The sequence below is a fragment of the Flavobacterium sp. Root420 genome, assembly GCF_001427905.1.
In the GTDB taxonomy this organism is placed as follows: Bacteria; Bacteroidota; Bacteroidia; order Flavobacteriales; family Flavobacteriaceae; genus Flavobacterium.
Map to the genome: position 1 here is coordinate 465 of NZ_LMEF01000032.1, position 57,671 is coordinate 58,135.

61 protein-coding genes (1 of these 61 only partly in view) are annotated in these 57,671 nt (G+C 34.1%); 50 read left to right on the plus strand and 11 right to left on the minus strand.

Annotated features, from left to right (window positions below; all coding sequences use genetic code 11):
• Positions 1 to 555 precede the first annotated feature (555 nt).
• Both ASC72_RS24870 and ASC72_RS20270 read left to right on the plus strand, forming a co-directional pair.
• Positions 556 to 1,539: a gliding motility-associated C-terminal domain-containing protein gene (locus tag ASC72_RS24870; RefSeq protein WP_371258474.1), complete on the plus strand. Its 984-nt coding sequence runs from the start codon at positions 556 to 558 to the stop codon at positions 1,537 to 1,539.
• Positions 1,540 to 1,558: 19 nt separating this feature from the next.
• Positions 1,559 to 2,446: a type IX secretion system membrane protein PorP/SprF gene (locus tag ASC72_RS20270; protein ID WP_082564371.1), complete on the plus strand. Its 888-nt coding sequence runs from the start codon at positions 1,559 to 1,561 to the stop codon at positions 2,444 to 2,446.
• Positions 2,447 to 2,551: 105 nt separating this feature from the next.
• Here the strand turns inward: ASC72_RS20270 and ASC72_RS20275 are convergent, their stop codons facing one another.
• The 3 genes from ASC72_RS20275 to ASC72_RS20285 form a co-directional block, all read right to left on the minus strand.
• Positions 2,552 to 3,106, minus strand: coding sequence for a hypothetical protein (locus ASC72_RS20275; protein ID WP_056195202.1), 555 nt, complete (start codon positions 3,104 to 3,106; stop codon positions 2,552 to 2,554).
• Between the two features lie 23 nt (positions 3,107 to 3,129).
• Entirely contained in the window at positions 3,130 to 5,133 is a 2,004-nt protein-coding gene (locus tag ASC72_RS20280; protein ID WP_241775766.1) for a TonB-dependent receptor, read from the minus strand.
• Between the two features lie 299 nt (positions 5,134 to 5,432).
• Entirely contained in the window at positions 5,433 to 6,707 is a 1,275-nt protein-coding gene (locus ASC72_RS20285; RefSeq protein WP_056195209.1) for a sorbosone dehydrogenase family protein, read from the minus strand.
• A 185-nt stretch (positions 6,708 to 6,892) separates the two neighbouring features.
• Here ASC72_RS20285 and ASC72_RS20290 point away from each other — a divergent pair, with 185 nt between their 5' ends.
• From ASC72_RS20290 to ASC72_RS20310, 5 genes are all read left to right on the plus strand, one after another.
• Positions 6,893 to 7,423 carry a phosphoribosyltransferase gene (locus ASC72_RS20290; protein ID WP_056195212.1) on the plus strand — a complete coding sequence of 177 codons (531 nt, stop codon included), beginning with the start codon at positions 6,893 to 6,895 and terminating at the stop codon, positions 7,421 to 7,423.
• A gap of 75 nt (positions 7,424 to 7,498) precedes the next feature.
• A complete protein-coding gene (locus tag ASC72_RS20295) occupies positions 7,499 to 8,071 on the plus strand; it encodes an adenylate kinase (protein WP_056195215.1) in 573 nt (190 codons plus the stop codon).
• A gap of 220 nt (positions 8,072 to 8,291) precedes the next feature.
• Positions 8,292 to 9,566, plus strand: coding sequence for a hemolysin family protein (locus ASC72_RS20300; RefSeq protein WP_082564372.1), 1,275 nt, complete (start codon positions 8,292 to 8,294; stop codon positions 9,564 to 9,566).
• Between the two features lie 127 nt (positions 9,567 to 9,693).
• Positions 9,694 to 10,695, plus strand: coding sequence for a GTPase ObgE (gene obgE, locus ASC72_RS20305; protein WP_056195221.1), 1,002 nt, complete (start codon positions 9,694 to 9,696; stop codon positions 10,693 to 10,695).
• Positions 10,696 to 10,870: 175 nt separating this feature from the next.
• Positions 10,871 to 13,015 (plus strand): S46 family peptidase, encoded by a 2,145-nt coding sequence (locus ASC72_RS20310; protein WP_056195224.1) that lies wholly within the window; start codon positions 10,871 to 10,873, stop codon positions 13,013 to 13,015.
• A 163-nt stretch (positions 13,016 to 13,178) separates the two neighbouring features.
• Here ASC72_RS20310 and ASC72_RS20315 read toward each other — a convergent pair whose 3' ends face one another.
• Positions 13,179 to 19,532 (minus strand): alpha-2-macroglobulin, encoded by a 6,354-nt coding sequence (locus ASC72_RS20315; RefSeq protein ID WP_056195226.1) that lies wholly within the window; start codon positions 19,530 to 19,532, stop codon positions 13,179 to 13,181.
• A 130-nt stretch (positions 19,533 to 19,662) separates the two neighbouring features.
• Here ASC72_RS20315 and ASC72_RS20320 point away from each other — a divergent pair, with 130 nt between their 5' ends.
• Both ASC72_RS20320 and murC read left to right on the plus strand, forming a co-directional pair.
• The gene (locus ASC72_RS20320) at positions 19,663 to 20,349 is read left to right on the plus strand and encodes a lipopolysaccharide assembly protein LapB (protein WP_056195229.1); all 687 of its coding nucleotides are present in this window, start codon (positions 19,663 to 19,665) and stop codon (positions 20,347 to 20,349) included.
• Positions 20,350 to 20,415: 66 nt separating this feature from the next.
• Positions 20,416 to 21,771, plus strand: coding sequence for a UDP-N-acetylmuramate--L-alanine ligase (gene murC, locus ASC72_RS20325; protein ID WP_056195231.1), 1,356 nt, complete (start codon positions 20,416 to 20,418; stop codon positions 21,769 to 21,771).
• A gap of 97 nt (positions 21,772 to 21,868) precedes the next feature.
• On the opposite strand, the gene ASC72_RS20330 is transcribed toward murC, so the two are convergent.
• Complete coding sequence (locus ASC72_RS20330; RefSeq protein ID WP_056195234.1) at positions 21,869 to 22,495, minus strand: DUF1287 domain-containing protein; 627 nt, start codon at positions 22,493 to 22,495, stop codon at positions 21,869 to 21,871.
• Between the two features lie 123 nt (positions 22,496 to 22,618).
• Here ASC72_RS20330 and ASC72_RS20335 point away from each other — a divergent pair, with 123 nt between their 5' ends.
• Genes ASC72_RS20335 through ASC72_RS20350 form a run of 4 tightly spaced genes read left to right on the plus strand, consistent with a single transcriptional unit; the run spans position 22,619 to position 25,249 of the window.
• A complete protein-coding gene (locus ASC72_RS20335) occupies positions 22,619 to 23,080 on the plus strand; it encodes a GNAT family N-acetyltransferase (RefSeq protein WP_056195237.1) in 462 nt (153 codons plus the stop codon).
• A 4-nt stretch (positions 23,081 to 23,084) separates the two neighbouring features.
• On the plus strand, positions 23,085 to 23,774 hold the full coding sequence (gene radC / locus ASC72_RS20340) for a DNA repair protein RadC (protein WP_056195240.1): 690 nt from the start codon (positions 23,085 to 23,087) through the stop codon (positions 23,772 to 23,774).
• A gap of 3 nt (positions 23,775 to 23,777) precedes the next feature.
• Positions 23,778 to 24,464, plus strand: coding sequence for a YjjG family noncanonical pyrimidine nucleotidase (locus ASC72_RS20345; protein ID WP_056195243.1), 687 nt, complete (start codon positions 23,778 to 23,780; stop codon positions 24,462 to 24,464).
• Positions 24,465 to 24,466: 2 nt separating this feature from the next.
• Complete coding sequence (locus tag ASC72_RS20350; RefSeq protein ID WP_056195245.1) at positions 24,467 to 25,249, plus strand: hypothetical protein; 783 nt, start codon at positions 24,467 to 24,469, stop codon at positions 25,247 to 25,249.
• Between the two features lie 17 nt (positions 25,250 to 25,266).
• Here ASC72_RS20350 and ASC72_RS20355 read toward each other — a convergent pair whose 3' ends face one another.
• The gene (locus ASC72_RS20355; protein WP_056195249.1) at positions 25,267 to 26,544 is read right to left on the minus strand and encodes a replication-associated recombination protein A; all 1,278 of its coding nucleotides are present in this window, start codon (positions 26,542 to 26,544) and stop codon (positions 25,267 to 25,269) included.
• A 155-nt stretch (positions 26,545 to 26,699) separates the two neighbouring features.
• Between ASC72_RS20355 and ASC72_RS20360 the strand changes: the two genes are divergently transcribed.
• Both ASC72_RS20360 and ASC72_RS20365 read left to right on the plus strand, forming a co-directional pair.
• A complete protein-coding gene (locus ASC72_RS20360) occupies positions 26,700 to 27,464 on the plus strand; it encodes a rhomboid family intramembrane serine protease (protein WP_056195252.1) in 765 nt (254 codons plus the stop codon).
• 71 nt (positions 27,465 to 27,535) lie between these two features.
• Positions 27,536 to 28,042: a hypothetical protein gene (locus ASC72_RS20365; RefSeq protein WP_056195255.1), complete on the plus strand. Its 507-nt coding sequence runs from the start codon at positions 27,536 to 27,538 to the stop codon at positions 28,040 to 28,042.
• A gap of 4 nt (positions 28,043 to 28,046) precedes the next feature.
• Here the strand turns inward: ASC72_RS20365 and ASC72_RS20370 are convergent, their stop codons facing one another.
• The 5 genes from ASC72_RS20370 to ASC72_RS20390 form a co-directional block, all read right to left on the minus strand.
• Complete coding sequence (locus ASC72_RS20370; RefSeq protein WP_056195258.1) at positions 28,047 to 28,850, minus strand: DUF2490 domain-containing protein; 804 nt, start codon at positions 28,848 to 28,850, stop codon at positions 28,047 to 28,049.
• 49 nt (positions 28,851 to 28,899) lie between these two features.
• Positions 28,900 to 29,634 (minus strand): 23S rRNA (guanosine(2251)-2'-O)-methyltransferase RlmB, encoded by a 735-nt coding sequence (gene rlmB / locus ASC72_RS20375; protein WP_056195261.1) that lies wholly within the window; start codon positions 29,632 to 29,634, stop codon positions 28,900 to 28,902.
• 84 nt (positions 29,635 to 29,718) lie between these two features.
• Positions 29,719 to 31,179: a SusD/RagB family nutrient-binding outer membrane lipoprotein gene (locus tag ASC72_RS20380; protein WP_056195264.1), complete on the minus strand. Its 1,461-nt coding sequence runs from the start codon at positions 31,177 to 31,179 to the stop codon at positions 29,719 to 29,721.
• Positions 31,180 to 31,183: 4 nt separating this feature from the next.
• Positions 31,184 to 34,429 carry a SusC/RagA family TonB-linked outer membrane protein gene (locus tag ASC72_RS20385; RefSeq protein WP_056195267.1) on the minus strand — a complete coding sequence of 1,082 codons (3,246 nt, stop codon included), beginning with the start codon at positions 34,427 to 34,429 and terminating at the stop codon, positions 31,184 to 31,186.
• A gap of 85 nt (positions 34,430 to 34,514) precedes the next feature.
• Positions 34,515 to 35,867 carry a hypothetical protein gene (locus ASC72_RS20390; protein WP_241775767.1) on the minus strand — a complete coding sequence of 451 codons (1,353 nt, stop codon included), beginning with the start codon at positions 35,865 to 35,867 and terminating at the stop codon, positions 34,515 to 34,517.
• A gap of 532 nt (positions 35,868 to 36,399) precedes the next feature.
• Between ASC72_RS20390 and rpsL the strand changes: the two genes are divergently transcribed.
• The 35 genes from rpsL to ASC72_RS20560 form a co-directional block, all read left to right on the plus strand.
• The gene (gene rpsL, locus ASC72_RS20395) at positions 36,400 to 36,783 is read left to right on the plus strand and encodes a 30S ribosomal protein S12 (RefSeq protein WP_007136570.1); all 384 of its coding nucleotides are present in this window, start codon (positions 36,400 to 36,402) and stop codon (positions 36,781 to 36,783) included.
• Positions 36,784 to 36,806: 23 nt separating this feature from the next.
• The gene (gene rpsG / locus ASC72_RS20400) at positions 36,807 to 37,283 is read left to right on the plus strand and encodes a 30S ribosomal protein S7 (RefSeq protein ID WP_007803600.1); all 477 of its coding nucleotides are present in this window, start codon (positions 36,807 to 36,809) and stop codon (positions 37,281 to 37,283) included.
• A gap of 10 nt (positions 37,284 to 37,293) precedes the next feature.
• Complete coding sequence (fusA, locus tag ASC72_RS20405) at positions 37,294 to 39,450, plus strand: elongation factor G (protein WP_056195273.1); 2,157 nt, start codon at positions 37,294 to 37,296, stop codon at positions 39,448 to 39,450.
• Positions 39,451 to 39,461: 11 nt separating this feature from the next.
• Positions 39,462 to 39,767 carry a 30S ribosomal protein S10 gene (gene rpsJ, locus ASC72_RS20410; protein ID WP_007803605.1) on the plus strand — a complete coding sequence of 102 codons (306 nt, stop codon included), beginning with the start codon at positions 39,462 to 39,464 and terminating at the stop codon, positions 39,765 to 39,767.
• 404 nt (positions 39,768 to 40,171) lie between these two features.
• Positions 40,172 to 40,789: a 50S ribosomal protein L3 gene (gene rplC, locus ASC72_RS20415; RefSeq protein WP_007803612.1), complete on the plus strand. Its 618-nt coding sequence runs from the start codon at positions 40,172 to 40,174 to the stop codon at positions 40,787 to 40,789.
• Positions 40,789 to 41,418 carry a 50S ribosomal protein L4 gene (gene rplD / locus ASC72_RS20420; RefSeq protein WP_026982957.1) on the plus strand — a complete coding sequence of 210 codons (630 nt, stop codon included), beginning with the start codon at positions 40,789 to 40,791 and terminating at the stop codon, positions 41,416 to 41,418. The genes rplC and rplD overlap by 1 nt, the downstream gene beginning before the upstream one ends.
• Positions 41,419 to 41,425: 7 nt before the next feature.
• Positions 41,426 to 41,716, plus strand: a complete 291-nt coding sequence (gene rplW / locus ASC72_RS20425) for a 50S ribosomal protein L23 (protein ID WP_007803621.1) — start codon at positions 41,426 to 41,428, stop codon at positions 41,714 to 41,716.
• Positions 41,717 to 41,725: 9 nt separating this feature from the next.
• Positions 41,726 to 42,550 (plus strand): 50S ribosomal protein L2, encoded by an 825-nt coding sequence (gene rplB, locus ASC72_RS20430; RefSeq protein ID WP_007803623.1) that lies wholly within the window; start codon positions 41,726 to 41,728, stop codon positions 42,548 to 42,550.
• A gap of 6 nt (positions 42,551 to 42,556) precedes the next feature.
• Positions 42,557 to 42,835 carry a 30S ribosomal protein S19 gene (gene rpsS, locus ASC72_RS20435; protein ID WP_012022488.1) on the plus strand — a complete coding sequence of 93 codons (279 nt, stop codon included), beginning with the start codon at positions 42,557 to 42,559 and terminating at the stop codon, positions 42,833 to 42,835.
• A gap of 6 nt (positions 42,836 to 42,841) precedes the next feature.
• Positions 42,842 to 43,255: a 50S ribosomal protein L22 gene (rplV, locus tag ASC72_RS20440; protein ID WP_007803631.1), complete on the plus strand. Its 414-nt coding sequence runs from the start codon at positions 42,842 to 42,844 to the stop codon at positions 43,253 to 43,255.
• 5 nt (positions 43,256 to 43,260) lie between these two features.
• Complete coding sequence (rpsC, locus tag ASC72_RS20445; protein WP_056195277.1) at positions 43,261 to 44,022, plus strand: 30S ribosomal protein S3; 762 nt, start codon at positions 43,261 to 43,263, stop codon at positions 44,020 to 44,022.
• A gap of 19 nt (positions 44,023 to 44,041) precedes the next feature.
• On the plus strand, positions 44,042 to 44,467 hold the full coding sequence (gene rplP / locus ASC72_RS20450; RefSeq protein ID WP_007803637.1) for a 50S ribosomal protein L16: 426 nt from the start codon (positions 44,042 to 44,044) through the stop codon (positions 44,465 to 44,467).
• A 13-nt stretch (positions 44,468 to 44,480) separates the two neighbouring features.
• Complete coding sequence (rpmC, locus tag ASC72_RS20455) at positions 44,481 to 44,672, plus strand: 50S ribosomal protein L29 (RefSeq protein ID WP_007803639.1); 192 nt, start codon at positions 44,481 to 44,483, stop codon at positions 44,670 to 44,672.
• Positions 44,673 to 44,689: 17 nt separating this feature from the next.
• Complete coding sequence (gene rpsQ / locus ASC72_RS20460; protein WP_007803646.1) at positions 44,690 to 44,950, plus strand: 30S ribosomal protein S17; 261 nt, start codon at positions 44,690 to 44,692, stop codon at positions 44,948 to 44,950.
• Between the two features lie 2 nt (positions 44,951 to 44,952).
• Positions 44,953 to 45,321, plus strand: a complete 369-nt coding sequence (gene rplN / locus ASC72_RS20465; protein WP_007803649.1) for a 50S ribosomal protein L14 — start codon at positions 44,953 to 44,955, stop codon at positions 45,319 to 45,321.
• Between the two features lie 11 nt (positions 45,322 to 45,332).
• Entirely contained in the window at positions 45,333 to 45,647 is a 315-nt protein-coding gene (gene rplX, locus ASC72_RS20470; RefSeq protein ID WP_007803650.1) for a 50S ribosomal protein L24, read from the plus strand.
• A gap of 2 nt (positions 45,648 to 45,649) precedes the next feature.
• On the plus strand, positions 45,650 to 46,201 hold the full coding sequence (gene rplE / locus ASC72_RS20475; protein ID WP_007803652.1) for a 50S ribosomal protein L5: 552 nt from the start codon (positions 45,650 to 45,652) through the stop codon (positions 46,199 to 46,201).
• Positions 46,202 to 46,204: 3 nt separating this feature from the next.
• The gene (rpsN, locus tag ASC72_RS20480; protein WP_007803655.1) at positions 46,205 to 46,474 is read left to right on the plus strand and encodes a 30S ribosomal protein S14; all 270 of its coding nucleotides are present in this window, start codon (positions 46,205 to 46,207) and stop codon (positions 46,472 to 46,474) included.
• A gap of 104 nt (positions 46,475 to 46,578) precedes the next feature.
• Positions 46,579 to 46,977, plus strand: coding sequence for a 30S ribosomal protein S8 (gene rpsH / locus ASC72_RS20485; RefSeq protein WP_017495014.1), 399 nt, complete (start codon positions 46,579 to 46,581; stop codon positions 46,975 to 46,977).
• Positions 46,978 to 46,995: 18 nt separating this feature from the next.
• Positions 46,996 to 47,538: a 50S ribosomal protein L6 gene (rplF, locus tag ASC72_RS20490; protein ID WP_056195281.1), complete on the plus strand. Its 543-nt coding sequence runs from the start codon at positions 46,996 to 46,998 to the stop codon at positions 47,536 to 47,538.
• Positions 47,539 to 47,549: 11 nt separating this feature from the next.
• A complete protein-coding gene (gene rplR / locus ASC72_RS20495; RefSeq protein ID WP_007803661.1) occupies positions 47,550 to 47,900 on the plus strand; it encodes a 50S ribosomal protein L18 in 351 nt (116 codons plus the stop codon).
• 3 nt (positions 47,901 to 47,903) lie between these two features.
• A complete protein-coding gene (gene rpsE / locus ASC72_RS20500) occupies positions 47,904 to 48,428 on the plus strand; it encodes a 30S ribosomal protein S5 (RefSeq protein ID WP_085950271.1) in 525 nt (174 codons plus the stop codon).
• A 12-nt stretch (positions 48,429 to 48,440) separates the two neighbouring features.
• The gene (gene rpmD, locus ASC72_RS20505; RefSeq protein ID WP_017495010.1) at positions 48,441 to 48,623 is read left to right on the plus strand and encodes a 50S ribosomal protein L30; all 183 of its coding nucleotides are present in this window, start codon (positions 48,441 to 48,443) and stop codon (positions 48,621 to 48,623) included.
• An 11-nt stretch (positions 48,624 to 48,634) separates the two neighbouring features.
• Positions 48,635 to 49,087, plus strand: coding sequence for a 50S ribosomal protein L15 (gene rplO / locus ASC72_RS20510; RefSeq protein ID WP_026982954.1), 453 nt, complete (start codon positions 48,635 to 48,637; stop codon positions 49,085 to 49,087).
• Between the two features lie 13 nt (positions 49,088 to 49,100).
• Positions 49,101 to 50,447, plus strand: a complete 1,347-nt coding sequence (gene secY / locus ASC72_RS20515; RefSeq protein WP_056195286.1) for a preprotein translocase subunit SecY — start codon at positions 49,101 to 49,103, stop codon at positions 50,445 to 50,447.
• A gap of 7 nt (positions 50,448 to 50,454) precedes the next feature.
• Positions 50,455 to 50,670, plus strand: a complete 216-nt coding sequence (gene infA, locus ASC72_RS20520) for a translation initiation factor IF-1 (RefSeq protein WP_007136545.1) — start codon at positions 50,455 to 50,457, stop codon at positions 50,668 to 50,670.
• A 12-nt stretch (positions 50,671 to 50,682) separates the two neighbouring features.
• Complete coding sequence (gene ykgO, locus ASC72_RS23800; protein WP_072945378.1) at positions 50,683 to 50,799, plus strand: type B 50S ribosomal protein L36; 117 nt, start codon at positions 50,683 to 50,685, stop codon at positions 50,797 to 50,799.
• 2 nt (positions 50,800 to 50,801) lie between these two features.
• Positions 50,802 to 51,176, plus strand: a complete 375-nt coding sequence (gene rpsM / locus ASC72_RS20525) for a 30S ribosomal protein S13 (protein ID WP_007803675.1) — start codon at positions 50,802 to 50,804, stop codon at positions 51,174 to 51,176.
• 8 nt (positions 51,177 to 51,184) lie between these two features.
• Complete coding sequence (gene rpsK, locus ASC72_RS20530) at positions 51,185 to 51,568, plus strand: 30S ribosomal protein S11 (protein ID WP_007803677.1); 384 nt, start codon at positions 51,185 to 51,187, stop codon at positions 51,566 to 51,568.
• Between the two features lie 95 nt (positions 51,569 to 51,663).
• Positions 51,664 to 52,269 (plus strand): 30S ribosomal protein S4, encoded by a 606-nt coding sequence (gene rpsD, locus ASC72_RS20535; protein WP_026982953.1) that lies wholly within the window; start codon positions 51,664 to 51,666, stop codon positions 52,267 to 52,269.
• 21 nt (positions 52,270 to 52,290) lie between these two features.
• Positions 52,291 to 53,283, plus strand: a complete 993-nt coding sequence (locus ASC72_RS20540; RefSeq protein WP_026109818.1) for a DNA-directed RNA polymerase subunit alpha — start codon at positions 52,291 to 52,293, stop codon at positions 53,281 to 53,283.
• Between the two features lie 36 nt (positions 53,284 to 53,319).
• Positions 53,320 to 53,808 carry a 50S ribosomal protein L17 gene (gene rplQ, locus ASC72_RS20545; protein WP_007803683.1) on the plus strand — a complete coding sequence of 163 codons (489 nt, stop codon included), beginning with the start codon at positions 53,320 to 53,322 and terminating at the stop codon, positions 53,806 to 53,808.
• 247 nt (positions 53,809 to 54,055) lie between these two features.
• Positions 54,056 to 55,174 carry a glutamine-hydrolyzing carbamoyl-phosphate synthase small subunit gene (gene carA, locus ASC72_RS20550; protein ID WP_056195289.1) on the plus strand — a complete coding sequence of 373 codons (1,119 nt, stop codon included), beginning with the start codon at positions 54,056 to 54,058 and terminating at the stop codon, positions 55,172 to 55,174.
• 100 nt (positions 55,175 to 55,274) lie between these two features.
• Entirely contained in the window at positions 55,275 to 56,567 is a 1,293-nt protein-coding gene (gene eno / locus ASC72_RS20555; protein WP_056195292.1) for a phosphopyruvate hydratase, read from the plus strand.
• 155 nt (positions 56,568 to 56,722) lie between these two features.
• Positions 56,723 to 57,671, plus strand: partial view of a citrate synthase gene (locus ASC72_RS20560; protein WP_056195295.1) — the 5' portion only. It continues 329 nt past the right edge of the window; only the first 949 of its 1,278 coding nucleotides appear in the window; the start codon lies at positions 56,723 to 56,725; its stop codon lies off the right edge, out of view.

Below are 57,671 nucleotides of genomic sequence, written 5' to 3' on the forward strand. Positions count from 1 at the left end.
GTTGGAACTCCAAYWGGAGTRAGAAGCGATGCAAAATYACTTTCTGATGTTTATCCAGTWGGAACTACAACAATTAAATGGAATGTAAGTGATGCTAATGGAAATGCTGCAATTGCAGTAGTTCAAACAGTAAAAGTAACAGATAATATTTTGCCAACTGTAATTGCAAAAAATATTTTGGTGCAGCTTGATGCGGCAGGAAATGCAACTATTCAGGCTTCGGATGTAAATAATAATTCATTTGATGACTGCGGTATTACTGCTTTAACAGTTTCTCCAAATACGTTTACATGTGCTAATGTTGGAAATAACACTGTGACTTTAACTGCTACAGATGCAAACGGAAATGTTGCTTCGAAAACAGTAATTGTTACAATAGAAAATAAAAATGCTCCAATCGCTTTAGCAAAAAACACATTAGTACAGCTTAACGCGACAGGGAATGCAACAATCACAGCTGCAGATGTTAACAATGGTTCAACAGCAACGTGTGGAACTCCTGTTTTAACAGTTTCTCCATCAACATTTACATGTGCAAATGTTGGAGCAAATACAGTGACTCTAACAGTTACAGATGCAAACGGAAATGTTTCATTGGCGACAGCCATTGTAACAGTTCAGGATAAAGTTGCTCCGGTAGTTTTGATTAAAAATGCAACGGTTCAGCTTGATGCATCAGGAAATGCTTCAATAACAGCAAGTCAAATTGATAACGGAAGTTCTGATACTTGCGGAATTGCTTCAATAACAGTTACGCCAAATACTTTTAGCTGTAACAATGTTGGAGTAAACCAGGTAACACTTAAAGTAACAGATGTAAATGGAAATGTTGCTACAGCAACAGCAACAGTAACCGTTGGGGATCTTATTCTCCCAACAGCAAAAACGCGTAATCTATCTGTTCAGCTTGATGATGCAGGGAATGCTTCAGTAACTGTAAACGAAATTAACAACGGAAGTTCTGATAACTGCGGAATCGCTTCTGTAAGTGTAAGTAAACTTTCTTTTGATTGTACCAATGTTGGAGCCAATACAGTTATCTTGACAGTTACAGATAAAAATGGCAACAAGTCAACTGCAACTGCAATAGTTACTGTTACTAATACTTTTGGAGATAATGACAACGACGGAATTTTAGACAATTGTGATGCTGATGATGACAATGACGGAATTTCAGATGCAATTGATAATTGTCCAATTACTGCAAATCCTTATCAGGAAGATCGTAACCATAATGGTTTAGGAGATGCCTGCGATAAAGATCAAATGAATATCTCTGAAGCTTTTACTCCAAACGGAGATGGTATAAATGATACCTGGGTTATTTCTAATATCGAAAATCATCCTAGTTCTGTAGTTCGTGTTTTCAACCGTTGGGGAGCTGAGGTATTTGTTGCCCGAAACTATCAAAATGACTGGGACGGACATTCGAAAGGAAACTCAAGTACTTTACCTGCGGCAAGTTCTTATTACTATCAAATTGATTTAGATGGGAACGGAACGATCGACAAACAAGGTTGGATATACATTAACAGGTAATTAAAATAAAATTTTAGAAATGAAAATAATTAAAAATATAGCGGCAGGAGCATTACTACTTTTTAGTAGTATGCTTTTTGCACAGCAAGAAACGGTACTGACAACATACCGTTATCAAATGAATGTTATAAATCCGGCTTATGCGGGTGTAAGCGGAGAAACCCTTTTGTCTACCACATTTCGTAAACAATGGACGGGTATAGAAAATGCTCCCGAAACACAGGCAGTTTCTTTTGGAACGCCAGTTGGAGGCAATGTAGGATTAGGTATTTCTATGGTTTATGATCAAACGTTTGTCGAAAAACAAACACAACTCGGAATAGATATTTCGTATAAATTGCAGGTAGGGGCTCTTACAGATTTGTATTTAGGTATTAAAGCCGGTGGAAATTTTTACAATGTAAACACATCAGGATTGCAAACTTATGTTCCTCAATCAGATCCGGCTTTGGCCAATATCAATCAATTTAATCCAAACGTAGGGGTTGGAGCTTTATTAAAGAATGATAAATATTATGTGTCTCTGTCTGTCCCAAGAATATTAAATACAGAGCGTGCTAAAAACAAAGATGGCTATACTGCTGTTGCAACAGACAGACCACATGTTTATTTAAGCAGTGGTTACGATTTTGATCTGGAAACAACAACAGAATTGATCTTGAAACCTTCTTTCCTAATGCGTTATGTTAATGGTGCTCCACTTTCTGTAGATCTGAATTTAATGCTTCAAATCGACCAGTTTTTTGAAATTGGAGGAAGTTACAGAGTTGACAACGCTTATGCAGGAATTGCAGGCTTAACAATTAGTAAGCATTTGACTTTTGGATATGCTTATGAGGCAAATACTAAAAAAGTAATGGCTAGTGCCGGAAATACGAACGAATTCTTTCTTCGCTTTAAATTTTAATAATTCCCCACTAAAAATTTGAACTGAAGTTTAGTTTTATTTAGAAGTAGTAATAAAAAAAGGGCATCTATCTACAGATGGCCCTTTTTTGATTTACAACAATTCCTATTTATTCAATTTCCTTAACACTTCTTTTGCAACCGCTTTATAAGCGGCCGAATGATCACCATAATCCTTATCCAGAATAATTTTCAGTTCAGGATGAATCCAGTCGTAATAGTTTCCTAAAACATATAAAGTTCTTATCGAATAGGCTTTTGTGGCTACTTTTACATCGTTTATCAGCCAATCAAAAGAGGCTTCGATACAATCCTGAAGATTTTCTTCCGAAAGAATAATGCAATTTTCATCTTTTTTGTAATGTGATTTTACTAAAAGCTGAAGCACTTTTGCAATGGGGCGAATGGCACTTTCATCTTTTAAAAATTTCAAATTCGAACAGAAAAAATCCAAATGAGACTGAAGCCAAATCAATTCTTCATAAGATACAAATTCTAAAATCCAACAGGCTTTATGATTGTTTTTGTCTGATGGAGAAAAGCAAACTGAAACCAACTCTTGAAATAAACGGGGATTTTCTAAAATTTCCTGCGCTACTTTCAGACGATTTTCTCTATAAGCACTAACGTATTCGAGTTTCTTTTGCAGTTCAAATGACATCTTTAATCGATTTAATTCTGCGGCTAAAATAGGTAATTTAATGAGATATTTCCGTAGTAATTTACAGGAAGCCCTGGGTAATAATATCTTGGAGATGAAGTCCCGACAGGAAGCGCATTCGGTAGAATTAAAGAAGCATATTTTTCATTAGTCATATTTTTAATTCCAAAAGCAAAATTGGCATTTAGATTATGGAGAATTTCAAATTGATAACCTGTTTTTAAATTGATAATATTATAAGAATCAGAGAAAGCAGAATTAGCATCGTTCATCGGAATTTCATCCACAAATTGATAATCGGCATTCAAATAAATTCCAAAATGGGTATTCAAAATCAATCCCACATTGACTTTATTGGCAGGAACTCCGGTTAATTTATTTCCGGAATAATCATTTCCACTGTCAACAAATTCCTTAAACTCATATTTTCCTATTGAAGTTCCAATGTAAGAGTTCAGATTAAAAAATCGATTAATTTGCCAATTGTGTTTCAACGTAATTTCAATTCCTTCATGCAATGTTTTTCCGGCATTTACACCTTCATATTGATCATCGCCGATTCTTTTTGCCACCAATAAATCTTTGATTTCCATTCGGTAAACAGCAATTTCGGTATACAGATTTTTGTTGAATAAATAGAATTTTCCGCCCAATTCAAAATTATAACCGTTTTCAGGTTTAATGTTCGGATTGATGGTTCCGTTGCTGGTCAGAGTTTCTTCCGTTGCTGGTAATGAAAAGCCACGGCTAGCTGAAAAATAAATAGTTTGTTGCTGATTCGGTTTGAATAAGAGAGAAAGCTGAGGAGAAAAAATGCCGTCATAACTGTATTTTTCAGTTGAAGTTTTTTGCGGAAGAAAGTTCGTCAGTTCAAAATGCGTTTCATTATAATTTAGGCCGAATTGAAGTTCGAATTTTTCAGAAAGCAACGATCTGATTTGAGAAAATATATTATAAAAATGCCTTTTCTGATCGGTTTCCGTCAATTGATTTCCTTGTAAACTGCCTTCTCCGTTATTTTGTTTGTATAAATTTTCAAATGTATTTCCGTTGTAATTATCAGTAAAATATTCCATTCCGAAAATGAATTGATTCTTCAGTTTTCCAATTTCAAAATTCCCTGAAAATTGTGTTCTTGCTCCGGTTGCAAATGTATATTGACGCAAAATGTCAAAAGGTCTCGGTTCGTTGCTGTCTTTGTAATTAATGAAAACAGAAGTTGAATTACTCAGATTGTCATTAATCTTAAAATCATAAGCCATTCCCGCCAAAGTCGATTTGTATTCTTTAAATCCTTTTGAAGCCACCCAGGTCGGTGCACCCAACTGCGGATTTAAATCGTAAACTTCTTTGCTAATCGAACTCGGAATAAAAGCTTTTAAATAAGTGTAATTAGTGAAGTAAGTCAGTTTGCTGTTTTGCTTTCTGAATAATTCTCCGGCAAGCGTAATTCCTTCTCGTTTATAAGAACTGTTTTCGCGCCAGCCGTCTGATTTTAAATTGTGATAACTTAAATTCAAACTTGAATTTTTCTGGTCAACACTATAATTCAAAGTATTTTTCAATAATCCAAAAGATCCAAAAGTGGAATTTATTCCTGCAGTTTGTCCTTTAGTTTTAGAAAGTTGAGGTGAAATTAAAATCGCTCCACCCAAACCAGCACCATAAATACTCGAAAGTGGTCCTTTGATAATTTCAATCTGGTTGAGGTTCTCCAAATCGATATCATCAATAACCGTTTCACTATTTCCGGAAGTGAGCGGAATACTGCCATAAAAAGCCCTTATTTTATTGGTTCCATACGGCGTTCTTGCGCCAATACCTCGAATCGAAATTCGGGTTGTTGTAAAATTGGACGATTGCATAAAAACACCCGGAATTGTATTTACGACATTGGTAATATCTGTAGCATTGTTTTGCGTCAGTTCTTTTTTGGATAAAATTCCAATAGATGCCGGCGCATTCTGTAAACTGTCATTAATATGAAAGGAACTGATGATAACCTCATCCAGTTTTTCTGTTTTCACCGTATCAATAGATTTGCTTTTTTGTTCCTGTGAAAAAGTGTTTTGGAAAAAAATTAAAACAAGAAAAAAGCAATATTTTTTTAAAAGCATAAAGGGGTAGTTAGTTTTTGAGCTAATTTTAAACACATAGAAACATAGTTTTGGTTTGCGCATAAAGGCATTTCATTTGCTAAAAGACACATAGTTATGTGTTTTAAAACGAGTGAAACGCCTTTTTTACGTTCCAGCAAATACTATGTTTCTATGTGTTTAAATTTATTCACACAGATTGGAATTTGGGATTTTAAAAAATTGAAATTTTACTTGTTCGCTGTCACTTTCCAAATTGTATTTCCGCTGTCATCATTTACCAAAAGCGATCCGTCATTCATAACCGTAACCGCCACCGGACGTCCGTAAACCTGAGCTTTGTCAGCATCAGAAATAAATCCAGTTAAAAAATCTTCTGGTTTTCCGGAAGGTTTTCCATTCGCAAAAGGAACAAAAATTACTTTATAGCCAGAGATGTTGGCGCGATTCCATGAACCATGCTGTCCAACAAAAGCACCATTTTTATATTTAGCCGGGAATTTATCTTTATTGTAGAAAGCCAATCCCAACGACGCTGTGTGAGGACCAACTGGAACATCAGGAACAATTGCTTTTGCTGCCAAATCTTTACGTTCGCCTTTCATTCTCGGATCTAAAATATTTCCGAAATAAGAATACGGCCATCCATAAAAACCATCTCTTTTTACGCTTGTAATATAATCCGGAACCAAATCATCTCCCAATTCATCACGCTCATTAACAGCAGTCCAAAGTTCTTTATTTACCGGATTCCAATCCATTCCAACCGGATTTCTAAGTCCGGATGCGTAGATTTTTTCTCCGGTTCCGTCAGGATTTATTTCTAATATAGCAGCTCGGCGTATTTCTTTATCCATTCCGTTTTCTCCAACATTACTTCCTGAACCTACCGAAACATAAATTTTTGATCCGTCAGCGTTCGAAATTATATTTCTTGTCCAGTGATTATTATAACCTCCCGCAGGAAGTTCCAGTATTTTTTCGCCTTTGGTTTCTAATTTTAGGGGATTATTTTTATATGGATATTTGTATAGACCATCGGTATTGGCAATGTAGAAAAAGTCTTTTAGAACCAACATTCCAAAAGGCTTGTTCAAATCTTTTATGAAAACTTCACGAGTTTCAAATTTTCCGTCCTTGTCTTTGTCACGAAGTACTGTAATCTGATTTTTACTGGTTCTGGTTCCACTTTCTACAACAAAAATATCATTGTTGGGTGCAATATAAGTCCAACGCGGGTTTTCGAAGCCATCAGCAAATTTAGTAACGGTGAAACCTTCCGGTGCTGTTGGCGTTTTTCCTTCCGGCCAGCCTATAACTTTGCTGTTGTTTGTTTTAGATTCGGTTGCAAAAGGTGGAGGTAAGGTAATATCACCAATTGCGGTTTTTACAACATTGGCAGGTTGTTTTGCCAGCGCTTCTTTTTCTTCTTTCTTCACTTGCCCGTTGCAGGCTGTCATTATGGTTAATAACGACAATGATAAAAATTGTATAGTAGTTTTCATGGTTGATTGGAGTTAAATATTTACAAAACAACAATTTAATAAAATTTAAAATAGTGGTTAGAAACCGTTTGTAAATATTAACTGATATTTAACATTCGCAAAAAAGTCACCTTATCGATATAATTTGATACTGACAATTTGGTTGTAATTCTGTATCTTTGCGCATTATTTTAAAATCAAAAATAATGATACAACTTCACGATAAACAATTTGTTCCGTTTATTTCGGCTAAAGAAATTGATTTTGCTTTAACAAAAATAGTGGCGCAGGTAGAAGATGATTTTGGAGACGATACTCCAATTTTTATTGGCGTTTTGAATGGTGCATTTATGGTTGTAAGCGATTTTCTGAAAAAATACAAAAGTCCCTGCGAGGTTTCATTCATCAAAATGGCCTCTTACGAAGGAACTGAAACGACGAATGTTGTTAAAGAATTAATCGGAATTAATCAGGACCTTTCTGGAAGAACTGTGGTAATAATTGAAGATATTATTGACACCGGAAATACAATCGAAGAACTAAAACACTTGTTTAAAGAACTAAATGTAAAGCATTTTAAAATTGCAACTCTGTTTTTTAAACCTGAAGCGTATAAAAAAGATATTAAAATTGATTACGTCGGAATCAGGATTCCAAATAAATTCATCGTGGGCTACGGTTTAGACTACGATGGTTTAGGAAGAAATTTAACTGAAGTATATAAGTTAGCCGAATAATTAAAAACACAACACAACTATATATTCATTTTAAACTTCTTAGCTAAAATCAGGAAGTCAAGAAACACTCACATTATGATTAACATCGTTTTATTTGGAAAGCCGGGAGCAGGAAAAGGAACTCAGGCAGAATTTTTAAAAGAGAAATACAAATTAACACATCTTTCTACAGGAGATATTTTTCGTTTTAATTTAAAAAATGATACAGATTTAGGTAAAAGAGCAAGAGTTTTTATGGACAATGGCGAATTGGTTCCTTGCGAAGTTACAACGGCAATGTTAATTGAAGAGGTGAACAAACATTTAGATTCAAACGGATTTTTGTTCGACGGTTACCCAAGAACTTTAGATCAGGCTGAGGCTTTAGATAAATTTTTACCAACAATCGGATCAAGTGTTACAGCAACGATTGCATTAGAAGCTGATGATGAGGTTTTGGTAGCCCGTTTGCTTGAAAGAGGAAAAACAAGCGGAAGAGTTGATGATCAGGACGAAGAAAAAATTCGCGTAAGATATCAGGAATACAACGAAAAAACAGCTCCATTAATTGGATATTATAAAGCACAAAATAAGTTTTATGCTGTAGATGGCATAGGTACTGTTGAACAAATTACAGAGCGATTAACGTCAGTTATAGATAATTTGTAGAAGCTATCCAGCTGTACGTTTCATCCCGAAGCTTCGGGACGCTAAAAAAACTATTTTTCTAACCATAAAACGAGCTTCTCCCGACGCTTCGGGAGTCAGCTATTTTCTGGCAAGAAAAATTAGTTTTTTTAGCTCCGGGCTTTTCTCTTCCATCTGGGCTAAAAATACAAGAGATTACAAATTATATTAACGAACTATTTTATAACGAATAAGCCACAAATTGGAAATACTAATAATATTTTTTCTAATACTATTAAACGGAGTTTTCTCGATGTCAGAAATCGCATTGATTTCGGCTAGAAAAAACAGATTGGAAACTGCTGCAAAAAAAGGAAATAAAAGTGCAAAAATTGCATTGGATTTAGCCAATTCTCCAAACAAGTTTTTATCTACCGTACAAATCGGAATTACCTTAATCGGAATTTTGACCGGTATTTATAGTGGAGATAAAATCACAATGGATGTTGAGACTTTTGTTGCCGGATTTGCTATTTTAAAACCCTATGCACATTCAGTTGCAGTTGGAATTGTGGTCGTGGTTTTAACGTTTTTTTCTTTGGTTTTAGGAGAATTATTGCCAAAAAGAATTGGTTTAAATTATCCGGAAGCAATTGCAAAAGCGGTAGCGCTTCCAATGAAAATAGTTTCGATTGTAACAGCTCCATTTATTTGGTTGTTAACATCATCAACCGATTTTTTGCTGAATATTTTACAGATAAAACCTTCAGCTGACGGAAAAGTGACCGAAGAAGAAATTAAAGCCATTATAAAAGAAGGAACCGAAGGCGGAGAAGTTCAGGAAATTGAACAGGATATCGTGGAGCGCGTTTTTCATATTGGTGACCGAAAAGTAAATTCGTTAATGACACACCGTAAATCGGTAGACATGTTGCCATTAAACGCAGATAAAGACAAAATCAAAACATTGGTTTTAGAAGATTTGCACACTGTTTATCCGGTATATAATGACAACTACGATGATATTGTCGGAATTGTAACGCTTAAAAATATATTCGCCAACATTGAAAGCGAACATTTTGATTTGTCGGCAATTATGACAGATCCTCCTTATTTAATGGAACAGACAACGGCTTATAAAGCGTTGGAAAATTTTAAAAGAACCGGAGTACATTATGCTTTGGTTTCTGATGAATATGGCGTTTTTCAGGGAATAATTACTTTGAATGACATTCTGGAAGCTTTGGTTGGAGATGCATCTGATTTTTATAAAGATGAATTCCAGTTAATTGAAAGAGAAGATGGTTCATGGTTAGTTGACGGACATTATTCATTGCACGATTTCCTAACCTATTTTGAGTTAGATGAATTGACAAACGATTACGAAGTAAACACCGTAAGCGGAATGATTATGACCGAGCTTTCGCATATTCCTAAAGAAGGCGAAAAATTATATTGGCAAAAATTTGTACTTGAAGTGCTGGACATGGATGGCGTAAAGATTGACAAAGTATTAGTAAAAGCTCTAAAAGAGTAAAAATAAAATAGTTTTCAGTCGCAGTTTGCACTGAAAAACTGTGACTGAATAGACAAAAACAATAGAAGTTAGAGATAAGTTTTAGAGTAATCTAAAATCTAAAATCTAAAATCTGAAATTCAAAACAATGACAGAAGGAAATTTTGTAGATTACGTTAAGATATATGTTTCATCCGGAAAAGGAGGAAAAGGATCTACGCATTTACATAGAGAGAAATTTATTGAAAAAGGAGGCCCGGATGGTGGTGACGGTGGTCGCGGTGGACACGTATATTTAGTGGGGAATAAAGGTTTGTGGACATTATTTCACTTAAAATTTGCACGTCACATTAAAGCCGGTCACGGTGGAGATGGAGGAGGAGACCGTAGTACGGGTGCTGATGGAGATGATAAATTTATCGAAGTACCTTTAGGAACTGTAGTAAAAGATAAAGAAACCGGAGAAACCTTATTTGAAATTACAGAAGATGGTGAAAAACAAATTCTTTCAAGAGGAGGAAAAGGTGGTTTAGGAAACTGGCACTTTAGAAGTTCAACAAACCAAACACCACGTTACGCACAGCCAGGTTTACCAGGTGTAGAAATGGACGTAATTCTGGAGCTTAAAGTTTTGGCTGATGTTGGATTGGTAGGTTTTCCAAATGCCGGGAAATCAACTTTGTTGTCTGTACTGACTTCTGCAAAACCAAAAATTGCTGATTATCCTTTTACAACTTTAAAACCTAACTTAGGAATTGTGGCTTACAGAGATTATCAATCTTTTGTAATTGCTGATATTCCCGGAATTATTGAAGGTGCGGCTGAAGGAAAAGGTTTAGGGCATTATTTCCTGCGTCATATTGAACGTAACTCAACGTTGTTGTTTTTAGTTCCTGTGGATACTCCTGATATTAAAGGAGAATATGATATTTTGGTTAATGAGTTGACCAAATACAATCCTGAAATGTTAGATAAAGAACGTTTGTTGGTGATCTCAAAATGCGATATGCTTGATGACGAACTTAAAGCTGAATTAAAAGTTGAACTTGATGTTGCTTTCAAGGATGTTCCTTATATGTTTATTTCTTCTGTAGCGCAACAGGGCTTGACAGAATTGAAAGACAAACTTTGGAAAATGCTTAACGACTAAAAAGCTTAAAAATATTTTTAAAAGGCGTCCGCTACAACGGACGCCTTTTTTATTGGGTTTGATATTAAATTCGTAAAAAAAAGATATAAAACAACTGGTATGTTTTATTTTAAGAGTTTATAAGATGCAATAATTGCGAAAATGCTTTATATTCGCATGACTTAAACAAAATAATATGAAAAAAATAGTTTTATTCTTTACCATGTGCCTTATGGCTTTTCCTGCAAGGGCTGACGAAGGAATGTGGTTTTTGATGTTTATCGAAAGATTGAACCATAGAGATATGGAAAAAATGGGCTTGCAATTAACAGCCGAAGAAATTTACAGCATTAATCATCATAGTTTAAAAGATGCTGTTGTACAGTTTAATGGAGGTTGTACAGCTGAAATCGTTTCGAAAGACGGATTAGTTTTAACAAATCATCATTGTGGTTACAATGCAATCGCAGAACTTTCTACAGCGGAACAAAATTATTTAAAAGATGGGTTTTGGGCAAAAGAGAAAAGTGCCGAAATGAAACCAAAATCATTATACGTTCGCTTCTTTGTTCGTATGGACGATGTTTCTAAAAGAATTTTATCAAAAGTTAATGATACGATGACAGAAACAGAGAGAAACAAAATCATTCAGCAAGAAATTGCTTTGATCGAAAAGGAAAATAACGAAGGCGGAAAATATACCGTTTCTGTTCGTCCTTTCTTTCAGGGAAATGAATATTATTATTTCGTTTACCAGGATTATACAGACGTTCGTTTAGTGGGAACGCCACCGGAAAGTGTTGGTAAATTTGGTGGAGATACTGATAACTGGGAGTGGCCTCGTCAAACGGGAGATTTCTCTATGTTTAGGGTCTATGCTGATAAAGCTGGAAACCCTGCAACATACTCAAAAGAGAATGTGCCTTTACAGCCAAAACATTATTTGCCTGTAAGCATCAAAGGAGTTAAAGAAAATGATTTCGCGATGATTCTTGGATATCCTGGAAGAACAAATCGTTGGATGCCAGCTGGCGGAATTGATCAAAACGTAAAATTTGCTTATCCTGCTTGGGTTGAAGGTGCAAAAACGGGAATGGACCAAATGAAAAAGTATATGGACAAAGATGCCACAGTTCGTTTGCAATATGTGTCTAAATATGCTTCGACAGCCAATTACTGGAAAAACCGTCAGGGAATGATTGATGCTTTGACGAAAGCCGGAACAGCAGCTGCTAAATCTGAACAAGAAGATAAATTCTACGAATGGGCTGCTAAACCAGCTAATAAAGAAAAGTACGAAAATGTAATTCCGACGATTAATGATTATTACAAGGAAACGAATTTAAAAGCGCGTCACGATAATTATTTATCTCAGGTTTTACGTACTTCAAGTTACGCAACCGGGCCAGCAAATTTAGGAAATGCATTAATTGCCTACTATAATGAAAACGATGCCAAAAAAGCCGAAATGTTGCCTAAGATCAACACTATGATCGATAACATTTATGGTGAATTTTATGCACCGCTTGAAAAAGATGTATTAACTGCACAATTGAATCTATACGCTGCTAAAGCTGCTGAATATGGTTTGGCACCACAAATTGCTAAAATGAAAACGGCAAATAATGGTGACTTTACTACTGATGTGGCAAAAGCAACTGAAATAAGTTATTTCACATCTAAAGAAAAAGTATTAGCATTTATGGCTGATCCAAAACCACTAGCGATTGTTCATGATCCATTGTATATCATTTCAAATGATTTGATGACAAAATACCGTGCTAAAACAGATGATCAGGCAAAAGCTGATGATGGTTTTGCAGTTGCTTACCGCAAACTGGTTGAAGGTTTGAGAGAATCAAAATTAAATGCAATAAAATACCCTGATGCAAACTCAACTTTGAGACTGACTTACGGAAAAGTTCGTGCATTGCCAGCGGATCCGCGTAATGACGCTACAATCAACAATTATACAACCATGGAAAGTATGGTTAAAAAGTATAAAGCCGGAGATCAGGAATTTGATTTGCCAGCGCGTTTGTTAGAGTTAAACAAAGCAAAAGATTTTGGTCAGTATGCTGATAAAGCAGGATATATGCCAGTAAACTTCTTGACAGATAATGACATTACAGGAGGGAATTCAGGTTCTCCGGTATTAAACGGAAAAGGAGAATTAATTGGAATTGCTTTTGACGGAAACATCGAAGCTATGGCCGGAGATGTTATTTTTGATCCAAAATTGCAAAGAACAATCAACGTAGACATTCGTTATGTACTTTGGATTATCGACAAATACGCCGGAGCAAAAAATATTATTGATGAAATGACGATTATTAAATAATCTCAATTTTTATTCAAAAGTAAACCCGACAGATTTTTAAATCTGTCGGGTTTTTTTTGGAATTTTTTTTCGCCACAACCCGAGCAATAGCGAACAGGCGAAGCAATTCACGAATTTTTATTTTAATTAATTCGTGAATTCGGGGCTATTTTTTTTTGGAATTTTAATTCACTTTTACTCGAATGCCTTTTGTATGACTTGAAAATTCTGGTGCATACATACTTTCTATTGTTGAAATTCCGTTGGAGAATTCACCGCTGTTATTTACTCTGATATCATATTCTAATACATAAGTTCCTTTGTCAATTCGATCGAAGAAGAAATGTGTTGCGGCATCTTTCGTACTCATATAATAGCCTAATCGATCTTTGTATTGGTATTCTGAAAGTACATTTACAGGCTCAAAACAAGAAGCTCTCATATCTTTCAAGTGAACATATTCTGTATCTTCTTTAGAAGTGATAATCAATCGAACCGTAACCAAGTCTCCTGTTTTTAAAGGGTTTTTAGAGGTGATTCTTTCTAACTGATCACCTTTCATAGAATTCTTTTTGAGATATAACTCTTTCGAAACTGATAAAACAGCTCCCGAATTCGTTTTGATTTTATCCAAATCTTCAAAATACTGCCAATACACACCACCAAAACCAGGAACCTTCGATTTGTTCTGAATGTTTATTGAAGCCATTTCTTTTTTAATTTCATCCGTTTTCCAGTTCATTTTGATATAACCTGTTTCGGCTTCTTTCTCGCTTTCAGATAATTTTTTGGTGAGGATTTTTTCATTTCCAAGTTTAATAACGGTATTATCTTTTACAGAAAGCCAATCGGTGCCTTGCATTAATAAAGCATAAACAGCTTCGGTAGTTGATTTTGTGGTGGGCCAGTTTTTAGTCTGTTTGTTTTTTAATAACCAGACTTTCATCGCATCCACAGATTTGGTATCGTGATTCACTTCGGCGAAAGCCTCAATCAATAAAGCCTGTGTTTCTATAGGCGCCTGATACCAATACCAGCCCGCTTTGTTGGCGATCCAATACATTCCCCAATCTTCATTATTGGATGAAGTCTCTTTTAAACTTTCTATAATTTTTTTAGCCGATTCACTCTCTCCAAAACGATTTAAAGACAATGCCGCCAAACCTTTTTCGTAAAGAGAATATGATAACCATTCTTTTTTAATAATATCAAGATATAGTTTAGTAGCCTTTTTTAGAGTGTCTGATAATTTATAATCTTCAAGATAAAAACTTCTTGTATATAGATAATGTAAATCAGAATTAGGGTTAATCCAGCTTAGTTTATCTGTTGCTTTTAAATTTTTGGCTCTGCTTTTGTAGGATTCTAAAAACTTGCCATCCAGATAAGGAATTCCAGGTTTACTGATTTCTTCAATCTTGTGTTCAATGTCTTCATTTTTGCTCAATTTTGATAAATGACCCAAACCAGCCAGAATATGTCTGGTGATATATTCGTTTTCGTCGCTTCCGTTAAACCATGCAAATCCTCCAGATGATTTCTGCTTTTGTTTTAATTTATCAAAAGTAGCTTCCTGAGAATTTTTCATTTTCTCTAAATCAAATAAAAGAGCCAAATTCTTTTTCTTTTCGTCTTCACTTTGTGCATCATTTAGCCAAGGCGTTTCGGCTAGAATAATCGATTTTAATTCTTCATTTTCTTCTAATTTCGAATTCAGTTTGCCGTTTTTTCTCCAGTCTTCAAAAATAGTTGCAATCTTCGGATTGCTTGATATAATTTCAGAAGCCAAAGCATTGGCATAAAAACGAGCAAAAGTTTGTTCAGCACATTCATGTTCGTATTCCATTAAATACGGCAGGGATTGAATCGCAATCCAGGCCGGATTCGAAGTATATTCTAATGTAAACTGATGATTCTTTAAAGTCGAAGAAGTATTGTTTTTTAAATTCTCAAAAGTATATTCTTTAGTCGAATTCTCACGAACCCAAATCGGAATACTTTCTGTGACCAGCATATTGTTCGTTAAAACCGGAAGTATGTTTTCTTCTCCATCAGAAAAATTGCCTGATTTAGCCAAAATTTTATATTGAACTCCTTGCAAACCTTCAGGAATAGAAATCGTCCAGGTTGCTGTTGTGTTTCCGAAAGCACCAACATTGAAATTTCGAACATTTTTGGCGTTCAGCATTTTCGCATCAATGGGCTGCATAGTTGTGGCATCAAAGAATTGTAAAATCGCTATTCCGGTTTTGGCTTTATCGGTAATATTCGAAATTTTGGCAGAAATAATAATAGTGTCTTTTTCTCTAAAGAAACGTGGAAAATTTGGCAAAACCATCAATTCCTTTTGGGTTACAACGCTTTTCTCCAGATAACCGGAAACTGCATCTTTATTATGTGCCAATAAACGAAGTTTCCATGCTGCTAAAGCTTCGGGAGATGTAAAATTGAAACTTACTTTTCCATTAGCATCGGTTCTAAGATTTGGTAAAAAGAAAGCGGTTTCAGAAAGGTTTTTTCTGGCTTTTACTTGTGTGAGTTCTTCTAAGGCTTTTTTGGTTGTTATGATTATGACGCCGTTTGCAGCTCTGCTTCCGTAAAGGGCTGTGGCTTTGTCTCCATTTAAAAATTCTATATCCAGAAGATCATCAGGATTTATCTTTTTAAAATTACTTTCAGAAGAGATTTGTCCATCAATTATATATAAAGTTGATGTATTGACTATCATTGAGGTCATGCCACTGATGATTTTTTTTCCAGGTATAAATTTTACTTTATTGGTTTTAAAATAATATTCAGGATCATTTACAGTTTCTGAAGATTTGGCTACTGCAGGTTTTACAAATCGAACGTTATCTGCACTCGGTGCTACCACTGATTCTTCAAGAACTGCTGCATTTCCTGCACCAACAGGTTCATCAACAGCTAAAACAGCATCAGGGTCTCCTTTTATAGTTTCGCTGCCTACTTTTTTATCTTTAATGTCTCTTATTGTTAAACCCAGTGAATCTCCGTATCGACTATTGTAAAAGTCAAAACCAAACCAGTTTAATTTTGTTTCTTCTTTATAGAATTTGCCTATAGGTAGATCTTCATTTAGATTTTCCAAAGAAGAATTTGATTTTTCAAAACCTAAACCGGATTTAAAATTAGATGTATTGTATCGATAATTATTTATATTTAAAATGTTCCAATCTCTTTTTGTAAACTGATCTAAGGAGCTGTCATACAAAGATGCTAATACTTCAGCTTCGGTTTTCGCATTTATTGATTTTAGTTTAAACGACCATTTTTCAGTACTTCCGGGTTCTATTTTATTTCTGAAACTTTCGACAATCAATTCTAGTTTTGATTCTTCCGTTTGTAATACTACATTTAGTTCTTCATTAAAAATTTCGTTTTCAAAAATGCTTTGAAAAGATAAACGTATTGAGTTCTCAAATTCTTTTTTTAACGGAATTTTAATTGTTACTTCATTGTTTTGTAAATGATAAGTATTCTCAAAATAGGTTTGATTACCATAGTTTCCGTTTGCAGTGATATAAAGATCCGGTATTATAGAAGAAAGTTTGACTTCGACGAAACCATCTTTTTTAGGATTACTATTAATTTGTTCTGCCGTAAATAATTTACCCGGATTAAACTTGTCTTTGCTTTGTTTGATTTCAAAAGTAGAAACAGATTCTATAGCATTATTAAAAGTGTCTTTTGCAGAAAAAACAATTTTATAATTTCCGGATTTATAATTTGAAATAAAATCCAGCGCTATTTTTTTGTCTTTTTCGGTATCTATTTTCTTTGAGAATAATAGAGTTTCGCTTGTTTTATCACTTTTAATTTCGCGGATTTCATAAGGAAATAATCGTTCAAAATCAGAGGCTGAAATAGTTTCGATTTCTGGTTTTGGCCAAACTTGTTCTTTGAATTTATTCCTGAATGGAGCGACGAAATACAATTTAATTTCGCCTTTTGCAGCTAAAAATTCTCCGTTTAAATTTGTGCTTGTGAGTGTGACTTCATTTTTGTTTTTAGTTTCAATACGATTTGGAATACTTGCATTGATAATCAAATCATGATAACCTACTTTTATGATGGTCTCTGAGGTATGGGTTTCTCCATTGATATCCGTAACGTGAGCCGTTATTCTGTAATTAAAGACAGGTAATTGTTCTTTTATTGCATTTTTTGAAGGTTCGGCTTTAAATTCAATTACAAATTTCCCTGAAGCATCTGTTTTGGTTTCGCCTGTTGCTATAGTTTCATTTTGCTCCTGTCCGTAATAATTTCTAAAATAACTTGTAAATCTATTCACTGTATAAGTCACTTTTGCATCAGATATATTGCTTCCCGCAAATGCCTTTGCACTTCCGCTGACTTTAATCGACTGATTTACCTGAAAGCTTTCTTTTTTAGGATCAAAATCTACTTTGAATTTTGGACGTTTGTATTCTTCAACTCTAAAATAAGTTTCAGAAAATTGAAGTATTGCAGCTTTCCAGAATGATTCATTTGGTTTATTTTTTATGTTAATATCTCCTTTTGTATAATCTTCAGGTTTTCCTGCAAAAATATAGAAAGTGCCAGTTGCACCATTTTTTGGCAAAATAAATTCTCCTGAAAATGAGCCAAATTCATTTGAGGTAACTTCAAATTCTTTTAAATTTTGAGAATTAGCATCTTTAACTATTATTTTAAAAGAAGTATTGGCAACAATGCTTGTTTTGTTTTCTTGTTTTTGAATTGCAATTCCTTTGTAATAAACAGTCTGTCCTGGACGGTAAATGGCCCGATCCAAATAAAACTCGACTTTAGCGTTTAAAGTCTTTTGTTCGTTGGCAGTGTATGGCTGAGTATATCGAATATAATTTCGGTTTGGTAAAATAGTATCATTCTCTACTGAAAACTCAATGTGATCATTGTACGAATGGTTGTTATGCCCAATATAGGACGCTAATCCGTTTGAATCGGTTTTAATGGTATAATAGGATGATTTTATGGATACATTTTCCAGAGGTTTTCCTGTTTTTCGATCCAGAATCTGAAAGTTTTCTTTATTGTCTCCTTGAGATGCCAGAATACTTAAGTGTGAGACTGTCATAGTTTCAAATGCAAAAGCTTTTTTGTCTTTTAATCCGGAATCGCTTTCAAAATAAACTAAATAGCTTCCTGTTTCTAATTGTGGTAGCAGAACTTCTGTTGTATATTCAAAATAATCATTTTTGTTTTGCAGATGATAATCTTGAGAGACAATTTTATTTTGGGTTTTTATAATTACCGCAGTTAAACTATCTTGTTTATAGATTAATTCTGAGTCTGAAAATTTTTTTAGTGTTTTTTGATCTATTTTGTAAAATGAAATTTTTAAATTATCTATGTTTTTATAGTTAATAAAAGCTCTGGTGTTCTCTTTATTATAACTGTATTTTTGAAGTCGAATATCCAATGATTTAGAAACAACGTTTTGTTTTTGCTGTAAGGCGCTTTGAGCTGCATTAGTCTTATCATTGATCTTTATAATATTGTCATATATTTTGACAGCTTCAATTTTATAATCCGGATGTGATTCTTTTGATGCTTGAGCAAGAAGAAGTTCTGCTTTTTTAAGTAGAATTTTTTGCGTAAGAAAGGGATCGTTTGAATGTTGTTGAAGTTCATTTAAATACTTTGTCAAATCTTCATTAGGTTCCGGTAGAAAATCACTGCAAAATATAATTCGGTTAAATTGATTTTCTAAAGAAGGATTGCTTAACTCTAACTTTTGATATAAAGAAATAACTTTTCTAAGATTTTCATCTTTTATAAAACTTAAATCCAGTTTCAAAAATGCTTCCGAATTTCCTAAAAGCTGGTTTTTATATACTGCTATTTCACTATTTTGAATTTGCCATCGCTCTATCTTTTGAGTGAAAAAATCGATATTTTCTTTAAGCAGATAATCATATAAGTTTTCATTTTTTAGTTTTTCTAAAGACAAAAAATCAAAGATAGCCTGATAATTTGTAAGCGGAGTGGTTTTTAGAATTGACTCGTTTTGTAATGTTTTTTCGAGAATTGCAATGACTTCCTTTTCGGATGTAAATTCAGATGGCGGACTAATATAATCCTGAGCTGAAGGAACTTCAACACTATCTGCCACAGCATATGCAGCTTGGTCTACAACTGCAGCAGCACTATCTACAACCACGACAGCATAATCATAATTTGAGTAATTATTTAAGTATTTTGCATAAACCAAATTCAAAATCGCTTTTGATGGAATTGAAACCCGATTGATATCAGTTTTTAAATTGGTGAAGATTTTTTTCTTTGCATTTTCATCAACAACCTGAAGATATTTTGATTGATAAAAAAAGCATTTTATCATTTGTACTTCGTCTTTTCTTTTTACAGCTTTCTTGTAAATTTGATCAACAATTTTACTTGCCGATTTTATTTTGCCTTCATTTTCATAAGAGACAACCTTAATCCATTTTTTGTCATTTTGTTGTGCAAATAAAGCAGTAGTGAACAATAAGAAAACAAATAAGATATTTTTCATAAGTGTGTTTTAGTATATAGAGAGCAGTTTTTGACAAAAGGTTGGGAACCGGCTTAAATAATTTTCGTACAAATTACTAATTTATCTCCTAAACCAAATAATACATTTTATATTTCCTTATTTTTGAAATATGAAAAAGCTCCCACTTCTTTTTTTGCTTGCGCCAATTTTAATTTGGTCACAGACTAATTTTGAAAAAGCAGAAAAGTTATTTCATGCCAAAAAGTATGAGGAAGCTCAGGTTATTTTTGAAGGAGTATTAAAAACAAAACCTTCAGATTTAAAAACGCTAGAGTATTTAGGAGACATTGCTGCTCATCAAAAAGCGTGGGTAAAAGGAGCAGAACATTACAAAAAACTAAAGGAGCTAAAACCAAGCGAAGCAGATTATTTTTATAAATATGGAGGTTGTCTGGCAATGCGAGCCATGGAAGTGAATAAATTAAAAGCTTTCGGAATGGTAGATGACATGAAACAGGCATTCGAAAAAACAATAATTCTAAATCCAAAACACATTCCCGCAAGATGGGCTTTGATTGAAATCTACTTACAATTGCCAGGAATTTTGGGTGGAAGCGAATCGAAAGCAATAGGATATTCTAATGAATTAATGCAAATTTCTCCTGTTGATGGATATATGTCAAAAGGAAGAATTGACGAATACTTTAAAAGATATACATCAGCTGAAAAAAATTATATAAAAGCAAATGAAATTGGTAAATCAAAAGTCACTTTTCAAAAATTATATAATTTATATTTGAACAAATTAAAAGATGCTAAAAAAGCACAGGAATTGAAACGAAGATTTGAAGCATAATTGAAAACTACAAAATTAAATTCCATCTGAAATTGGAATTTGGAACTTAAAAAATTGGAATTTTAAATGAAAACACATTTCATCGCTATAGGCGGAAGTGCCATGCACAATTTAGCATTAGCATTGCATAACAAGGGATATCAGGTTACAGGAAGTGATGACGCTATTTTTGAACCTTCAAAATCAAGATTAGAGAAAAAAGGAATTTTACCGGCCGAATTGGGTTGGTTTCCTGAAAAAATCACTGCCGATATTGAAGCAGTAATTCTTGGAATGCACGCCAAAGCGGATAATCCGGAATTGTTAAAAGCACAAGAATTAGGATTGAAAATTTATTCGTACCCGGAATTTTTATATGAACAATCTAAAAATAAAACGCGCGTTGTAATTGGCGGATCGCACGGAAAAACAACCATTACTTCGATGATTTTGCACGTAATGCATTATCATAATATTGAAGTTGATTATATGGTAGGAGCACAGCTGGAAGGTTTTGATACGATGGTCCATCTTACAGAAGAAAATGATTTTATGGTTCTGGAAGGTGATGAGTATTTATCTTCTCCGATCGACAGAAGACCGAAATTTCATTTGTATCAGCCTAATATCGCTCTAATTTCAGGAATTGCCTGGGATCATATTAATGTGTTTCCAACATATGAGAATTATGTGGAGCAATTTGAAATTTTCATTCAAAAAATTACCAACGGTGGTATTTTAGTTTATAATGAAAATGATCCGGAAGTAAAACGCGTTGCCGAAGCAGCAACAAATCCTATTCGTAAATTATCGTATCATACACCTGAATATACAGTAAGTGATGGTGTGACTTTATTAAAAACTCCTGAGGGCGATATGCCAATTGAAGTTTTTGGAGCACATAATTTAAATAATTTGGCTGGAGCCAAATGGATTTGCCAAAACATGGGCGTTGACGAAGCTGATTTTTATGAAGCAATTGCGAGTTTTAAAGGAGCTTCAAAGCGATTAGAGAAAATCGCCGAAGGAAAAGGAAAAGTAGCTTATAAAGACTTTGCCCACTCTCCAAGTAAAGTGGCTGCTACAACAAAAGCAGTAAAAGAACAATATCCAAACAGGACTTTAGTAGCTTGTTTAGAATTGCATACGTATAGCAGTTTAAATGCTGAATTCTTAAAAGAATATGAAGGCGCATTGGAATATGCTGATGTTGCCGTCGTTTTCTATTCTCCGGACGCTGTAAAAATCAAACAATTGGAAGAAGTGACTTACGAACAAATAGCCAATTCTTTTAATAGAGAAGATTTGATTATTTACACCAATCCAAGTGAATTCAAAGAATATTTATTCAACTTAAATCTTGAAAATTCTGCGCTTTTATTGATGAGTTCAGGAAATTACGGAGGATTGAATTTTGATGAGGTTAAAAGTTTGATTAATTAGAAAATGTGTCAATTAGAAAATTAGATAATGTGCCGATTGCATAAAGGCAATCGGTATTTTTTTTAAAAATTATCTAATTGGCACATTTTCTAATTATCTAATTTGTATAGCTATAATGTCCGACTATTTTATATTCGAATAAGCAATCTTCCAGAACTTGTCCGCTTCCAACATTATGGACGATCAAATTTCTTTGTCCGTCTTTTGATTTTTTACTGGTAATAATTCCGATGTGTGGCAATTTATTATTGATCATCCAGGTTACCATCTCTCCGGTTTTATACTCTTTTGCGTTTTGGGTTACAGGCAGTTTGATTCCTTTTCTTTCAAAAAACACTTCTAAATTGGGAACTCTCCTGTGATCAATATTGGTATCGGTTTTTGTCATTCCCCATTTTTCTAAATTTGGATATTGAGAGAAATTTGAAATCATATCTTCATGAACTTCTTTCTGCAAATCGATTCCTAATTTTCTGTAAGAACGAATGATCACATCGGTACAAACACCTTTGTTTTTTGGAACATCACCGTTAGGATATTTAATTGAAAAATAAGCAGGATCATAATTTATTGATGGATCAATAATTGAAATCGCTGCATCTGATAATTGCTGCCCGAAAGTTTGCACTGTTTGCAGATTGTTTTCGGCACGAAGGACATTTTTTTCTTTTCGATTGCAAGAAAAAAGTAAAAAGCAAATGCATAAAAGAGATACTGATTTCATTGTAAGATTATGTTTTATAGTGGCTTATTTGTTTTAAATTTAATCATTTTAGAGTTATCTTTTATTTATGAATGATTTTTCTTATTTTTTAATATATTAGCCATTTTTTAAGACTGTAATAAAATGAATCCAATTATAAGAGTTGTTAAGACAACAAGCGAAAATCCTGATTTTATTTCTTTAATAAAAACCTTTGATATTTTTTTATGGGAACGTTACCCGGAATTGAAAAACGATTATTGGGGTAATAATTTAATTGAATTCAACTCTAATGTTTTTATTATTTATTTGAATGGTAAAGCTGTTGCTTGTGGTTGTTTTAAAAAATATAATACAAATACAGTTGAATTAAAGCGCATGTTTGTTTCGCCTGAAGCAAGAGGCTTGGGTTTAGCTCAAAGAGTAATAAAAGAGTTAGAAAATGAGGCTATAGATCAGGGGTTTGAAACGATGATTTTGGAAACATTATACAAACAAATCGAAGCAATTAATCTTTACCAAAAAGTAGGTTTTAGAATCGTTGAGAATTATGAACCTTATGAAGGTTTGGCAAATAGTGTTTGTATGCGTAAATCTATTATTTAACATTATGGAAACTACTCATTTCCCCATTACGAACTGGTCTGAAGACGATCGTCCTCGCGAAAAGTTAATGCTGAAAGGTAAAAGTGCTTTAAGCGATGCAGAATTGATTGCGATCTTGATTGGCTCAGGAAGCCGAAACGAATCTGCCGTAGATTTAAGCAAAAGAATTTTGGCCAGCGCAGATAATTTGAATGTTTTAGGCAAAATGTCGATTTCTCAATTAATGAATTTTAAAGGAATAGGAGAGGCCAAAGCAATTACTATTATTTCGGCTTTAGAACTTGGCAGACGCCGAAGAGCTGAAGATGCTGTCGAATTGATTAAAATTACATCAAGTAAAAGAGTCTTTGAAATTATGCAGCCTATTATTGGTGAGCTCCCACATGAAGAATTTTGGGTACTTTTTCTGAATAATTCCAATAAAGTAATTTCTAAATCACAATTGAGTAAAGGCGGTATTTCGGGAACTATTGTCGATGTTCGGCTGGTTTTTAAATTGGCTCTTGAAAATGGAGCTACTGGGTTGATTTTGTGTCATAATCATCCCTCTGGAAATTTGCAGCCAAGCGATGCTGATCGAAAAATCGCTAAAAAAATCAAACTCGCAGGTGATAGTTTAGATGTTAAAGTTTTGGATCATTTGATTATTACTGAAACAAAATATTATAGTTTTGTAGATGAAGGAATTTTTTAGATTATGAATACCACCATTACAGACGTTTTTTTCGATTTAGATCATACGCTTTGGGATTTTGATAAAAATTCTGAAATGGCTTTTGATCGCATTTTTAAAAATAAATTCCCCGAAATTAGAATTCAGGATTTTATTGAGAAATATGCTCCCATAAATCAAGCCTGCTGGAAGCTATATCAAAATGATCAGATAACACATATTGAACTTCGCTATAACAGATTAAAGTTTTCTTTTGATGCTTTAAATGTTGAGATCTCAGATGAAAATATCGATGAAATTGCCAATGATTATATTGAATATTTAACGGATAACAATCATCTTTTTGATGGCGCAATTGAAGTATTAGAATATCTAAAACCAAAGTATAAACTCCATATTATTACCAACGGTTTTGCGAATGTTCAGGAAAAAAAGATTAATAATGCTTTACTTTCCAGTTATTTCAATACAATAACAAATTCAGAATTAGCGGGCGTAAAAAAGCCAAATAGTATTATCTTTGATTATGCTGTTAATTCGGCTAAAGCTTCAAAAGAAAACAGTATCATGATTGGAGACTGTCTTGAAGCTGATGTTAACGGTGCTTTGAATGCAGGTTTGGATGCTATTTTTTTTAATGAAAAGAAAATTGAAGCTCCGGATAATATTAAACAAATAAACCATTTATTAGAACTTAAAAAATATTTGTAGAGATGAAAATTAAATTATTATTAGTTACACTTTTTTGCTCGGTTATAGGATTTGCACAATCTATTAATGATTATAAAGCTGTTATTGTGCCTTTGAAATACGATTTTATAAAAACTGAAAATCAATATAGATTGGCTACTATTACTAAATCTAATTTAACCAAGGCGGGTTTTCAGGCTTTCTATGCAAATGAAGAGATCCCTGCTGAATTTAGTGATCGTTGTCAGCTTTTGTACATTGATGTAAAAAAAGATAATGGCTTTTTAGTAACGAAGCTTTTTATAGAGTTTAAAGATTGTTATGGAAAAGTAGTTTATACTTCTGAAGTCGGAAAAAGCAAAGAAAAAGATTATGAAGCTGCATACAGAGAAAGCCTTAATATGGCATTTATATCTGTAACGGCTTTACATTATAAATACAGCGGTAAAACTGTTTTACCAACTGGTAATAGAGTTGGAACCGGAGCTATGAACCCGGCAGCAGTAGCAGTTATGACTCCTGCAACAACAGCAGCAGTCGTAACACCTGCAACAACTGTTGCGACTCCGGTTGCAGATGTTTCTGATCCAAATTTGTTATATGCTCAGCCAACAGAAAATGGATATCAATTGATTGACAAAACACCAAAAGTGGTAATGAAATTGCTAAAAACATCTCGTCCAGATTCATTTATAGCTATAAAAGATGGAGTACAGGGTACATTGAATGCAAAAGACAATCAATGGTTTTTTGAATATTATCAAAATGATAAATTAGTATCTGAAAAAGTTGTAGTTAAATTCTAAAACATAAAATAAGGTTTTTAATAACCATATTTATCTTTCCAACGGTTCTTTAAAAATTCGCGGTTACTGTTCTCTCTAGAATTGTTTCCCGGATTATAAAGAACCGTTTTTTTTATGGCATCTGGCAAAAATTCCTGTTCTGCAAAATTGTTGGCATAATCGTGCGAATACTTATAATCATCACCATAACCCAATTCTTTCATAAGTTTGGTTGGCGCATTTCGTAAATGAATGGGTACAGGTAAATCTCCAGTTTGCTTAACTAGTTGTTGCGCATTTCCGATGGCCATATACGATGCATTACTTTTTGGAGAAGTAGCAAGATAAATAGCACATTGGCTCAAAATAATGCGGCTTTCAGGATAACCGATAGTGGTGACAGCCTGAAAAGTGTTATTGGCCATAATAAAGGCAGTTGGGTTCGCATTTCCAATATCTTCACTTGATAAAATAAGCATTCTTCTTGCAACAAATTTTACATCTTCGCCGCCTTCAATCATTCGGGCTAACCAATAAACTGCGCCATTTGGGTCGCTTCCACGAATAGATTTTATAAAGGCAGAAACAATATCATAATGTTGTTCGCCACTTTTGTCATATAGAACCGTATTTTGTTGAACCAATTCAAAAACACGATCATTGGTAATAATGATTTCATCATCTGCTGAAGCATTGACAACTAATTCGAATATGTTTAGAAGCTTTCGGCCGTCTCCACCTGAAAGTCGTAATAAAGCTTCGGTTTCCTTTAAAATAATATTTTTTGATGCTAATTCATTATCAGTTTTCATCGCACGATGCAATAATGCTTCTAAGTCTGCCTTTGTAAAAGCGTTTAATACATAAACCTGGCAACGAGACAATAATGCGGGAATAACTTCAAAACTCGGATTTTCAGTTGTAGCCCCTATTAAGGTAATCCAGCCTTTTTCTACTGCTGCCAAAAGTGAATCTTGTTGTGATTTGCTGAATCGATGAATCTCATCAATAAATAAAATTGGATTTTTGGCAGTGAATAATCCGCCACTTTGTTTGGCTTTATCAATTACATCACGAATATCTTTTACACCTGAATTTATCGCGCTTAAAATATAAAATGGACGTTTAGATTCCTGTGCAATAATTTGTGCCAAAGTGGTTTTCCCAGTTCCCGGAGGTCCCCAGAAAATCAGAGATGGAATAATTCCTTTCGAAATTTGTTGCGTCAGAGATCCGTTCGGTCCAACCAAATGGCTTTGACTAATATAATCTTCTAATTTCTGTGGGCGAATACGCTCGGCTAACGGTGCTTCCATTTTGTAAAATTACTATTTTCAATTTTAATTATAAATTTTTAAAAGTTAATTACTCATAAAAACATCTTCATATTAAATAAAGTAACTGACAAATTATCAGTAAATTGTATTTGGATAGTTTTTTGATGTTCCTTCAGTTATAGATTCTAAAAAACATGAACGACAATCATTTTAAATTTTCAAATGCTGTTATTGGTCTTCCGGTATTTTTTGTCCTTTTTTTATGGATAGTATATTGGTTTCAAATTAAATTTGATTTTGATTTTTATCAAAACGGAATTTATCCTCGCGATTTTTCTGGTTTACAAGGTGTATTGTTTAGTTCTTTTATTCATGAAAACTTAGGGCATTTGTATAACAATTCTATTCCTCTTTTGGTCTTGCTCGCTGCATTACAATATTTCTATCCCAAGCAGTCTGTTGCGGTTATTTTATATGGAATCCTTTTTTCGGGTTTAATAACCTGGGTAATTGGCAGGTCAAATTATCATATTGGGGCAAGTGGTTTGATTTATGTTTTGGTCAGTTTTATTTTCTTTAAAGGAATTCAAACAGGTTATTACCGATTAGTAGCTCTTTCGTTATCGGTAATATTACTTTATGGCGGAATGATTTGGTATGTTTTTCCTGATGTAGATGCCACAATTTCATGGGAAGGTCATCTGGCAGGTTTTATCACTGGCTTTGTATTGACATTGTTATATAAAACTCCGGAATATAAAAAAGCAATAGTTTATGACTGGCAAAAACCAGATTTTAATCCGGAAGAAGATGCTTTTATGAAACATTTTGACGAAAACGGAAATTTTGTTCCTGTTGAGAAACGAGAAGAGGAGGTAGAATTTATTTCACTTTATTTTAGTTCTGATAAATTAGTTAATTACTCTGTAACCAGATCAGAATCAGATGATAAAAGGTAGTTAAGGGTATTTAGGTGTAACTTAAAAAGACTATTTTTGTTATACACATTCTAGTTTTATCTTAATTTGCTATGAAAAAGATAAGTTTTTTGGTTGTCATTTTATTAGTAATTAGTTCCAAAATATTGGCTCAATGCGACGTAAAGAACAAATTACTAGCCGATGGAACAATGGTATATTATTTTGATCCCGCTGTTTTTTACACAACAAAATCAAAATCGCTAAAAATTAATATAGTAACAGATAAAGAACATTATTTCATCGCTTTGCAACCTATACCGTTTCCTTCTAAAAAAGAAGGTAAGAAAATTAATGATGATTTAATTATTCATTTAGCTGATCAGAAATCATGTAAATTATCGCATTATGATACGCAGTATATGCGTAACGATTCGATTATGCAAGTATTGTATTTAATGGATGATAAAGATGTTGAAGCTTTTTCGAAGTTTGAAGCCGTACTTGCTGAAATTAATATGAAAGGAACAGAATTTGTTCGCGATTATAAATTCAAATTGCATAAAGAGGCTATAAAAGAGCAGTTAAATTGTTTTTTGAAAAAGGAAGAAGAGAAGTAAAAAACTAATCTTCGTTAATTACTTCTTCATTTTTATGAAGAAGTTTTTTACTCAGGTTCTTAAAAAGGTTGTTGAATGTGAGTGTTAGTGAAGCTGCATTTACAATTTGATTTCCGCTATGTCTGGGAAGAAATTCATTTGCATAGGTCAATTCCACCTGAATATCATCCGTAAATAAATAACCACCACCCAGGTTTAATCTATTACGATCAAAAAAACTTTGTCCAGTTACTTTTGTTCCTGATTTAAAATATAATTCATCCGATGCTATACCATAAATAACTCCAGATTGTAAAACTTTACTATTGATTGGTTTTATATATTTGATTTGTTGACGATATCGAAGAACATTTTCATAATCATCATCTGCATTTTTCATATGACGAAGTTCCATTCTCATTCTGGTGCTTAATGTATAACCAGTTTTATGAAAATAGTAAATACCCTGTAAGGCAAATCTCCATTCTGGAGATTCAAATTGTCCAATTTCGGGCACATCCTTGTTGTTGAAATAAGCTACAAATGAAGAAAGCTTCCAACGAGGTGAGAGATAATAATGTCCCCATCCTCTAAATGATCTTTGAATGTTTTTATGAAAGATATTAGAAGAGGATTCCGTGCTACTATAACGGCTGGCAAGGTCTAATTCAGCTGACCATTTATCATTTATGGCTCTGTTAAATTGTGTCTCATTCCAAAACTGTCCATAGGATTTAGTTTGTGTATAACTAATGCCTACGATAAAAAACATCGCAATTGCAAAACATTTGTTTTTAGATGATATGTTTTGAGCAGATTTGGAAGACATCAATTCATAATTAGAATATTTATTTTGTCATCTTAATTCTCAAAGATAATTAACTTCTTTGACGAACAGTTTCATATAAGAAGGCTCCACAAGCAACAGAAACATTTAAGGATCCTATTGTTCCAAACATTGGTAGTTTTGCTTTTTCATCTACAATCTTAAGAACTGAAGGATTGATACCTCTGTCTTCAGATCCCATGATAATTGCAACAGGCTCGTTTAAAGCTATGTCGTAAATATTTTGATCTGTTTTTTCAGTAGCAGCAACGGTTTTTATTCCAGAACCTTGTAGATAAAATATAGCATCTTTAATATGTTCAACTTTACATATTGGAACATTAAATACAGCTCCGGCAGAAGTTTTTACGGTATCACCATTTACAGGAGCTGAACCTGCTTTTTGGACAATAATTCCGTTTACTCCGGTACATTCTGCAGTTCTGATAATAGCACCAAAGTTTCGGGCATCAGAAATTTGATCTAATATTAAAAACAATGGCTTTGCCCCGGAGGCAATAGTTGATTCAACCAAATGTTCTAAATCGATAAAACCAATAGGGGAGATTGTTGCAACTGCACCTTGGTGATTATTTGGTGTTAGGCGATTTAATTTTTCAACAGGTACATATGAAAAGTTTATGTTGGCGCGTTTCATCACCTTCATTAAATCTTTCATTAATTCACCAGAAATCTCTTTTTGTATAAATACTTTGTCGACTTCTTTTCCTGCCTGTATTGCTTCAATAATGGCTCTAATTCCAAATATTTGATGTTCTTTTTCCATAGGGCAAATATAGGTATAATGTTTATAAAAAAAAGCCGCTCTGAGTGAACAGAGCGACTTTAGTATTTATTTTTCTAGTATAAATTAGAATTTATCCCAGAAAATATGAGTTTTCAATTTGTCTCCACCAATAAGAGCAGATGCTGCTTCCCAATTGTCACCATTAACTGTTTGTTCGTTAATTGAATAAGTTAGCCTTTTTGGAACTTGACTTTCGGCTTCAGGATATGCATTTGCAGGAGCAACTAAAACAGGAAAATCTAATCTTCGATATGCAGTCCATGCCTCAAATCCTCTGTTGTAAAATGCAATCCATTCTTGATTAGCAATTTGTTGTTTGGCAGTTGCAGGAGTAAAAATAACAGCTGGATTTAATAAATACGCAGCTGCCTGATCTTTAATTCCCCAATTTTCAAAAGAAGCGGTAATTGCCTGATTGTAGTAGTAATCAGCAGTATGTCCAACTGAAATCCCCTGTGACGCAGCTTCTGCTAAATAAAAATTCACTTCAGATGCTTCCATTAATAGAGAAGGAAAATCAGGTGCCGTTAAGATAGGGTTCACGTGAGAGAAATTTGTATATATATTTGTATACCCATATTTTCCTCCTGCATAAGTTCCATTATCTAAAGGCGTAAAGTATTTAGTTCTCCTAGGATCACTTAAAGTGTTCATTGCATTAACTATTGTTGCTGCAGGAACAAAATCATTTCTATTAGATGCTACTAAATTTTCGTAGATTGGATTGTAATTTGGAGCAAATGCAGCATAATTAAACGATGCGTTATCAGCATTTGTTGTTATTACTCCTCCGTTGTAACCACTTTCAATCGTAGTTTTTGCTAGTGTAGGATTTGTGTCAATAAGATTAACTCCAATTTTTACTTTTAATGAATTTGCAAAAAGTTTCCATTTTGCAACATCACCCTTGTAAAGAATATCACCTGAGCTAAAAGATTTGTTGCTAGTGTCTAAATTTGCTATTGCTGCATCTAAACGTGTGATCAATTTTGAATAGATCGTCGCTGCATCATCATATTTAGGCAAAACGATTGTGGTTGGTTGAAGCGCATCTGTGTAAGGAATATTTCCAAATGAGTCAACTAGAATTTGATAAGTATAAACTTGAAATATTTCTATAATAGCAAGTTTGTTTTTTTGCTCACTTGCAAAAGCTGCAGGAGAGTATCCTGTTGGAATGGCTTCAGTAGGAATAATCTGTTTTGCAGATTCTAAACCACCAAGAACAGTAGCGTACAAAATTCTCCACTGACGATCAGCGATTGCTCTCGAGCTAATTCTATATCTGGATTCAGCAGTGTATTGTGTTGCAGCCAGGTATTGAGGAAAGTATCTAAAGATTGCACCTTCATTCACACTTGGGCTAGTCAATTGGTCTGTTAAAGCTTTCTGAGAATTTGCAAACAAAGTAGCTGCAGGAACATCATAAGCAGCATCTTTATTATCGTTGAAGTTCACATCATCGCTTACACAACTTGTCATTAATAACGACAAGATTGCTATTGAACATATTATTTTTTTCATTTTTTTAGAATTTTACTTTTACGTTAAAAGAATATACTTTAACTGTAGGCATAACTCCAGATTGAAATCCTTGTATGTTACCTGCAGAGGTTCCAGCTTCAGGATCTGCATCTGGTAAGTTTTTGTGAATAATCCAAACGTTATTACCGATTAAACTGAATGACATATCTTTAATAAAGCTTTTGTCAAGAAACTTTGAAGGAAGAGAATAAGTTAAACCAACTTCTCTAAGTTTAACATAAGAGGCATCATAAACGTAATTACTGTTTGGGTTTCCAGAAACTCCAAAACCTACTCCGCTTGCTTCACTAGAGTCAGATGCATCTACGCGAGTTGTATTTGGAACGTAATTACCGTTTCCATCTAATGTAACTCCTGGATTAATGTATCCACCTCCGTTAGCTAAAGTATTTCTAACTGGGTTACCCAAGTCATTTATGTATGCAGTCTGAACACCTACTCCAGTATCTTGCCCGTAAGCTTGGTCAAGTGAGAAAACGCTTCCTCCTTCTTTAACATCAATAAGGAAATTGAAAGAAAGATTTTTATATGTAAATTTATTAGATATACCACCTATCCAATCTGCCTGGATATTACCAATTATTTGATTGTCTACAATTTCATAGTTCCCATCTGCATCTACAATTTTATTTCCGTTAGGATCACGTGCTATTCCCTGACCTCTGATAGCTCCATATTGTTCACCAACAGTTGCATTAAGTGTAACGTTTTGGTTCCAGCTAGCCAATTGAAGATTTGTTCTTCCTTCGTTTAAGGAAACAACCGTATTTTTGTTTTTTGACCAGTTTACAGCAACTTGCCATTGGAAATCTTTAGTTTTAATTGGAGATCCTGACAAAACTACTTCAATACCCTTGTTTTCAAGTTCACCAGCGTTAATCTGCGAGAAGCTATAACCTGTTGCAGGTGATTGAGGTACGTTGAAAATTTGATCCTCTGTATTGGTTTTGTAAACAGATAAATCTAAAGTTAACCTGTTGTTTAAAATAGACGCTTCTAAACCTGCTTCCCAGCTTTTTTGTGTTTCTGGCTTTAAGTCTTTAAAAGTAACAAATGTGGCACTGTTTTGAAATAATGGGTTTCCATTAACTGAGCCATTGTTGATTCTAGCTCCTAATGTGCCTGCAGCAGGATCGTTTCCAACCTGTGCATAGTTAAGTCTTACTTTTCCTAAAGATAACCAGTCTGCTTTTAATACTTCAGAAAAAACAAAACTTGATCCAATCGAATAGTAACCATAAGAGTTGTTGTCAACATACAAACTTGTGGATTGATCTCTACGATATGATCCTTCTAAATATAAAGTTTTATTGTAGTCAAATGATGCTTGTGCATACAGTCCAGATTTTTCAGAATTTATTTCAGTCTCTACCGGTGCAACAAATGTAGCTGAGTTTGCTAATGTATAAAGTCCTGGCTTAAGAAGACCACCTGTCGTTGAGCCGTCAAATGAATCAACTCTTGATTTAATAAGTGTTGCTCCACCCAGTACTTTACCACTGATAGTTGGGCTTAATTGAAAATCATATGTAGCTATAAAATCATAAGTTTGTTGAAGAAATGCTCTAGTGTACAAAGCATATCCTGACGATTCACTAATTTGGCTTACTCCAAATTCTTCTGCATGACTTCCTACTTGTTTTCTAAGTTCTTGTCTGTCATTAGAGTTGTCAATTGTTACTCTACCCAATAAGTTGAAATTATCAGTTACATCATAACTTAAATTAGCTCCAGTTAAGATTCTACGTCTAACATCGCTTTCATAGTTCTCATATCTATCCCAGTATGGGTTGTTCCAATATGCTGGATCCAGTTTTCCTGATAATGGATCATTCATATTCCAAGTAATATTTTGACGGTTTCTGAAATATTCTTGTCTTAGTTCTTTTATGTCCACGTTAGTTTGCCACCATTGTCTAAATCCTCCAACGAAGTTATCTCCATAGCCTAAACTATTTCTACCAATAGTATTTTGATCAGTAAATGTAAAGAAAGCTCTTGCTGTCAATTTATCACCAAATTCTTTAGAAAAGTTACCACTAACTATGTTTCTTTTAAGACTGCTGTTTGGTAAAACACCTTTGTCGGTATTATTCGTTATACTTAAATTGAAAGTACTTGTTGCATCACCTCCGTTTAAGTTTAAGTTATTAACGCTATTGAATGCTTTTTCAAAGAAAGTTGTAGGGTCATTTGCCGCTGCAACCCACGGTGTTGCTTTTCCAAAATTAGGGTTTCCGGGAGCAAAAGCATTCCAGTTGTAAGCTGGTAGTCCGTCAAAAGCGTTACCATAAGAAATATCATATCCTGTTGGTACTACTCTGTCTTCAACTCCGTCACCGTCAACATCTGTATAAATAAAGTTATCATGACCGTCATAACCTCCACCTCCGTATTGTTTTTGATAACGAACAAAAGTAGATTTATCAATTGTTCCAACTGAAGCAGTTGAACTGAAAGAAATGCCTAAGCCTTCATTTTTCTTGCCTTTTTTAGTAGTAATCATGATGGCTCCGTTTGCAGCAGAACTACCGTATAAAGCAGTTGCGGCAGCACCTTTAAGAACGTTTACTGACTCAACATTGTTAGGATCGATATCTGATGCTGAGTTACCAAAGTCATATCCATCTCTTCCAGATTGAGTGTCCGAGGTGTTTAGATTAGCATTGTTTAAAGGTACACCATCAACAACTATTAAAGCCTGATTGTTTCCTGTGATACTTTTTGTTCCTCTTAATACAATGTTTGTAGATCCTCCAAAGTTTGAATTGTTTCTAACTTCAAGACCAGCAACTTTTCCAGATAGGTTATTTAGGAAGTTTGTTGTTGGTGCTGTATTGATTGCTGCAGCTTCTAGTTTTTGAGATGAATAGCCTAAAGACTTCTTTTCTCTCGTAACACCTAAAGCAGTAACCACTACTCCTTCTAGCTCTTGTGCGTCACCAGTTAACTTAACGTTAACAACTGATGAACTTGCTGCTATTTCCTGGGTTTTCATCCCAATGTAGCTAAATACCAAAACTTGGCTTGTTGATGCTTTGATGGAAAATTTACCATCAAAATCAGTTTGTGTTCCAGATTTTGTTCCCTTTACTAATACACTAACACCTGGTAAAGGCATGCCTGCATTATCAGAAACAGTTCCCGAAACAGCTCTTTCTTGCGCAAAAGTAAGTTGCGCTACTAGTACTAATAAAAGTACTAAGAATCCATTGAACTTTAGTTTCATTTTTAAATATTTTGAATTAGTATCGCAAAACTCTTAATAATTTGTTAACTATCCTAATATTAATTTAAACTTTTTTCAGTTACTGCTAAAATTTAACATTATAACATATGTTTATGATAGTGTTATATAATTGTATTTCTTGAGCATTTACGCCTCCATTTGTAAGATTTATTTTAAGTAATCCATTAGGTGTCTGAATTACGGTGCCAATTCCTAATCCTATTAATTTTTTTATTTTCTTTGGATTGTTCGTGCTTGTTAAGTCTTGGTAAAGTCCATAATCTGTGATGGTGTTAACATAAATTGTTTTTGAAAATTTATATCGGTATTCTGTAAGAATTAATGAAGTGAAATTTGATTGTAAACTGTTTTCCAGGAAGCCTCTAATCGAATTGATTCCTCCAAAGCGAAATAATTCATTAGAAATGTAATTTTTACTGTTAAGATAAAAATTTTGTGAATTTATGTTAATGAAATTCTTATCGTTTAACTCAAAATTATAAGACACATTTAAGTTGGTGTAAAATTGTTGACTGGTTCCTGCTGTTGCAGGGTCGTTGTTGGTGTTTCTTTTTCCGTATCCAATTATCCAGTTTAGATTTGCTTTTTTAGGGATAAGATCGTTTAAATGATCTGTTTTTTTAAATTCATAACTTGATGTGATATAGGAATTTTTGAAGTCACTAATTGTTGAGTTGTTTGTGTTTTGAATATCACTGGATTCTGTTGCCTGATACCCAACATAAATTTTTGAATTGTAATTGATATAGTAACCCAGATCGATTGCAGTTTTTGTGTTTTGAAAAGTGCTGTCTTGTTTGAAGATGTTTAATTGGGCTTTCAAACCTAATGAAGATTTAAAGATATATGGAATTTCTAGTTTAGTATTGAAAGTTTTTTGTTGATTACCGTCGCTTTTCCAGTATAATGAAAATTGTTCGCCGGCATGAAGAGTGTTTGATAGTAATATATCCAGATATCCGTTTAAGTTTGCTTTTTTTTCTTTGTCGTTTGAAAAGCCTATATATCCATCAAAAGTATTTGCTTCTCTTTTTTCGAGGTAGATGTAGATTTTAGTCGAATCGTTTGTGAATAATATTTCCGGATATTTTGTTTGACTTACAAATTCATAACTATTGATCTCGTTGTAAAGTTGTTTGGTGATTTCCTGATTGAAAGTTTTTTGTAGATATTTTTTATTAAGTTGTTTTAGATGCCCTTTTGGGAATTGAGTCTTGTCTTTGTTATTTGTGTAATTCAGAATAATCGAATTTACCTGACGTTTTTTTTCGGATTTAAAATTAAGGCTTGCAAAAATTGTCAAATTCTCTCTTCGTATATTTTCAAGTTTTATTTTGCTTAAGGCGAAACCTTGCTTTTCTGCTTCTATTATTTTTTGATTTAGATAGATTTCGGTTTCTTCATAAGGTAAAATCAAGGTGTCGTTATTTGTTTCAGATGAATCAAAAAAAAGATTATTTCTACCTATATATATATGTATCTTTTTTATTCTTGTTTTTAAGGATATAATACAGAGGTATGAACTGTCGTTTACCTTGTTTGTTTCTAGAATTTTGTTGTCTAAATATCCTTTTTTTGAAAGCTTGTCGGAAGTGTTATTTATCTCGTCATATAAAGATTTTAAATTTGGATGGTTTGGCGAGTAATTTAATGAATCAATGATTTGATCTTCGTTGTTATTTGTCCCCTTTATTTTTAAATAAAAATTTTGGGCATAGCAACCAAGATATGAGGTTAGAAAAAATATGTATAATAACTGTTTCAAATGCAATTGTTTCATTTATTAAAAAGTATTGCAAATATCAATTGTTTGTTTGTAAAAACATAGTCTTAAATAATGTTATTGAAAATTAATGGATTAACGTTTGTATAGTGAAAAATATTTTATACATTTGCAACCCCGTAAAAAGCGGGAATTTAATATACATAATAAATTTTTAGTATTAATTATGCCAACAATTCAACAATTAGTAAGAACAGGAAGAACTCAGATAACTAAGAAGAGTAAATCGGTTGCTTTAGATTCTTGTCCTCAAAGAAGAGGGGTTTGTACGCGTGTTTACACTACTACACCAAAAAAACCAAACTCTGCAATGCGTAAAGTTGCGCGTGTACGTTTGACAAATGGTAATGAGGTGAATGCTTACATCCCTGGAGAAGGACACAATTTACAAGAGCACTCGATAGTATTAGTTAGAGGCGGAAGGGTAAAAGATTTACCAGGTGTTAGATATCATATCGTTCGTGGAGCGCTTGACACGTCAGGGGTTGCAGGAAGAACGCAAAGAAGATCTAAGTACGGTGCTAAACGCCCAAAAGAAGCAAAAAAGTAATTTAAAACTTTTAAGAAAAAGACATGAGAAAAAGAGCGGCAAAGAAAAGACCACTTTTACCAGATCCGAGGTTTAACGACCAATTGGTAACGCGTTTTGTGAACAACTTAATGTGGGACGGTAAGAAATCTACAGCTTTCAAAGTATTTTATGATGCAATTGACATCATTGAGTCTAAAAAGCAGGATTCAGAAAAATCTTCATTAGAAATTTGGAAAGATGCTTTAACTAACGTTATGCCTCACGTAGAAGTGCGTAGTCGTAGAGTAGGTGGAGCTACATTTCAAATTCCAATGCAAATTAGACCAGACAGAAAAATTTCTATGGCAATGAAGTGGTTAATACTTTATTCTAGAAGAAGAAATGAAAAATCTATGGCACAACGTTTAGCGTCAGAATGTTTAGCTGCTGCTAAAGAAGAAGGTGCTGCGGTTAAGAAAAGAATGGATACTCACAAGATGGCAGAAGCTAATAAAGCTTTCTCTCACTTTAGATTTTAATTCGTAAGAAATGGCTAGAGATTTAAAATATACAAGAAATATCGGAATTGCTGCTCACATTGATGCTGGTAAAACAACAACAACTGAGCGTATCCTTTTTTATACTGGAAAGTCACATAAAATTGGTGAGGTGCACGATGGTGCTGCAACAATGGACTGGATGGCGCAAGAGCAAGAAAGAGGTATTACAATTACTTCGGCTGCTACAACTTGTGAATGGAATTTTCCAACTGAACAAGGTAAAATTTTACCTGAATCATTACCATATCACTTTAATATTATTGATACTCCTGGACACGTTGACTTTACTGTAGAGGTAAACCGTTCTTTACGTGTACTTGATGGTTTGGTTTTCTTGTTTAGTGCTGTTGATGGTGTTGAGCCTCAATCGGAAACTAACTGGAGACTTGCTGATCAATATAGAGTTCCTCGTATGGGATTCGTTAATAAAATGGACCGTCAAGGATCTAACTTTTTGGCAGTTTGTCAACAAGTTCGTGATATGTTAAAATCAAATGCTGTTGCAATCACTTTGCCAATTGGTGAAGAAAATGATTTCAAAGGTGTTGTAGATTTAGTAAAAAACCAAGCTATCATTTGGCATGATGCTACTCAAGGGGCGACTTTTGATATTGTGCCGATCCCTGAGGATATGTTAGCTGAAGTTAAAGAATACAGATCTATTCTTATTGAGGCAGTTGCTGATTATGATGAAAATCTTTTAGAGAAATTCATGGAAGATGAAAACTCTATAACAGAGGAAGAGATCAACAACGCTTTAAGAGCGGCGACTATGGATATGGCTATCATTCCTATGATTGCTGGTTCTTCTTTTAAGAACAAAGGTGTTCAATTTATGTTGGATGCAGTTTGTAAATATTTACCTTCTCCAATGGATAAGGAAGGTATCGAAGGAATTCATCCTGACGATGCTGAATTGTTAGAAGAAGATCAAACTAAAATCTTGCGTAAGCCAGATGTAAAAGAGCCGTTCGCTGCTTTGGCATTTAAAATTGCTACTGATCCATTCGTAGGTCGTTTAGCTTTCTTCCGTGCTTATTCTGGTCGTTTAGATGCTGGTTCTTATGTTTTGAACACTCGTTCAGGAAATAAAGAAAGAATTTCTCGTATTTACCAAATGCACGCAAACAAACAAAATCCAATCGAATATATTGAGGCTGGAGATATTGGAGCTGCTGTTGGATTTAAAGATATCAAAACTGGAGATACATTGTGTGATGAAAAACATCCAATTATTCTTGAGTCTATGAAATTCCCTGCGCCGGTAATTGGTATTGCAATTGAGCCTAAAACTAAAGCTGACGTTGATAAGATGGGTATGGCTTTGGCTAAATTAGCTGAAGAAGATCCAACATTTACTGTTAGAACAGATGAGGCTTCAGGGCAAACAATTATTTCAGGTATGGGTGAGCTTCACTTAGATATTCTGGTAGATCGTATGAAACGTGAGTTTAAAGTTGAAGTGAACCAAGGTGAGCCTCAAGTTGAATATAAAGAAGCGTTTACAAGAACTGCAACTCATAGAGAGACTTATAAGAAACAATCAGGAGGTCGTGGTAAATTCGGTGATATCGTATTTACACTTGAGCCAGCTGATGAAGTTGATGGTAAAGTTCCTGTAGGATTGCAATTTATTAATGCAGTAAAAGGTGGTAACGTTCCTAAGGAATATATTCCATCTGTAGAAAAAGGTTTCCGTGAAGCTATGAAGACTGGTCCTTTGGCTGGTTATCAAGTGGATAGTTTGAAAGTAACTTTGACAGACGGATCTTTCCACCCTGTCGATTCTGATGCGCTTTCTTTTGAATTAGCAGCTAGAATGGGTTATAGAGAAGTAGCTAAGGCTGCTGGAGCTATTATTCTTGAGCCTATCATGAAAATGGAAGTTATTACTCCTGAAGAGAACATGGGAGATATCGTAGGTGATATCAACCGTCGTAGAGGTCAGGTTAATGACATGGGTGATAGAAATGGTGCTAAAACTATTAAAGCTGATGTGCCTTTATCAGAAATGTTTGGATATGTGACAACATTAAGAACATTATCTTCTGGTAGAGCTACTTCAACAATGGAGTTTTCACATTATGCAGAAACACCTTCTAATATTTCAGAAGCTGTAATTAAAAAAGCAAAAGGTAACGCTTAATTCTTAAGAAAATGAGTCAAAAAATCAGAATAAAACTAAAATCTTACGATCACATGTTGGTAGATAAATCTGCTGAGAAGATTGTAAAAACAGTAAAAACTACTGGAGCAGTTGTAACAGGTCCAATTCCGTTGCCAACTCACAAAAAACTTTTCACTGTGTTGCGTTCTCCGCACGTTAACAAAAAAGCGAGAGAGCAATTTGAAGTAATGTCATACAAGAGATTGATTGATATTTATTCATCTTCATCTAAAACTATTGATGCATTAATGAAACTTGAATTGCCAAGTGGAGTTGAAGTAGAGATAAAAGTATAATTTTTTTATTATATTTTATATAGAAAGCGAGGCAGTCATGTCTCGCTTTTTTTTGTTATGAGAAATTCTTTTTTTTATTGTTTTTAACTGTTTTTTTTAGGAGTAAATTATTTTTATTTTTAGGGAAAGGTCTTTTGTTTAGGCTGTTGCCAATGATTCTTAAAGATTAAATTATGTAATTGTTAAGAAAAATATTTTCGTGGATTATAATGCGTGGGCTCAATTTCTTTAATAAATAAAATATTATTGAAGAAAGCTTTTGAGCTTGAATTTTGATAATGAGCGATTTAATTTTTGTAACTGTTTGGTATATTCAATTTTAATATCTACTTTTGCACTCCCTGTTTGGAAATTTCTGTTATTTTCAAATTGAAGGGAATTTTAGTAATTAATAATTAATATTTATGTCTGGGTTAATTGGTAAAAAAATCGGCATGACTAGTATTTTCGACGAAAACGGGAAAAACATTCCTTGTACAGTAATCGAGGCTGGGCCGTGTGTTGTTACCCAAGTCAGAACCAAAGGTGTTGACGGGTACGAAGCGTTGCAACTTGGTTTCGATGACAAAAACGAGAAACATTCCACTAAAGCGGCTTTAGGTCACTTTAAAAAAGCTGGAACTGTTGCTAAGAAAAAAGTCGTTGAATTTCAAGATTTTGCAACTGAACAAAAATTAGGAGATCTTATTGATGTTTCTATTTTTGCTGAAGGAGAATTTGTAGATGTACAAGGTGTTTCTAAAGGTAAAGGTTTTCAAGGAGTTGTTAAACGTCACGGATTTGGTGGTGTTGGGCAAGCAACTCACGGTCAACACAACCGTTTAAGAGCGCCAGGTTCTGTGGGAGCTTCTTCATATCCATCTAGAGTATTCAAAGGAATGCGTATGGCTGGAAGAATGGGAGGAGACAATGTAAAAGTTCAAAACCTTAGAGTTTTAAAAGTAGTTGCTGAAAAGAACCTGCTTGTTATTAAAGGATGTGTTCCTGGACATAAAAACTCTTATGTAATCATTCAGAAGTAATGGAAGTAAAAGTATTAGATTTCAACGGAAAAGATACTGGAAGAAAAGTTCAACTTTCTGATTCAGTATTCGCAATTGAACCAAACAATCACGCTGTATACCTTGATGTTAAGCAATATCTTGCTAATCAAAGACAAGGTACTCACAAAGCTAAAGAAAGAGCTGAAGTGACAGGAAGTACACGTAAGATTAAAAAACAAAAAGGAACTGGTACGGCTCGTGCGGGAAGTATTAAGAATCCATTGTTTAAAGGTGGTGGAACAGTTTTTGGGCCAAGACCAAGAAGTTATTCATTCAAATTGAATAAAAGCTTGAAAAGATTGGCTAGAAAATCAGCATTCTCAATCAAAGCAAAAGAGGCGAATATCATCGTTCTTGAAGACTTTAATTTTGAAGCGCCAAACACTAAAAATTTCATTAACGTTTTGAAAGCTTTAGGGTTAGAAAATAAAAAATCTCTATTTGTGTTGGGAGAGTCAAATAAAAATGTATATTTGTCGTCACGCAATTTAAAGGCTTCTAATGTCGTAACCAGCTCAGAATTAAGCACTTACGCTATTTTAAACACTAATAATTTAGTGCTTTTAGAAGGTTCTTTGGAGTTAATCGAAGAAAATTTAAGCAAATAATAGGAATATGAGTATCATAATTAGACCTATAGTAACAGAAAAAGTAACCAAAGAAAGTGAAGTTTTAAACCGCTTCGGATTCGTTGTTGACAAAAAAGCAAACAAAGTTCAAATTAAGAAAGCTATTGAAGCTGCTTATGGAGTAACTATTGTTTCAGTTAACACGATGAACGTAAGACCGGATAGAACTACAAAATACACTAAAAGTGGTTTGATCAGTGGAAAGACAAATGCAATTAAAAAAGCGATTGTTCAAGTACAAGAAGGAGAAACAATTGATTTTTACAACAATATCTAAGATAGAAAAATGTCAGTAAGAAAATTAAAACCTATTACCCCAGGTCAGCGATTTAGAGTTGTGAATGGTTATGACGCCATTACAACTGATAAGCCGGAACGCTCTTTGATAGCGCCGATAAAAAACTCTGGAGGTAGAAATAGTCAAGGAAAGATGACCATGCGTTATACGGGTGGTGGTCACAAGCAGAGATATCGTATTATTGATTTCAAAAGAACTAAAGACGGAATTCCGGCTACAGTGAAATCAATCGAATACGATCCAAATCGTACTGCATTTATCGCTTTATTAGCTTACGCTGATGGAGAGAAAACTTATGTAATTGCTCAAAACGGATTGAAAGTTGGTCAGAAATTAGTTTCTGGTCCGGAATCTCAACCAGAAATTGGTAATACATTGCCTTTAAGCAGAATTCCTTTAGGAACTGTAATCTCTTGTATTGAGTTACGTCCAGGTCAGGGAGCGGTAATCGCTCGTTCGGCTGGTACATTTGCTCAGTTAATGGCAAGAGATGGAAAATATGCTACAATTAAAATGCCATCTGGTGAAACAAGATTGATCTTGTTAACTTGTTCGGCTACTATTGGAGCTGTTTCTAATTCAGACCACCAATTAGTTGTATCAGGAAAAGCTGGTAGAACAAGATGGTTAGGAAGAAGACCTAGAACAAGACCTGTTGCAATGAACCCTGTTGATCACCCAATGGGTGGTGGAGAAGGACGTTCTTCTGGTGGACATCCACGTTCAAGAAATGGAATACCAGCAAAAGGTTATAGAACTCGTTCTAAGAAAAACCCGAGTAACAAGTATATCGTAGAACGTAGAAAGAAATAATAAGATATGGCACGTTCATTAAAAAAAGGACCTTTCGTTCATTATAAGTTAGACAAGAAAGTTCAGGAAAACGTAGAAAGTGGTAAAAATAGTGTAGTAAAGACTTGGTCTAGAGCTTCTATGATTACTCCAGATTTCGTTGGACAAACTATCGCAGTTCATAACGGTCGTCAATTTGTACCAGTTTACGTAACAGAAAACATGGTAGGTCACAAATTAGGAGAGTTTTCACCAACTAGATCTTTTAGAGGTCATGCTGGAGCAAAAAATAAAGGTAAAAAATAAGAAGCAATGGGAGTTCGTAAAAGAGAAACAGCAGATGCGAGAAAAGAGGCTAATAAGTCTATTGCTTTCGCAAAATTGAATAACTGCCCTACTTCACCTAGAAAAATGCGCTTAGTAGCGGACTTGGTAAGAGGTCAGAAGGTAGAAAGAGCACTTAACATCTTAAGATTCAGTTCTAAAGAGGCTTCAAGAAAATTAGAGAAACTATTATTATCTGCAATCAACAACTGGGAGCAAAAAAATAGTGAAGGTAATTTAGAAGAAGCTGGATTATTTGTTAAAGAGATCAGAGTAGATGGTGGAATGATGTTGAAAAGACTTCGTCCAGCTCCACAAGGTCGTGCACACAGAATAAGAAAACGTTCTAACCACGTAACAATCGTGCTTGGAGCTATCAATAACACACAAAGCAATTCTTAAGCAGCATGGGACAAAAGACAAATCCAATTGGAAATAGACTTGGTATCATCAGAGGGTGGGACTCAAACTGGTATGGTGGAAATGATTACGGTGATAAACTTGCCGAAGATCACAAAATCAGAAAGTATATCCACGCTCGTTTATCAAAAGCTAGTGTATCAAAAGTAATCATCGAGAGAACTTTGAAACTTGTAACCGTTACTATCACTACTGCAAGACCTGGTATTATTATCGGAAAAGGCGGACAAGAGGTAGACAAGTTGAAAGAAGAACTTAAGAAAGTTACTGACAAAGAGGTTCAAATCAACATCTTTGAAATCAAAAGACCTGAATTAGATGCTTATCTTGTGGCGACAAGCATCGCTCGTCAAATCGAAAGCCGTATTTCTTACAGACGTGCAATCAAAATGGCTATTGCTGCTTCTATGCGTATGAACGCTGAAGGTATCAAAGTTTTGATTTCTGGTCGTTTGAATGGTGCTGAGATGGCGCGTTCAGAAGGTTTCAAAGAAGGTAGAATTCCTCTATCAACTTTCAGAGCTGACATTGATTATGCTTTGGCTGAAGCTCACACTACTTACGGTAGAATGGGTATCAAAGTATGGATCATGAAAGGTGAAGTTTATGGAAAGAGAGATCTTTCTCCACTTGCAGGAATGGATAAAAAACAATCTGGAACTGGTGGTGGTAAAGGTGGAGATGCTCCGAGAGGAGACAGAAAACCTTTTAATAAAGGTGGAAAACCAGACGCTCGTAAAAGAAAGTAAATTTTTAAACTAAAGAAAAATGTTACAGCCTAAAAGAACAAAATACCGTAAGGTACAAAAAGGTAAAATGAAAGGTAACTCTCAAAGAGGGCATGAACTTTCTAATGGAATGTTTGGTATTAAATCTGTACATGAAGATGGAATGTTCTTAACCTCTCGTCAAATCGAAGCTGCGCGTATCGCTGCAACTCGTTTCATGAAGAGAGAAGGACAATTATGGATCAAAATATTTCCAGACAAACCAATTACTAAGAAACCTCTTGAGGTACGTATGGGTAAAGGTAAAGGTGCCGTTGAATATTGGGCTGCCGTTGTTAAACCCGGAAGAATTATGTTTGAAGTTGGAGGAGTTCCTTTATCAGTTGCAAAAGAGGCTTTACGTCTTGCAGCTCAAAAGCTTCCAGTAAAAACTAAGTTCGTCGTTGCTAGAGATTTCGAAGCATAATTTATATTATATTATGAAACAATCAGAAATAAAAGATCTTTCTGCAGCGGAGTTGCAAGAAAAACTTAGTCAAACTAAGAAGATATATGCTGACCTAAAAATGGCCCACGCTATTTCTCCAATTGAGAATCCACTTCAAATTAGAAGTGTAAGAAGAACAGTTGCAAGATTGGCTACAGAGCTAACTAAAAGAGAGTTACAATAATTGTATTCTGCTGAAAGATGGAAGAAAAAAGAAATTTAAGAAAAGAAAGAATAGGTGTTGTTACTTCAAATAAAATGGATAAATCTATTGTTATTGCTGAAGTAAGAAAAGTGAAACACCCATTATACGGTAAGTTCGTGTTGAAAACAAAGAAATACGTTGCGCACGACGAAACAAACGACTGTAACATTGGAGATACTGTAAGAATTAGCGAAACGCGTCCTTTAAGTAAAACAAAATGTTGGAGATTAGTTGAAATCTTAGAAAGAGCTAAATAATTATGGTACAACAGGAATCAAGACTAAAAGTAGCAGATAACACGGGAGCAAAAGAAGTTTTAACTATCCGTGTTTTAGGAGGTACCAAAAGAAGGTATGCCTCTGTTGGTGACAAGATTGTAGTATCTATTAAAGATGCAACTCCTAACGGTAACGTTAAAAAAGGAGCTGTTTCAACTGCAGTTGTTGTACGTACCAAAAAAGAAGTGAGAAGAGCTGATGGTTCTTATATCCGTTTCGATGATAATGCATGTGTTCTTTTGAACGCTGCAGGGGAAATGAGAGGAACTCGTGTTTTTGGGCCGGTAGCAAGAGAACTTCGTGAAAAACAATTCATGAAAATTGTATCATTAGCACCAGAAGTGCTTTAATTCGTTTTAAGATGATAAAGCTAAAAATAAAATCAGGAGATATCGTAAGAGTTATTGCTGGAGACCATAAAGGTGCTGAAGGTAAAGTTTTACGTGTTTACCGTGAGAAAAATAAAGCGATAGTTGAAGGTGTAAACATGGTTTCGAAACATACAAAACCAAGTGCTAAAAACCCTCAAGGTGGTATCGTTAAGAAAGAAGCTTCTATACAAATATCTAACATTTCACTAATTGATCCTAAAACTAAGGAAACAACTAGAGTTGGTATTAGAGTAGAAGGAGATAAGAAAGTAAGATTTTCAAAAAAATCTAATCAAGTACTATAGTAATGGCATATACACCTAGACTAAAAGAAGAATATAAGAGTAGAGTAATCTCTGCTCTTAAAGAGGAATTCGGATATACAAACGTGATGCAAGTTCCAAAACTTGAAAAAATCGTTTTGAGCCGTGGAGTTGGTGCAGCTGTATCTGATAAAAAACTAATTGACTATGCAGTTGATGAGTTAACAAAGATCACTGGACAAAAAGCAGTATCTACAATTTCAAAGAAAGACGTTGCGTCTTTTAAATTGAGAAAAGGGATGCCTATTGGAGCAAAAGTTACTTTACGTGGAGAAAGAATGTATGAGTTTTTAGATAGACTTGTTACTTCTGCTTTACCACGCGTTAGAGATTTTAGTGGTATTAAAGCTACTGGTTTCGACGGAAGAGGTAACTACAACCTTGGAGTTTTGGAGCAAATCATTTTCCCTGAAATTGATATTGACAAAGTAAACAAAATTTCAGGAATGGATATTACATTTGTTACTACTGCAAAAACAGACAAGGAAGCAAAGTCATTATTGGCTGAATTAGGATTACCTTTTAAAAAGAATTAAGACATGGCTAAAGAATCAATGAAAGCCCGCGAGGTTAAGAGAGAAAAAACGGTAGCAAAGTATGCTGAGAAAAGAAAAGCTTTGAAAGAGGCTGGAGATTTTGAAGGTTTACAAAAATTACCTAAAAATGCTTCACCAGTTCGTTTGCACAATCGTTGTAAATTAACAGGTAGACCAAGAGGGTATATCCGTCAATTCGGTATTTCACGTGTAACTTTCCGTGAAATGGCTAATAATGGATTAATTCCTGGAGTTAAAAAAGCATCTTGGTAATCTCGCAATAAGTTACTACTTTTGCAAACCAAAAAATAATTTTAATTGATTAAAGGTTCGGGAGGCGGGTGCCTCCCGAAAACCATAGTCGCAATCAAATACATATGTATACAGATCCTATTGCAGATTATTTGACTAGAGTTCGTAACGCTGTGGCTGCAAACCACAAAGTTGTTGAAATTCCAGCTTCTAATCTAAAAAAAGAAATAACTAAGATCTTATTTGATCAAGGTTATATCTTGAGTTACAAATTTGAAGACAACTCTGTTCAGGGTTCAATCAAAATTGCTTTGAAGTATGATAAAGATACTAAAGAGCCTGTAATTAAAGATATCCAAAGAATTAGTAAACCTGGTTTACGTAAATATGCAGGTGCTGCCAAATTACCAAGAATCCTTAATGGATTAGGAATTGCAATTGTTTCAACTTCAAAAGGTCTTATGACTGGAAAGCAAGCGAAACAATTAAATGTAGGTGGTGAAGTAATTTGTTACGTATACTAATTTTAAAGACTAAATAAGATGTCAAGAATAGGTAAAAGCCCAATTGTAATCGCTGCTGGAGTAACTGTAGAAGTTAAAGACGGTATCGTTACGGTAAAAGGAAAAAAAGGTCAACTAACCCAGGAGTTTTCGGACATTACTGTAAAAGTTGAAGGCGATCAGGTTCTATTAGAAAGATCGTCTGATCATAAAGACCAAAGAGCAAAACACGGATTATACAGATCATTAATCAATAATATGATAATTGGTGTATCTGAAGGTTTTACAAAAGAACTTGAATTAGTTGGAGTTGGTTATAGAGCTTCAAACCAAGGTCAAAAGTTAGATTTAGCTCTTGGATATTCTCACAATATTGTTTTAGAAGTTGCTCCAGAAGTAGTTTTAGAAACAATATCTGAAAAAGGTAAAAACCCTATAGTAAAATTAACATCATTTGATAAACAACTTTTAGGTCAGGTTGCTGCGAAAATCAGAGGTTTCCGTAAGCCAGAACCATACAAAGGAAAAGGTGTTAAATTTGTGGGTGAAGTATTAAGAAGAAAAGCAGGTAAATCAGCTTAAAAAATAAGATTATGTCATTAACAAAATCTGATAGAAGACAGAGAATTAGATTCAGAATTAGAAAATCGATCAGTGGTACTGCTACTAATCCAAGACTATCTGTATTTAGAAGTAACAAAGAAATTTACGCTCAACTTATTGATGATGTAAATGGAGTTACTATATTAGCTGCATCTTCAAGAGAAAAAGAAATAGGAAAAGGTACTAACGTTGAAATCGCTGCTGCTGTTGGAAAACTAGTTGCAGAGAAAGCGTTAAAAGCTGGGATTGATACCATCACTTTTGATAGAGGAGGTTATTTATATCACGGTCGTATTAAATCATTAGCAGAAGGCGCAAGAGCGGCTGGACTTAAATTCTAATATATTATGTCTAAATACAAAAATGTAGAATTGGTAAAACCAAGTGGTCTTGAACTTAAAGATCGTCTGGTAAGTGTTAATCGTGTTACTAAGGTTACAAAAGGGGGTAGAGCTTTCGGTTTTTCTGCTATTGTAGTTGTAGGTGATGAAAACGGAGTAGTTGGTCACGGATTAGGAAAATCTAAAGACGTTTCTGAAGCAATTGCGAAAGCAGTGGAAGATGCTAAGAAAAATTTAGTAAAAATTCCTTTGAACGGACAATCTGTTCCTCACGAACAAAAAGGTAAATTTGGTGGTGCACGTGTATTCTTAATTCCTGCTTCTCATGGTACGGGAGTTATTGCTGGTGGAGCTGTTCGTTCAGTTCTTGAATCAGTAGGTATTCACGATGTATTATCTAAATCTCAAGGATCATCAAATCCTCATAACGTAGTGAAAGCAACTTTTGATGCTTTATTACAAATGAGAAGCGCTTACACTGTTGCAAAACAAAGAGGTGTTTCTTTAGAAAAAGTTTTTAAAGGTTAATTCAAGGAAATTATGGCTAAATTATTAGTAAAACAAGTAAGAAGCAAAATCAACTGTCCTCTTTCTCAAAAGAGAGGTTTGGAAGCTTTGGGTCTACGTAAAATGGGACAAGTTGTAGAGCATGATTCAAACCCTGCTATCCTTGGGATGATAAACAAAGTTAAACACTTAGTTTCTGTCGAAGAAGCTAAATAACAAATACTGTTATGAATTTAAGTAACTTACAACCAGCTGAAGGGTCAACACACAATCAAAATAAAAGATTAGGTAGAGGAGAAGGTTCTGGAAAAGGTGGCACTGCTGCAAGAGGTCACAAAGGAGCAAAATCTCGTTCTGGTTATTCTAAAAAGATTGGTTTTGAAGGAGGGCAAATGCCACTTCAAAGACGTGTGCCTAAGTTTGGTTTCACAAACATCAATCGTAAAGAATACGAAGGTGTTAATTTAGATACGCTTCAATTATTAGTAGACAATGGTGTGATTACTGATTCTGTTTCTATGACAGATTTCGTAGCAAATCGTCTAGCTACCAAAAATGAAATCGTTAAGATTTTAGGTAGAGGAGAGTTGAAAGCAAAATTAAAAGTAACTGCCCACAAATTTACTGCTACTGCAAAAGCTGCTATTGAAGCTGCTGGTGGAGAAGCTGTAACTATATAACTTATCTATTAAGATGAAGAAATTTATTGAATCAATAAGTAATGTTTGGAAAATCGAAGAACTGAAAAACAGAATCTTAATTACATTAGGATTGCTTTTAGTATATCGTTTTGGTGCACACGTTACGCTTCCTGGAATTGACGCAACTCAATTAACTGGTTTAGCGGGACAAACTAAAAATGGTTTAGGATCTATCCTAGACATGTTTACTGGGGGTGCTTTCTCTAAAGCTTCAGTTTTTGCTTTAGGTATTATGCCTTATATTTCTGCGTCTATTGTGGTTCAGTTGATGGGAATTGCGATTCCTTATTTACAAAAACTTCAGAATGATGGAGAAAGTGGTAGAAAAAAGATTAATCAAATCACTCGTTGGTTGACTATAGCTATTACACTGGTTCAAGGTCCAACTTATATCTATAATTTATACAGAACATTGCCTGGTAGTGCATTCTTACTAGGCTTTAATTCTCCTGAATTTTTGTTCTCGTCTGTTATTATCTTAGTTACAGGTACAATTTTTGCTATGTGGCTTGGAGAAAAAATTACTGATAAAGGTATTGGAAATGGAATTTCATTATTAATTATGGTTGGTATCTTAGCTCGTTTACCGCAAGCTTTTATTCAAGAGTTTACTACGAGAGTTACCAATAACAATGGTGGTCCAATGTTATTAGTTATTGAAATTATTGTGTGGTTGTTAGTGATCATCGCTTGTGTGTTGCTTACAATGGCGGTACGCAGGATCCCGGTTCAATACGCTCGTCGTACAACAACTGGTGATTATGAGCAAGATTTAGCAGGTGGTAATAGACAATGGATTCCTCTTAAGCTTAACGCTTCTGGAGTTATGCCAATCATTTTTGCTCAGGCAATTATGTTTATTCCTGCAGCTGTAGCTGGATTGTCTAAATCAGACACATCACAATCTATTGTTGGAGCATTTAGTAATATGTTCGGTTTTTGGTATAATTTTGTATTTGCAACTTTAATTATTGTATTTACATTCTTCTACACTGCAATTACTGTTCCTACGAACAAAATGGCTGATGATTTAAAAAGAAGTGGTGGTTTTATCCCGGGCGTTCGTCCAGGTGCTGAAACTTCAGACTTCTTAGATAAAGTGATGTCTTTAATAACTTTCCCAGGATCTTTATTCCTTGCTTTGATTGCTGTGTTCCCAGCTATTGTTGTAAGTATTATGGATGTACAACAATCTTGGGCAATGTTTTTTGGAGGTACCTCATTAATAATTATGGTTGGAGTTGCAATAGATACTATTCAACAAATCAATTCATACTTGTTAAACAAACATTATGATGGTTTAATGAAGACTGGTAAAAATAGAAAAGCGGTAGCTTAATATATTTATGGCAAAACAATCAGCAATAGAACAAGACGGATCAATCATTGAAGCATTGTCAAATGCGATGTTCCGTGTAGAGTTAGAAAATGGACATATTGTAATTGCTCATATTTCTGGAAAAATGCGTATGCATTACATCAAATTATTACCTGGTGATAAAGTGAAACTAGAAATGAGTCCTTATGATTTGTCAAAAGCAAGAATTACTTATCGATATTAAAGGATATTCACTATGAAAGTTAGAGCATCAGTAAAAAAGAGAAGTCCCGAGTGCATTATTGTGCGTAGAAAAGGGAGATTGTACGTAATAAACAAAAAGAATCCTAGATTTAAACAAAGACAAGGATAATTATGGCAAGAATAGCAGGGGTAGATATCCCAAAAAATAAAAGAGGTGTTATAGCACTTACCTATATCTTTGGATTAGGAAGAAGTAGAGCTATTGAGATTTTAGAAAAAGCTCAAGTTAGCCAAGACAAAAAAGTTCAAGATTGGAATGATGATGAGATCGGAGCGATTCGTGATGCAGTTTCATTTTACAAAATTGAAGGAGAATTACGTTCTGAGGTTTCTTTAAACATCAAACGTTTAATGGATATTGGATGTTACAGAGGTATCCGTCATAGATCTGGTCTTCCGTTAAGAGGGCAAAGAACTAAAAACAACTCTAGAACAAGAAAAGGTAAAAGAAAAACTGTTGCGAACAAGAAAAAAGCAACTAAATAATAAGTAATATGGCTAAAGCAACTGCAAAAAAACGTAAAGTTATCGTTGAATCAACGGGTGAAGCTCATATTTCTGCCACTTTCAACAACATTATCATTTCTTTGACAAATAAGAAAGGTGAAGTTATTTCTTGGTCTTCAGCTGGTAAAATGGGTTTCAGAGGTTCTAAAAAGAATACTCCGTACGCAGCTCAAATGGCAGCAGAAGATTGTAGTAAAGTAGCTCTTGAGGCAGGACTTAAAAAAGTAAAAGTTTATGTAAAAGGACCAGGAAACGGACGTGAGTCTGCTATTCGTTCTATTCATAACGGTGGAATTGAAGTTACAGAGATTATCGATGTTACTCCAATGCCTCACAACGGATGTCGTCCTCCAAAGAGACGTAGAGTTTAATTTTATTTATTCATAGTATAAACAAGGTAGAATATAGATTATCGAAGGATTTGACCTGAATTCATAATCTCTACCTTAAATTTAATTTTTTAGAAATGGCAAGATATACTGGTCCTAAAACTAGAATTGCTCGTAAATTTGGCGAGGCAATCTTCGGAGATGATAAATCTTTCGAAAAAAGAAATTACCCACCTGGACAACACGGGATGGCTAAAAAAAGAGGTAAAAAATCTGAGTACGCTGTTCAGTTAATGGAAAAGCAAAAAGCTAAATATTCTTATGGAATTTTAGAAAAACAATTCAGAAATTTATTCAAAAAAGCATCAGCTACTAAAGGTGTTACTGGTGAAGTTCTTTTACAATTATGTGAAGCAAGATTAGATAACGTTGTTTTTAGAATGGGTATCGCTCCTTCTAGAAGAGGTGCTAGACAATTAGTTTCTCACAGACACGTTACTGTTAATGGTGAAGTTGTAAATATCGCTTCTTACCACCTTAAACCTGGTGATAAAGTTGCAGTTCGTGAAAAATCTAAATCTTTAGAAGCTATCGAACGTTCTTTGTCAAATTCAAGTCATGTTTATGAATGGATTACTTGGAATAATGATCTTAAAGAGGGAACTTTTGTTTCTGTACCTGCAAGACTTCAGATTCCAGAAAACATTAAAGAACAATTAATCGTAGAGTTGTACAACAAATAATAATTGACTTAGTCGAAATTTATGGCAATATTTAATTTTCAAAAGCCCGATAAAGTTATCATGATCGATTCAACCGATTTTGAAGGTAAATTCGAATTTAGACCTTTAGAACCTGGTTATGGATTGACAGTTGGTAATGCACTTAGAAGAGTTTTGCTTTCAGCATTAGAAGGTTATGCAATTACATCTGTTCGTATCGAAGGTGTAGATCATGAGTTTTCTACTATTTCAGGTGTTGTTGAAGATGTTACCGAAATTATCCTTAATCTAAAACAAGTACGTTTCAAACGTCAGATTGAAGATATCGATAATGAAGCAGTTACAATTTCTGTTTCTGGTAAAGATCAATTGACAGCAGGTGATTTTCAAAAATTTATTTCAGGTTTTCAAGTTTTGAATCCAGACCTTGTTATCTGTAATTTAGATTCTAAAATCAAATTGAACTTCGATTTAACAATCGAAAAAGGTAGAGGATATGTTCCTGCTGAGGAGAACAAAAAACAGAATGCTGCAATTGGAACCATTTTTACAGACTCTATTTTTACTCCGGTAAAAAATGTAAAATATGCAATTGAAAACTTCCGTGTAGAACAAAAAACAGATTATGAAAAATTAGTTTTTGAAATTAAAACTGATGGATCTATTAATCCAAAAGATGCTCTTACTGAAGCTGCTAAGGTTTTAATTCACCACTTCATGTTGTTTTCTGACGAAAGAATTACACTCGAGGCTGACGAAATTGCACAAACAGAATCGTATGATGAAGAGTCATTGCATATGAGACAATTGCTTAAAACTAAGCTTGTTGATATGGATTTATCTGTGAGAGCATTAAATTGCTTGAAAGCGGCTGAAGTTGATACACTTGGTGATTTAGTATCGTTCAATAAAAATGACCTGATGAAATTCCGTAATTTTGGTAAAAAATCTTTAACAGAGCTAGATGAACTTGTAGCAGTTAAAAATTTAACTTTCGGAATGGATTTAGCTAAATACAAATTAGATAAAGAATAATTCAATCCGCCACGGCGGATTAAATTTAAAATAGCAATGAGACACGGAAAAAAATTCAATCACTTAAGCAGACAGACTGGACATAGAAAAGCTATGTTAGCTAATATGGCTTGTTCTCTTATTGAGCACAAACGTATTAACACTACTGTTGCTAAGGCTAAAGCGCTTAAACAATTCGTTGAGCCTTTAATCACAAAATCAAAAGAAGATACGACTCACAATCGTCGTATTGTTTTTGCTTACTTACGTAGCAAATATGCGGTAACTGACTTGTTCAGAGACGTAGCTGCTAAAGTTGGAGACCGTCCAGGTGGATACACTCGTATCATTAAAGTTGGAAATCGTTTGGGAGATAATGCTGATATGGCAATGATCGAACTTGTAGATTTCAATGAACTTTACAATGGAGGTAAAAAAGAAGTTAAAAAAGCAAAAAGCCGTCGTGGTGGTAAAGCAAAAAAAGCTGAGGAAACTACTGAAGCTCCAGCTGCTGAGTCTGAAACGACTACTGAAGCTTCTGAATAATTATGAAAGTAATGATTCTATAAAAATCAAGGATAAGCTAATTTTTAGTTTATCCTTTTTTTTTGATTTTTTTTGAGGTAATCTGATTTTTAACTTATTTGATTCATGAGGTTTTATTTTTATGAAGGAAAGTTTTAAAAAATCTTGGAGACACTCTTTTAAAGAAGTAAATTTGCAAAATATCTAATTACAAATGGAACAGGTTTGCCTGATTCATTAGACGATAAAAAACAATACAAATTAAAGAATGAAATACACTACACGACAAAGCGCCATTTTATTACTTAGTGATGGAACTATTTTTCACGGAAAATCTATCGGAATTAGCGGTAAAACTTTTGGTGAAGTTTGTTTTAATACAGGAATGACAGGATATCAGGAAATATTTACAGATCCTTCTTATTTTGGTCAAATATTAGTCGCTACTAATGCGCACATTGGAAATTATGGTGTTAATGATTTGGAAATAGAGTCAGACAGCGTCAAAATTGCTGGTTTAGTTTGTAAAAACTTCAGCTTTAATTATTCACGTGAAGATTCTTCCGGAAGTCTGGAAGATTATTTTATTAAACAGAATTTAATCTGTATTTCTGATGTTGATACTCGTGCATTAGTAAGCTATATCCGTGACAACGGAGCTATGAATGCTGTTATATGTACTGATGGAACTTCGGTTGAAGAGTTGAAAAAAGAATTGGCAAATGTGCCAAACATGGAAGGTTTAGAGTTGGCTTCAAAAGTATCGACTACTGAACCTTATTTTTTTGGAGATGAAAATGCTACTTATAAAATATCAGCTTTAGATCTTGGAATTAAAAAGAATATCTTAAGAAATCTTGCCAAAAGAGATTGTTACATTAAAGTTTTTCCATATAATTCAACCTATAAAGATTTGACCGCGTTCAATCCAGATGGGTATTTCTTGTCAAATGGGCCTGGGGATCCTGATCCTTTATTTGGTGCGATACAAGTTGCAAAAGAAATTATAGCAGATGATAAACCACTATTCGGAATTTGTTTAGGTCATCAGGTTATAGCTTTAGCAAACGGAGTTAAAACTTATAAAATGTTCGGTGGTCACCGTGGTATTAATCATCCAGTAAAAAATATTATCACTGGTAAAGGCGAAATAACTTCTCAAAACCATGGTTTTGCTGTAAAAAGAGAAGCTTTGGATGGTCATCCTGAGTTGGAAATTACTCATGTACATCTTAATGATGATACAGTTGCAGGAATGCGAATGAAAAATAAGAATTGTTTTTCTGTTCAATATCATCCCGAAGCAAGTCCCGGACCACATGATTCATCTTATTTATTCGATCAGTTTGTTGAGAATATAAAATTAGCAACTGCTAAAACGATATAGTTAATAAATAAAGCTATTTAATAGTAAGAATGCATTTATTCTATTAAATATTTTTATAATTTCGAAAAAAAATATAATTTATTAATAAAAAACAAAAATAATGAGTATTATAATTAAAGTTCACGCAAGACAAATTTTTGATTCTAGAGGTAATCCTACTATTGAAGTTGATGTAGTAACTGAGAATGGGGTTTTAGGTAGAGCCGCAGTTCCATCTGGAGCTTCAACTGGAGAACATGAGGCTGTTGAATTACGTGACGGAGGAAAAGCTTTCTTAGGAAAAGGAGTTTTGAATGCAGTGAATAATGTAAATACTGTTATTGCTGAAGAGTTAGTTGGAACTTCTGTTTTCGAACAAAACACAATTGATCAGTTAATGATTGATTTAGATGGAACTCCAAATAAATCTAAATTAGGAGCTAATGCTATTTTAGGAGTTTCTTTGGCTGCTGCAAAAGCTGCTGCAAATGAATTAGGATTGCCGTTATACAGATATGTTGGTGGAGTTTCTGCTAATACATTGCCTGTGCCTATGATGAATATCATCAATGGCGGTTCTCACTCTGATGCACCTATTGCATTTCAAGAGTTTATGATCTTCCCTGTAAAAGCAACTTCATTTACACATGCAATGCAAATGGGAACTGAAATTTTCCACAGCTTGAAAAAAGTATTACATGACAGAGGTTTAAGTACTGCTGTAGGTGACGAAGGAGGTTTTGCTCCAAATTTAGCCGGAGGAACTGAAGATGCTCTTGATACTATAAAATTGGCAGTTGAAAAAGCGGGTTATTCTTTCGGTGACGAAATTATGATTGCTCTTGACTGTGCTGCATCTGAATTTTATGTAAACGGTAAATACGATTATACTAAATTTGAAGGTGAAACAGGAAAAATCAGAACTTCTGAAGAGCAAGCTGATTATTTAGCTGAACTTGCTGCTAAATATCCAATTATTTCTATCGAAGATGGTATGTACGAAGATGACTGGAATGGATGGAAATATTTAACGGATAAAATTGGAGATAAAGTACAATTAGTTGGTGATGATTTATTTGTTACTAATGTTGAGCGTTTGTCTACAGGTATTGAAAAAGGAATTGCAAATTCAATTTTAGTAAAAGTAAACCAAATTGGTACTTTGACTGAAACTATTGCAGCTGTAAACATGGCTAAAAATGCAGGTTACACTTCAGTAATGTCTCACCGTTCTGGTGAAACAGAGGATAATACTATTGCCGATTTAGCTGTGGCTTTAAATTGTGGTCAAATTAAAACAGGTTCTGCTTCTCGTTCTGATCGTATGGCAAAATACAATCAATTATTAAGAATTGAAGAAGAATTAGGAAGTACTGCTTATTTTCCGGGGTTAAAAGCTTTCAAGATTAAATAATTGTAAGGTTATATATAGATTTAGACCATCCATTTTCTAATGGATGGTTTTTTTTTGGAGTTTTAACAAATTCATAGCAGTATTCCTTTTTTAATTAGTCTTAAATTCCTTAGATTTGATAAATTATTATTTTAAAGATTTATTTCCGATATATTATGTCAAAAATAGCTACATTAGAAGTAGATGGTCAAAAAATTGAGCTTCCGGTTATTACAGGGAGCGAAAATGAATCAGCTATCGATATTAACAAATTACGTGATTTAACTGGAGTTATCACAATTGATCCGGGTTATAAAAATTCTGGTTCTTGCAAAAGTGAAATCACTTTCTTAGACGGAGAATTAGGAATTTTGCGTTACAGAGGGTATTCAATCGAAGATTTAGCTGAAAAGGCAAATTTTTTAGAAGTGTCTTATCTTTTGATTTTTGGTGAATTGCCAACAGCTCAACAATTAGAGCAATTTGAAAATGATATTAAAAAGCATACTTTGGTAAACGAAGAAATGAAAAATATCATTGATGGATTTCCAAAAACAGCCCATCCAATGGGAGTTTTATCTGCTTTAACAAGTGCTTTGACAGCATTTAATCCAAAAGCAGTAAATGTTGACAATGAAAAAGAAATGTACGAAGCTATTTGTAAAACAATGGCAAAATTTCTTGTAATTGCTACTTGGACGTACAGAAAATCAATGGGTTATCCGTTGAATTATTATGACAACACAAAAGGATATGTAGAAAACTTTATGCAATTGATGTTTCAATTGCCTACAGGACCTTACAAAGCAAGTCCAGTTGTTATTGACGCCTTAGACAAATTATTTATTCTTCATGCTGATCACGAGCAAAACTGTTCTACATCGACAGTAAGAATGGTTGGTTCATCTCATGCTGGTTTATTTGCGTCAATCTCTGCAGGAGTTTCTGCACTTTGGGGTCCTCTTCATGGAGGAGCTAATCAGGCCGTTCTGGAAATGTTAGAAGAAATTAACAAAGACGGTGGAGATACAGATAAGTTTTTAGCGAAAGCAAAAGATAAAAACGATCCTTTCCGTTTAATGGGATTTGGCCACAGAGTTTATAAAAACTTTGATCCGAGAGCGA

Bases quoted from the DNA above. Each gene is read 5' to 3' on its own strand.
- rlmB (WP_056195261.1), bottom strand. From the start codon at position 29,634: ATGGAAAAAGAACATCAAATATTTGGAATTAGAGCCATTATTGAAGCA.
- rpsK (WP_007803677.1), top strand. From the start codon at position 51,185: ATGGCTAAAGCAACTGCAAAAAAACGTAAAGTTATCGTTGAATCAACG.
- rplB (WP_007803623.1), top strand. From the start codon at position 41,726: ATGTCAGTAAGAAAATTAAAACCTATTACCCCAGGTCAGCGATTTAGA.
- rplR (WP_007803661.1), top strand. From the start codon at position 47,550: ATGTCATTAACAAAATCTGATAGAAGACAGAGAATTAGATTCAGAATT.
- ASC72_RS20315 (WP_056195226.1), bottom strand. From the start codon at position 19,532: ATGAAAAATATCTTATTTGTTTTCTTATTGTTCACTACTGCTTTATTT.
- ASC72_RS20335 (WP_056195237.1), top strand. From the start codon at position 22,619: ATGAATCCAATTATAAGAGTTGTTAAGACAACAAGCGAAAATCCTGAT.
- ASC72_RS20370 (WP_056195258.1), bottom strand. From the start codon at position 28,850: ATGTCTTCCAAATCTGCTCAAAACATATCATCTAAAAACAAATGTTTT.
- ykgO (WP_072945378.1), top strand. From the start codon at position 50,683: ATGAAAGTTAGAGCATCAGTAAAAAAGAGAAGTCCCGAGTGCATTATT.
- ASC72_RS20275 (WP_056195202.1), bottom strand. From the start codon at position 3,106: ATGTCATTTGAACTGCAAAAGAAACTCGAATACGTTAGTGCTTATAGA.
- rpsD (WP_026982953.1), top strand. From the start codon at position 51,664: ATGGCAAGATATACTGGTCCTAAAACTAGAATTGCTCGTAAATTTGGC.
- rplO (WP_026982954.1), top strand. From the start codon at position 48,635: ATGAATTTAAGTAACTTACAACCAGCTGAAGGGTCAACACACAATCAA.
- carA (WP_056195289.1), top strand. From the start codon at position 54,056: ATGAAATACACTACACGACAAAGCGCCATTTTATTACTTAGTGATGGA.
- ASC72_RS20385 (WP_056195267.1), bottom strand. From the start codon at position 34,429: ATGAAACTAAAGTTCAATGGATTCTTAGTACTTTTATTAGTACTAGTA.
- ASC72_RS20360 (WP_056195252.1), top strand. From the start codon at position 26,700: ATGAACGACAATCATTTTAAATTTTCAAATGCTGTTATTGGTCTTCCG.
- rpsN (WP_007803655.1), top strand. From the start codon at position 46,205: ATGGCTAAAGAATCAATGAAAGCCCGCGAGGTTAAGAGAGAAAAAACG.
- ASC72_RS20285 (WP_056195209.1), bottom strand. From the start codon at position 6,707: ATGAAAACTACTATACAATTTTTATCATTGTCGTTATTAACCATAATG.
- rpsM (WP_007803675.1), top strand. From the start codon at position 50,802: ATGGCAAGAATAGCAGGGGTAGATATCCCAAAAAATAAAAGAGGTGTT.
- ASC72_RS20345 (WP_056195243.1), top strand. From the start codon at position 23,778: ATGAATACCACCATTACAGACGTTTTTTTCGATTTAGATCATACGCTT.
- obgE (WP_056195221.1), top strand. From the start codon at position 9,694: ATGACAGAAGGAAATTTTGTAGATTACGTTAAGATATATGTTTCATCC.
- rplF (WP_056195281.1), top strand. From the start codon at position 46,996: ATGTCAAGAATAGGTAAAAGCCCAATTGTAATCGCTGCTGGAGTAACT.
- rplW (WP_007803621.1), top strand. From the start codon at position 41,426: ATGAGTATCATAATTAGACCTATAGTAACAGAAAAAGTAACCAAAGAA.
- ASC72_RS20355 (WP_056195249.1), bottom strand. From the start codon at position 26,544: ATGGAAGCACCGTTAGCCGAGCGTATTCGCCCACAGAAATTAGAAGAT.
- ASC72_RS20270 (WP_082564371.1), top strand. From the start codon at position 1,559: ATGAAAATAATTAAAAATATAGCGGCAGGAGCATTACTACTTTTTAGT.
- eno (WP_056195292.1), top strand. From the start codon at position 55,275: ATGAGTATTATAATTAAAGTTCACGCAAGACAAATTTTTGATTCTAGA.
- murC (WP_056195231.1), top strand. From the start codon at position 20,416: ATGAAAACACATTTCATCGCTATAGGCGGAAGTGCCATGCACAATTTA.
- fusA (WP_056195273.1), top strand. From the start codon at position 37,294: ATGGCTAGAGATTTAAAATATACAAGAAATATCGGAATTGCTGCTCAC.
- rpsJ (WP_007803605.1), top strand. From the start codon at position 39,462: ATGAGTCAAAAAATCAGAATAAAACTAAAATCTTACGATCACATGTTG.
- radC (WP_056195240.1), top strand. From the start codon at position 23,085: ATGGAAACTACTCATTTCCCCATTACGAACTGGTCTGAAGACGATCGT.
- rpsS (WP_012022488.1), top strand. From the start codon at position 42,557: ATGGCACGTTCATTAAAAAAAGGACCTTTCGTTCATTATAAGTTAGAC.
- ASC72_RS20295 (WP_056195215.1), top strand. From the start codon at position 7,499: ATGATTAACATCGTTTTATTTGGAAAGCCGGGAGCAGGAAAAGGAACT.
- infA (WP_007136545.1), top strand. From the start codon at position 50,455: ATGGCAAAACAATCAGCAATAGAACAAGACGGATCAATCATTGAAGCA.
- ASC72_RS20310 (WP_056195224.1), top strand. From the start codon at position 10,871: ATGAAAAAAATAGTTTTATTCTTTACCATGTGCCTTATGGCTTTTCCT.
- rplC (WP_007803612.1), top strand. From the start codon at position 40,172: ATGTCTGGGTTAATTGGTAAAAAAATCGGCATGACTAGTATTTTCGAC.
- rplQ (WP_007803683.1), top strand. From the start codon at position 53,320: ATGAGACACGGAAAAAAATTCAATCACTTAAGCAGACAGACTGGACAT.
- secY (WP_056195286.1), top strand. From the start codon at position 49,101: ATGAAGAAATTTATTGAATCAATAAGTAATGTTTGGAAAATCGAAGAA.
- rplE (WP_007803652.1), top strand. From the start codon at position 45,650: ATGGCATATACACCTAGACTAAAAGAAGAATATAAGAGTAGAGTAATC.
- rpsL (WP_007136570.1), top strand. From the start codon at position 36,400: ATGCCAACAATTCAACAATTAGTAAGAACAGGAAGAACTCAGATAACT.
- rpsH (WP_017495014.1), top strand. From the start codon at position 46,579: ATGTATACAGATCCTATTGCAGATTATTTGACTAGAGTTCGTAACGCT.
- rpsC (WP_056195277.1), top strand. From the start codon at position 43,261: ATGGGACAAAAGACAAATCCAATTGGAAATAGACTTGGTATCATCAGA.
- ASC72_RS20330 (WP_056195234.1), bottom strand. From the start codon at position 22,495: ATGAAATCAGTATCTCTTTTATGCATTTGCTTTTTACTTTTTTCTTGC.
- rpmD (WP_017495010.1), top strand. From the start codon at position 48,441: ATGGCTAAATTATTAGTAAAACAAGTAAGAAGCAAAATCAACTGTCCT.
- rpsG (WP_007803600.1), top strand. From the start codon at position 36,807: ATGAGAAAAAGAGCGGCAAAGAAAAGACCACTTTTACCAGATCCGAGG.
- rplD (WP_026982957.1), top strand. From the start codon at position 40,789: ATGGAAGTAAAAGTATTAGATTTCAACGGAAAAGATACTGGAAGAAAA.
- rplV (WP_007803631.1), top strand. From the start codon at position 42,842: ATGGGAGTTCGTAAAAGAGAAACAGCAGATGCGAGAAAAGAGGCTAAT.
- ASC72_RS20350 (WP_056195245.1), top strand. From the start codon at position 24,467: ATGAAAATTAAATTATTATTAGTTACACTTTTTTGCTCGGTTATAGGA.
- rpsQ (WP_007803646.1), top strand. From the start codon at position 44,690: ATGGAAGAAAAAAGAAATTTAAGAAAAGAAAGAATAGGTGTTGTTACT.
- rplN (WP_007803649.1), top strand. From the start codon at position 44,953: ATGGTACAACAGGAATCAAGACTAAAAGTAGCAGATAACACGGGAGCA.
- rplX (WP_007803650.1), top strand. From the start codon at position 45,333: ATGATAAAGCTAAAAATAAAATCAGGAGATATCGTAAGAGTTATTGCT.
- ASC72_RS20540 (WP_026109818.1), top strand. From the start codon at position 52,291: ATGGCAATATTTAATTTTCAAAAGCCCGATAAAGTTATCATGATCGAT.
- ASC72_RS20380 (WP_056195264.1), bottom strand. From the start codon at position 31,179: ATGAAAAAAATAATATGTTCAATAGCAATCTTGTCGTTATTAATGACA.
- rplP (WP_007803637.1), top strand. From the start codon at position 44,042: ATGTTACAGCCTAAAAGAACAAAATACCGTAAGGTACAAAAAGGTAAA.
- ASC72_RS20320 (WP_056195229.1), top strand. From the start codon at position 19,663: ATGAAAAAGCTCCCACTTCTTTTTTTGCTTGCGCCAATTTTAATTTGG.
- ASC72_RS20365 (WP_056195255.1), top strand. From the start codon at position 27,536: ATGAAAAAGATAAGTTTTTTGGTTGTCATTTTATTAGTAATTAGTTCC.
- rpmC (WP_007803639.1), top strand. From the start codon at position 44,481: ATGAAACAATCAGAAATAAAAGATCTTTCTGCAGCGGAGTTGCAAGAA.
- ASC72_RS20290 (WP_056195212.1), top strand. From the start codon at position 6,893: ATGATACAACTTCACGATAAACAATTTGTTCCGTTTATTTCGGCTAAA.